This is a genomic window from Rhodococcus sp. MEB032 (assembly GCF_030208925.1).
GTDB lineage: Bacteria > Actinomycetota > Actinomycetes > Mycobacteriales > Mycobacteriaceae > Rhodococcus_F > Rhodococcus_F qingshengii.
The window spans coordinates 54722-112392 of sequence record NZ_JARVSY010000001.1; the positions used below are offsets into that span (position 1 = coordinate 54722).

At 63.0% G+C, this 57671-nt stretch carries 48 protein-coding genes and 1 pseudogene (2 of these 49 running past the window's edge); 27 read left to right on the top strand and 22 right to left on the bottom strand.

Going from position 1 to position 57671, the window contains the following annotated elements; all coding sequences use genetic code 11:
- From QRN54_RS00300 to QRN54_RS00310, 3 genes are all read right to left on the bottom strand, one after another.
- On the bottom strand, window positions 1-107 hold the 5' portion of the coding sequence (locus tag QRN54_RS00300) for an Rv1352/Rv1906c domain-containing protein (protein ID WP_029537646.1). 262 nt of this gene lie to the left of the window's left edge; 107 of the gene's 369 nt are visible here — the first part of the coding sequence; it begins with the start codon at window positions 105-107; the stop codon falls past the left edge of the window.
- 288 nt (window positions 108-395) lie between these two features.
- Window positions 396-1514, bottom strand: coding sequence for an Ig-like domain-containing protein (locus QRN54_RS00305; protein WP_058039130.1), 1119 nt, complete (start codon window positions 1512-1514; stop codon window positions 396-398).
- Between the two features lie 55 nt (window positions 1515-1569).
- Entirely contained in the window at window positions 1570-2784 is a 1215-nt protein-coding gene (locus QRN54_RS00310; RefSeq protein WP_058039295.1) for an Ig-like domain-containing protein, read from the bottom strand.
- A 297-nt stretch (window positions 2785-3081) separates the two neighbouring features.
- Here QRN54_RS00310 and QRN54_RS00315 point away from each other — a divergent pair, with 297 nt between their 5' ends.
- Genes QRN54_RS00315 through QRN54_RS00325 form a run of 3 tightly spaced genes read left to right on the top strand, consistent with a single transcriptional unit; the run spans window position 3082 to window position 5689 of the window.
- Window positions 3082-4581, top strand: coding sequence for a SulP family inorganic anion transporter (locus tag QRN54_RS00315; RefSeq protein WP_172827104.1), 1500 nt, complete (start codon window positions 3082-3084; stop codon window positions 4579-4581).
- A gap of 35 nt (window positions 4582-4616) precedes the next feature.
- Window positions 4617-5042 carry a MerR family transcriptional regulator gene (locus QRN54_RS00320; RefSeq protein ID WP_047269546.1) on the top strand — a complete coding sequence of 142 codons (426 nt, stop codon included), beginning with the start codon at window positions 4617-4619 and terminating at the stop codon, window positions 5040-5042.
- Between the two features lie 26 nt (window positions 5043-5068).
- A complete protein-coding gene (locus tag QRN54_RS00325) occupies window positions 5069-5689 on the top strand; it encodes an L-threonylcarbamoyladenylate synthase (protein ID WP_003945756.1) in 621 nt (206 codons plus the stop codon).
- Between the two features lie 34 nt (window positions 5690-5723).
- Here the strand turns inward: QRN54_RS00325 and QRN54_RS00330 are convergent, their stop codons facing one another.
- From QRN54_RS00330 to QRN54_RS00340, 3 genes are all read right to left on the bottom strand, one after another.
- Window positions 5724-7637, bottom strand: coding sequence for an alkyl/aryl-sulfatase (locus QRN54_RS00330; RefSeq protein WP_285181416.1), 1914 nt, complete (start codon window positions 7635-7637; stop codon window positions 5724-5726).
- Window positions 7638-7736: 99 nt separating this feature from the next.
- Entirely contained in the window at window positions 7737-8300 is a 564-nt protein-coding gene (locus tag QRN54_RS00335; protein ID WP_285181417.1) for a TetR/AcrR family transcriptional regulator, read from the bottom strand.
- Complete coding sequence (locus QRN54_RS00340) at window positions 8297-9532, bottom strand: cytochrome P450 (RefSeq protein WP_042920218.1); 1236 nt, start codon at window positions 9530-9532, stop codon at window positions 8297-8299. Before QRN54_RS00340 ends, QRN54_RS00335 begins: the two co-directional genes overlap by 4 nt.
- Before the next feature lie 108 nt (window positions 9533-9640).
- Between QRN54_RS00340 and QRN54_RS00345 the strand changes: the two genes are divergently transcribed.
- Complete coding sequence (locus QRN54_RS00345) at window positions 9641-10486, top strand: glycosyltransferase family protein (RefSeq protein WP_285181418.1); 846 nt, start codon at window positions 9641-9643, stop codon at window positions 10484-10486.
- A 113-nt stretch (window positions 10487-10599) separates the two neighbouring features.
- Here the strand turns inward: QRN54_RS00345 and QRN54_RS00350 are convergent, their stop codons facing one another.
- Window positions 10600-10758 carry a hypothetical protein gene (locus tag QRN54_RS00350; RefSeq protein ID WP_156423205.1) on the bottom strand — a complete coding sequence of 53 codons (159 nt, stop codon included), beginning with the start codon at window positions 10756-10758 and terminating at the stop codon, window positions 10600-10602.
- A gap of 205 nt (window positions 10759-10963) precedes the next feature.
- Between QRN54_RS00350 and QRN54_RS00355 the strand changes: the two genes are divergently transcribed.
- Complete coding sequence (locus QRN54_RS00355) at window positions 10964-11725, top strand: SDR family NAD(P)-dependent oxidoreductase (protein WP_042452547.1); 762 nt, start codon at window positions 10964-10966, stop codon at window positions 11723-11725.
- Here QRN54_RS00355 and QRN54_RS00360 read toward each other — a convergent pair.
- Entirely contained in the window at window positions 11707-11844 is a 138-nt protein-coding gene (locus tag QRN54_RS00360) for a hypothetical protein (protein WP_285181419.1), read from the bottom strand. The two genes, QRN54_RS00355 and QRN54_RS00360, sit on opposite strands and share 19 nt — an antisense overlap.
- Before the next feature lie 219 nt (window positions 11845-12063).
- On the opposite strand from QRN54_RS00360, the gene QRN54_RS00365 reads away from it, so the two are divergent.
- The 3 genes from QRN54_RS00365 (at window position 12064) to QRN54_RS00375 (ending at window position 15334) form a co-directional block, all read left to right on the top strand.
- Window positions 12064-13008, top strand: coding sequence for an alpha/beta fold hydrolase (locus QRN54_RS00365; protein WP_047269548.1), 945 nt, complete (start codon window positions 12064-12066; stop codon window positions 13006-13008).
- Between the two features lie 262 nt (window positions 13009-13270).
- Window positions 13271-14044 carry a VOC family protein gene (locus QRN54_RS00370; protein WP_042452552.1) on the top strand — a complete coding sequence of 258 codons (774 nt, stop codon included), beginning with the start codon at window positions 13271-13273 and terminating at the stop codon, window positions 14042-14044.
- Between the two features lie 135 nt (window positions 14045-14179).
- Window positions 14180-15334, top strand: coding sequence for an alkaline phosphatase family protein (locus tag QRN54_RS00375; protein WP_007734589.1), 1155 nt, complete (start codon window positions 14180-14182; stop codon window positions 15332-15334).
- Here the strand turns inward: QRN54_RS00375 and murJ are convergent.
- The 4 genes from murJ to QRN54_RS00395 form a co-directional block, all read right to left on the bottom strand.
- Window positions 15320-16948: a murein biosynthesis integral membrane protein MurJ gene (gene murJ, locus QRN54_RS00380; protein WP_285181420.1), complete on the bottom strand. Its 1629-nt coding sequence runs from the start codon at window positions 16946-16948 to the stop codon at window positions 15320-15322. The genes QRN54_RS00375 and murJ overlap by 15 nt on opposite strands.
- 97 nt (window positions 16949-17045) lie before the next feature.
- On the bottom strand, window positions 17046-18074 hold the full coding sequence (locus QRN54_RS00385; protein WP_003945837.1) for a beta-ketoacyl-ACP synthase III: 1029 nt from the start codon (window positions 18072-18074) through the stop codon (window positions 17046-17048).
- A 161-nt stretch (window positions 18075-18235) separates the two neighbouring features.
- Window positions 18236-18877, bottom strand: a complete 642-nt coding sequence (locus QRN54_RS00390) for a response regulator transcription factor (RefSeq protein ID WP_003945784.1) — start codon at window positions 18875-18877, stop codon at window positions 18236-18238.
- Window positions 18865-20103 (bottom strand): sensor histidine kinase, encoded by a 1239-nt coding sequence (locus QRN54_RS00395; protein WP_179090776.1) that lies wholly within the window; start codon window positions 20101-20103, stop codon window positions 18865-18867. Before QRN54_RS00395 ends, QRN54_RS00390 begins: the two co-directional genes overlap by 13 nt.
- 109 nt (window positions 20104-20212) lie before the next feature.
- Between QRN54_RS00395 and QRN54_RS00400 the strand changes: the two genes are divergently transcribed.
- From QRN54_RS00400 to QRN54_RS00415, 4 genes are all read left to right on the top strand, one after another.
- Entirely contained in the window at window positions 20213-20995 is a 783-nt protein-coding gene (locus QRN54_RS00400) for an ABC transporter ATP-binding protein (RefSeq protein ID WP_042452563.1), read from the top strand.
- Window positions 20995-23478, top strand: a complete 2484-nt coding sequence (locus QRN54_RS00405; protein ID WP_285181421.1) for an FtsX-like permease family protein — start codon at window positions 20995-20997, stop codon at window positions 23476-23478. The genes QRN54_RS00400 and QRN54_RS00405 overlap by 1 nt, the downstream gene beginning before the upstream one ends.
- 21 nt (window positions 23479-23499) lie before the next feature.
- Complete coding sequence (locus QRN54_RS00410) at window positions 23500-24132, top strand: class I SAM-dependent methyltransferase (protein ID WP_063314945.1); 633 nt, start codon at window positions 23500-23502, stop codon at window positions 24130-24132.
- An 89-nt stretch (window positions 24133-24221) separates the two neighbouring features.
- Window positions 24222-26057, top strand: coding sequence for an acyl-CoA dehydrogenase (locus tag QRN54_RS00415; RefSeq protein ID WP_007734578.1), 1836 nt, complete (start codon window positions 24222-24224; stop codon window positions 26055-26057).
- A gap of 85 nt (window positions 26058-26142) precedes the next feature.
- On the opposite strand, the gene QRN54_RS00420 is transcribed toward QRN54_RS00415, so the two are convergent.
- Window positions 26143-26772, bottom strand: a complete 630-nt coding sequence (locus tag QRN54_RS00420; protein WP_285181422.1) for a hypothetical protein — start codon at window positions 26770-26772, stop codon at window positions 26143-26145.
- Between the two features lie 179 nt (window positions 26773-26951).
- Here QRN54_RS00420 and QRN54_RS00425 point away from each other — a divergent pair, with 179 nt between their 5' ends.
- Window positions 26952-27674 (top strand): ATP-binding cassette domain-containing protein, encoded by a 723-nt coding sequence (locus QRN54_RS00425; protein ID WP_007734574.1) that lies wholly within the window; start codon window positions 26952-26954, stop codon window positions 27672-27674.
- Between the two features lie 5 nt (window positions 27675-27679).
- Window positions 27680-29692: a YhgE/Pip domain-containing protein gene (locus QRN54_RS00430; protein WP_285181423.1), complete on the top strand. Its 2013-nt coding sequence runs from the start codon at window positions 27680-27682 to the stop codon at window positions 29690-29692.
- A 1434-nt stretch (window positions 29693-31126) separates the two neighbouring features.
- Here the strand turns inward: QRN54_RS00430 and QRN54_RS00435 are convergent.
- Window positions 31127-31663 carry a hypothetical protein gene (locus QRN54_RS00435; protein WP_054781872.1) on the bottom strand — a complete coding sequence of 179 codons (537 nt, stop codon included), beginning with the start codon at window positions 31661-31663 and terminating at the stop codon, window positions 31127-31129.
- 877 nt (window positions 31664-32540) lie between these two features.
- A complete protein-coding gene (locus tag QRN54_RS00440; protein WP_063314946.1) occupies window positions 32541-33119 on the bottom strand; it encodes a nucleotidyltransferase family protein in 579 nt (192 codons plus the stop codon).
- A 65-nt stretch (window positions 33120-33184) separates the two neighbouring features.
- Here QRN54_RS00440 and QRN54_RS00445 point away from each other — a divergent pair, with 65 nt between their 5' ends.
- The 3 genes from QRN54_RS00445 (at window position 33185) to QRN54_RS00455 (ending at window position 34984) form a co-directional block, all read left to right on the top strand.
- Window positions 33185-33430, top strand: a complete 246-nt coding sequence (locus tag QRN54_RS00445) for a helix-turn-helix transcriptional regulator (RefSeq protein WP_007734566.1) — start codon at window positions 33185-33187, stop codon at window positions 33428-33430.
- On the top strand, window positions 33427-33915 hold the full coding sequence (locus tag QRN54_RS00450) for a hypothetical protein (protein WP_050655513.1): 489 nt from the start codon (window positions 33427-33429) through the stop codon (window positions 33913-33915). Before QRN54_RS00445 ends, QRN54_RS00450 begins: the two co-directional genes overlap by 4 nt.
- An 85-nt stretch (window positions 33916-34000) precedes the next feature.
- Complete coding sequence (locus tag QRN54_RS00455) at window positions 34001-34984, top strand: LLM class F420-dependent oxidoreductase (RefSeq protein WP_172403486.1); 984 nt, start codon at window positions 34001-34003, stop codon at window positions 34982-34984.
- Between the two features lie 4 nt (window positions 34985-34988).
- Here the strand turns inward: QRN54_RS00455 and QRN54_RS00460 are convergent, their stop codons facing one another.
- Window positions 34989-37211 carry a VanW family protein gene (locus QRN54_RS00460; protein ID WP_285181424.1) on the bottom strand — a complete coding sequence of 741 codons (2223 nt, stop codon included), beginning with the start codon at window positions 37209-37211 and terminating at the stop codon, window positions 34989-34991.
- A 294-nt stretch (window positions 37212-37505) separates the two neighbouring features.
- Entirely contained in the window at window positions 37506-38861 is a 1356-nt protein-coding gene (locus QRN54_RS00465; RefSeq protein WP_003945465.1) for an acetyl-CoA C-acetyltransferase, read from the bottom strand.
- Window positions 38862-38991: 130 nt separating this feature from the next.
- On the opposite strand from QRN54_RS00465, the gene QRN54_RS00470 reads away from it, so the two are divergent.
- Together QRN54_RS00470 and QRN54_RS00475 are read left to right on the top strand one after the other, a co-directional pair.
- Window positions 38992-40338 (top strand): 3-oxoacyl-ACP reductase, encoded by a 1347-nt coding sequence (locus QRN54_RS00470; protein WP_003945596.1) that lies wholly within the window; start codon window positions 38992-38994, stop codon window positions 40336-40338.
- The gene (locus tag QRN54_RS00475; RefSeq protein ID WP_007734551.1) at window positions 40338-41201 is read left to right on the top strand and encodes a MaoC/PaaZ C-terminal domain-containing protein; all 864 of its coding nucleotides are present in this window, start codon (window positions 40338-40340) and stop codon (window positions 41199-41201) included. The genes QRN54_RS00470 and QRN54_RS00475 overlap by 1 nt, the downstream gene beginning before the upstream one ends.
- Window positions 41202-41317: 116 nt before the next feature.
- Here the strand turns inward: QRN54_RS00475 and QRN54_RS00480 are convergent, their stop codons facing one another.
- Both QRN54_RS00480 and QRN54_RS00485 read right to left on the bottom strand, forming a co-directional pair.
- Entirely contained in the window at window positions 41318-41917 is a 600-nt protein-coding gene (locus QRN54_RS00480) for a TetR/AcrR family transcriptional regulator (RefSeq protein ID WP_003945885.1), read from the bottom strand.
- A 72-nt stretch (window positions 41918-41989) separates the two neighbouring features.
- Window positions 41990-43168, bottom strand: coding sequence for a glycoside hydrolase family 3 N-terminal domain-containing protein (locus QRN54_RS00485; RefSeq protein ID WP_058039141.1), 1179 nt, complete (start codon window positions 43166-43168; stop codon window positions 41990-41992).
- A 101-nt stretch (window positions 43169-43269) separates the two neighbouring features.
- Here QRN54_RS00485 and QRN54_RS00490 point away from each other — a divergent pair, with 101 nt between their 5' ends.
- From QRN54_RS00490 to QRN54_RS33565, 4 genes are all read left to right on the top strand, one after another.
- Window positions 43270-43737 (top strand): universal stress protein, encoded by a 468-nt coding sequence (locus tag QRN54_RS00490; RefSeq protein ID WP_003945900.1) that lies wholly within the window; start codon window positions 43270-43272, stop codon window positions 43735-43737.
- 45 nt (window positions 43738-43782) lie between these two features.
- The gene (locus tag QRN54_RS00495) at window positions 43783-44871 is read left to right on the top strand and encodes an isochorismate synthase (RefSeq protein WP_075832351.1); all 1089 of its coding nucleotides are present in this window, start codon (window positions 43783-43785) and stop codon (window positions 44869-44871) included.
- 129 nt (window positions 44872-45000) lie between these two features.
- Complete coding sequence (locus QRN54_RS00500; protein ID WP_003945488.1) at window positions 45001-45174, top strand: DUF2613 domain-containing protein; 174 nt, start codon at window positions 45001-45003, stop codon at window positions 45172-45174.
- A 43-nt stretch (window positions 45175-45217) separates the two neighbouring features.
- A complete protein-coding gene (locus QRN54_RS33565; RefSeq protein ID WP_350318865.1) occupies window positions 45218-49552 on the top strand; it encodes an alpha-(1->3)-arabinofuranosyltransferase in 4335 nt (1444 codons plus the stop codon).
- Between the two features lie 23 nt (window positions 49553-49575).
- Here QRN54_RS33565 and QRN54_RS00510 read toward each other — a convergent pair.
- Window positions 49576-50625 (bottom strand): annotated as a pseudogene (locus tag QRN54_RS00510) (acyltransferase family protein); the annotation flags it as partial.
- 216 nt (window positions 50626-50841) lie between these two features.
- On the opposite strand from QRN54_RS00510, the gene pgfA reads away from it, so the two are divergent.
- Together pgfA and QRN54_RS00520 are read left to right on the top strand one after the other, a co-directional pair.
- A complete protein-coding gene (gene pgfA, locus QRN54_RS00515) occupies window positions 50842-51975 on the top strand; it encodes a cell envelope lipid trafficking protein PgfA (RefSeq protein WP_007734539.1) in 1134 nt (377 codons plus the stop codon).
- 169 nt (window positions 51976-52144) lie between these two features.
- Entirely contained in the window at window positions 52145-53101 is a 957-nt protein-coding gene (locus tag QRN54_RS00520) for an ABC transporter substrate-binding protein (protein ID WP_285181426.1), read from the top strand.
- Here QRN54_RS00520 and QRN54_RS00525 read toward each other — a convergent pair.
- A complete protein-coding gene (locus tag QRN54_RS00525) occupies window positions 53082-54308 on the bottom strand; it encodes a lipopolysaccharide biosynthesis protein (protein ID WP_116057169.1) in 1227 nt (408 codons plus the stop codon). The genes QRN54_RS00520 and QRN54_RS00525 overlap by 20 nt on opposite strands.
- 33 nt (window positions 54309-54341) lie before the next feature.
- Here QRN54_RS00525 and QRN54_RS00530 point away from each other — a divergent pair, with 33 nt between their 5' ends.
- Window positions 54342-56081, top strand: a complete 1740-nt coding sequence (locus QRN54_RS00530; RefSeq protein ID WP_285181427.1) for an MmpA family trehalose lipid delivery protein — start codon at window positions 54342-54344, stop codon at window positions 56079-56081.
- Here the strand turns inward: QRN54_RS00530 and QRN54_RS00535 are convergent.
- Window positions 56028-57242: a glycosyltransferase family 4 protein gene (locus QRN54_RS00535; protein ID WP_058039147.1), complete on the bottom strand. Its 1215-nt coding sequence runs from the start codon at window positions 57240-57242 to the stop codon at window positions 56028-56030. The genes QRN54_RS00530 and QRN54_RS00535 overlap by 54 nt on opposite strands.
- A gap of 173 nt (window positions 57243-57415) precedes the next feature.
- Here QRN54_RS00535 and QRN54_RS00540 point away from each other — a divergent pair, with 173 nt between their 5' ends.
- Window positions 57416-57671, top strand: partial view of a class I SAM-dependent methyltransferase gene (locus QRN54_RS00540; protein ID WP_003945692.1) — the start only. 515 nt of this gene lie beyond the right edge of the window; the window shows 256 of its 771 coding nt (coding positions 1-256); it begins with the start codon at window positions 57416-57418; the stop codon falls past the right edge of the window.

Sequence of the window (57671 nt, forward strand, 5' to 3'; positions counted from 1 at the left end):
CCGTGACCAGGAATCGTTCCCGGCGCTGCTGAGGCCGCAGACGTCCCGATCATTGCCACACCGACAGCTACTGCTGCAGCGGACGCGAGCAAACTAACCTTGCGCATTTTCCCTACCTTGTTCATACCTGAACCGCAGCGGCGAGTTCGAAGGCTTGTTGATGTAAGAACCCGCGGTTCGCGCAGTTCTTCAACTAACGGTAGTAAAAGGGCACCAGTTTTGGTGAGCTACCTTTTGTGGTTCTGGCCCGATTTACGTGACAGAGACTCCCATTGAGAAAAACTGGGAACGCCGGCGTTGCGGCTCTCGGCATGATTCGAACCTGTCATTCCAGTATTCGATCACACACCCGTCTTCGAGCCGAAACGTCGACGCTCCCCTGCCGTTTGGGTGACTCAGCCTCCGAGTGAGCCCGTCGGCAGCTTCGAGAAGATGTCCCCGAGGCTTCCGGTTCCACCAGGAGTTTCCGGTTCCGTCGGATCCACCGGCTCGACGACGATGACACCAGGCACGGTGACGGTCACGGTCTTGTCCGCAGATTCCGAAGAACTGAACTTCTTGGTACCCAAGAACTTTGCGGTGATGCGATGCTCGCCCTGGTCGCGGAACGGCCAGACCAGTTCTGCATGGCCATTGGAATCGACTGTGGCGCTGCCGATCTTCGTATCGCCGTCGAAGAACTCGACCGTTCCCTCACCCGGGTTCGGGTCGATACTCGCCGCAATCTTGACGTCTTCGCCCGTCAGTGCCTCCAGTGCGACAGCGACCATCGTCTCGGTCTGGTTGGTCGTGAAGACCTCGGTAGTCGAGAGGGCGCTGCGTCCCTCGCCCGCAGCAACACAATACCCAGCGGCATTGACCCACCGGGACTCACCGAAACTCATGCTCGTGTCTTTGATCTTGATACTCGGGCTCGTCGCCCCGGCGCGCAGGTGCGTCGTCGCGTTTCCCTCGTCGGACCGAGCTTCGAGTTTCAATTCGACTGCCGGCAAACGAAAGTCCGTGTTGGCCTTGACTTGCAGCCCTTCCTTGGGCTTGTTGTCGTTCGCACTCGGACCGTCGTTGACTGTCTTGTTGCCGGCACCGGTAATTCGCAGGTACTCACCCGCCGGGTTTGCGTTTCCGTCTGCGCCCACCCGGAGCAGCACCGCAGTCTCGCCGGTCAAGTTGGACGACGAATCACCGACGAGGGAGTACGAAACCAGGGTTGCCCCTTGCGGTAATGCGATGTCGTACTTGATACGACCGGTATCCGAATCCGAACTACGCATGGTGCCTGGATGCAATTTCACTGTGAACTGTTCGCCGGGACGCACGGACGTGGGTGCCGTTACCTCCATGTTGTCGGAGAACGACGAATCCCAATCGGTGGCGCCGTCGACCCGGCACTTGTGTTCGAAGGAAACTGTCCGCGTCACGGTATCGGAAGCCGCTGCCACCGGCGCGGACACAGCGAGGAGTCCGGCCGCGAGTGCTGGTACGACAGCGCAAACTGCCAGAGTGCGGGGGTTCATGTGTTGCCTTTCAGAAGAACTCGGCCATTGAAAGTTCAGTGAGGTAGGACCGTGATCACTTGCCACCGAGCGAACCCGTCGGCAGCTGCGGCAGAACGGACTCGAGGCTGCCGAGACCGCCCGGAGTGCCCGGATCGGTCGGGTCGGGATCGACCGGACCTGTGGTGTCACCGGTCACCGTGAGTACGTGTGCCGCCGACATGTACTTCGCCTCGTCTCCGGTAGCGGTGAATACTGCAGTCACGGACTTGGTACCCGCCTTACCGAAGGTGAGATCCAGGCGCGCAATACCGCGAACCACCGGCCGCGGGTCACCGACGGGTTTGCCGTCGACCATGAACTGTACTGTTCCCGTTGCGTTTTCCGGATCGACGTGAGAAGCAAAAGACACCTTGGTACCGGTCGCGGCGGTAGCCGGTCCTTCGAGCTTAGTCACGATGTCCGCGCCTGGCTCAGGATCAACGGGCCCCAGGTCCCCGTCGATCTTCGTGGATGCCAGGGCGCCGGCACCGGCATTGAGGGGGCCGGTCTCAGCGTCGCGCGGCGAGCAGGATGTGGGCGCCCAGATGGTTCCCGCGAGCCAGTGACCGACCTGAGGGAGGAAGGTCAAAAATGACTCCGGCCCACCGAAAGTACCTGCAGCACCGGAAGTCCGGACATTGGTTTCGACTGCGCCGGAAGGCCCGGCTTTCACGGTGATTCTGATCTTCGGAAAGACGATGTTCGTCTCGGCACCGGACTGAGCATTGATCGCCAGCCCACCGTGCGCACCCGACGACGATGACGGGCTGTTGCCGATCGCTTCGTTTGCGCCGGACAACCGGAGTATCGGACCGTCCGCTGCGGGAGCACCGTCTTCGTTGACACGAATCACCGAAGCAGGTTTCCCGGCAATAACATTGCCCGGATCGGTGACCGTCGCCGAAACGAACTCCGCGTTGGTCGGAATCGGCAGATCGATCTTCAGACGCGAGATCTTCTTGACGCTTGCGCCGCTCACATCGTTCGGGATCTGGACGCTACCCGGATCCACGTCGATGTCGAAGACCTGACCTGGCGCGACTACCGTCGGAGCCGAAACCCGCACCGTGGCAGGCTTTCCGTCTGACGAAGGACCGGAGAACGCACTCGGAACTGCGCGGCACGTGACCTGAAACGTTGTCGACGTGGTTTCTGCAACGGGCGCCGCGGTCGCCGGAATCACGGCCACAGCGGTTCCACCGGCAAGGAGGCCGGTAAGGAGCGCAGCATTCAGTAGGCGTTTTGACATGATGTCCTCTCGGAACAACCTGATTGACGTTTGCCGCCGAACTGTAACGAAGTCAGCGCCCGAGTTGATCCTTTTTCAATAAACAAAAACCACACAGTAGGTAAATGCTTGGTAAGGGTTACTGGTCGTCACATCTGACCTCCACCGCGAGCGTTGCCCCTCTCGATCAATCTCGCGATTCGAAATTCACTGCGGGGAAACACAATTCGACAGAAATCCGCGCCATAGTGAGAACTCCGTTCATACTCTACCTTTACAGGAGGGTAGAGTATGAGAACCTCGTCAGGACGGAATCTCATGGCAGTAACCATCGCTTCATCCACCAACGACAATTCGGTTCGGGCCGCGCTCCGGTCACCTCACCGTCTCAAAACGGAGGTTTTGGCCGGACTGGTCGTGGCGTTGGCACTGATTCCCGAGGCGATCTCGTTCTCGATCATCGCCGGCGTCGATCCGCGGGTAGGACTGTTCGCGTCGTTCACGATGGCAGTGACCATCGCCGTCGTCGGCGGACGACCCGCAATGATCTCCGCAGCTACCGGCGCCGTCGCACTGGTCGTCGCTCCACTGACGCGCGAGTACGGAATCGACTACCTGATTGCGACAGTCCTTCTGGCCGGCCTTCTCCAGATCGTGTTGAGCCTCCTGGGCGTCGCAAGGTTGATGCGCTTCATTCCGCGCAGCGTCATGGTGGGATTCGTCAACGCACTCGCCATCTTGATCTTCATCGCCCAACTCCCCCACCTGATCGATGTTCCGTGGCTCGTCTACCCACTCCTTGCAGTCGCACTTCTGATACTCGTATTCCTGCCGAAACTGACGAACTCCGTCCCGGCTCCACTGGTGGCAATCGTGCTACTGACAACCGCCACAGTCGTTTTCGCGTTCAATGTCCCCAACGTCGGCGACGAGGGCGAGCTTCCGTCGAGCCTACCGACGCTACTGTTCCCCGACGTCCCCCTGGACATGCACACACTGTCGATCATTGCGCCGTACGCATTGGCCATGGCGCTCGTCGGACTCCTCGAATCGTTGATGACGGCCAAGCTCGTCGACGACGTCACGGATACTCACTCGAACAAGACCCGAGAAGGGTGGGGCCAAGGCGTCGCGAACATCGTCACCGGCTTCTTCGGGGGCATGGGAGGGTGCGCGATGATCGGCCAGACCATGATCAACGTCAAGGTCTCCGGCGCTCGCACTCGAATCTCGACTTTCCTGGCGGGCGTGTTCTTGCTGATACTCGTCGTCGGCCTCGGCGATGTGGTGGCATTGATTCCCATGGCCGCATTGGTGGCCGTCATGATCATGGTCTCGGTCGGCACTTTCGATTGGCACAGCATCAATCCGAGGACCCTGCGCCGCATGCCGATCGGCGAGACAGTGGTCATGTTGGTCACCGTGGCAGTCACCGTCGCGACCCACAATCTTGCCTACGGCGTGATCGTCGGAGTGATCACCGCGATGGTCATCTTCGCTCGCCGCGTCGCGCATCTCACCGAAGTGATCGACGTCGCGCATCCGGACGAGGACACCCGTGTCTATGCGGTTCGAGGCGAACTGTTCTTCGCATCCAGCAACGATCTGATCTACCAATTCGACTACGCCGGCGACCCGAAGAACATTGTCATCGATCTGTCCGAGTCTCATGTCTGGGACGCGTCGACCGTCGCGACACTGGACGCCATCACCACCAAGTACGCGGCCAGAGGCAAGAATGTCGAGATCGTGGGGCTCGACGACGCATCGGCCGAGCGCCACCTGCGCCTGTCCGGTCGCCTGGGTGACGGTCACTGAGAGTATGGAAGCCCAGCGCGAGGAAAGTGGGAGTGATGTCTGAGCCGGAACATGCGGGCCAAGGGCCGAACATGCAGATCGGACAGGTTGCCGAACGCACCGAACTGTCGATCAAGACGATTCGTCATTACGACGAGGTCGGTCTGGTTACTCCGTCCGAGCGGAGCGCCGGAGGATTCCGCCTCTATACCGAGGCCGATGTCCAACGGCTACTGGTAATCCGACGAATGAAGCCGCTCGGATTCAGTCTCGAAGAAATGAAACAACTTCTCGATTCTCTGGCAGTGCTCGGCGACGAAGCTTCGGACGCGCCAACGCGCACCGCTGCAACCGAATTCGTCACCGACTGCCACACCCGGGCGGAAGAAAGCTGCACACACTTACGTAAGCAACTCGCCTACGCCGAAGAGCTGACGGGTTTGCTCGCCGACCACAGTCTCAACGGTGAACGGCATTCGTGATCTGCAAGCTGAACTAAGCTGAGTTGATGGCCCGATACTTCGACGTTCACCCGGAAAACCCGCAGCCGCGCGCGATCAGCCAGATCGTCGAAATGCTGCGCAACGACGCGGTCATCGCCTACCCCACCGACTCCTGCTACGCCCTGGGCGCCCGAATGGACAATCACTCGGGCACCGATCGGATCCGCGAGATCCGTCATCTGCGTTCGGACCATCACTTCACGCTGGTCTGTGCCGATTTCGCGCAGCTCGGGCACTTCGTCCACGTCACCAACTCGGCGTTCCGCGCGGTGAAAGCGGCTACGCCTGGGCAGTACACGTTCATCCTTCCCGCCACGAAGGAAGTTCCGCGTCGGCTGGCACACGCCAAGAAGAAGACCGTCGGAGTGCGTATCCCCAGCCACCCGGTAGTGCGGGCACTCTTGCAAGAGTTGGGTGAACCCATCCTCTCCAGCACCCTTCTCCTGCCCGGCGCCGAGGAACCGATGACGGACGGCTGGCAGATCAAGGAAGAACTCGACCACCAACTCGACGCCGTCATCGACTCGGGTGACTGCGGAACCGAACCCACCACAGTCGTCGACTATTCGTCCGGTGTTCCCGAAATCGTGCGCGTCGGCGCGGGAGATCCTTCTCGTTTCGAATGATCCCCCGCCCGGGCCACATCATGGAGTCGACCAGTCACGGCGTGACGATATCGAACCACAGATCGAAGTCCTCCAGCAGCGAGATGAACGTCTCCAGTTCGGACTGATCTCCCACAGCTTTTGCCGTTCCGGCCTTGATGGATTCGGTGAGCGAGGTCGTTCCCAGATACACCTCGTTGAACACGGCACGGGTCAAGGTCAGAGTCAGGGCGGCCGAAGCATCTGCCTTGTCCATGCCGTAGTTCAGCACGCCGTTGCGCACTGTGACCAGGACGTTGTCCGCGGTGTCGGACAATACGAATCGCAACGACAGGTCGACGTCGGCGGCCTTCGGGCCATCGAGGCGAACTGCCCAGAAATCCAGCATCTGTTCGAGCGGCATCACTGCGACCACGGCCGGGCCAGTGGGGTTGTTGGACGGCATCGGCGCCAGCGGATGCCGCAATTCCATCGCTCCGACCAGGTAGAAGTTGCGCCACGTACCGTTCTCGGCTTGGTAGCCGAGTTGTTCGTACGTGTCCGCCAACAACTCTCGCGCTTTCTGATTACTCGGATCGGCGAACACCAGATGGTTCACCAACTCCGCGGCCCAGCGGTAGTCTCCGTCGTCGAACGCCTGCTTGCCCTTGGTCAGAAGTGCGTCCGGCCCGCCGACGGCTTCGACGTAGCGCTTGCCGTTCTCCACCGGCGGATGGGGATTGAGATGAGCGGGAACGCCGTCGAACCAACCGAGATAGAAGGTGTAGATCGCTTTGACGTTGTGACTGAGCGAACCGTAGTACCCACGGTTGTACCACTGCTTTCCGATGGCGTCGGGTACCTCGATCTGGTCGGCAATCTCTACCGGTGTCAGTCCCTTGTTGGCAAGGCGCAACGTCTGATCGTGCAGATACTTGTACAGATCTGCCTGATCCGACATCAGCTTCAAGATCTTGTCGTTGCCCCACGTGGGCCAATGATGCTGCGCAAAGATGATTTCGACGTCGGGGAACAGTTCCATTGCCAGACGCACGTAGTGCGACCACGCTTTGGCGTCGCGAGTCTTGGCGCCGCGCAACGTGTATAGATTGTGCATCGTGTGCGTGACGTCCTCAGCTGACCCGAGCGCCTTGAAATCTGGTAAATAGAAGAGCATTTCGGATGGCGCTTCGGTTCCCGGCGCGAGCATGAACGTCACGCGCACACCGTCGATGACCTCTTCGTGCACCGGTTCGGTGATGACGTCGGTAGGCACGGCGAACGTCGAAGTGCCGTGCGAAGTGGACAGGCCGAGACCACCGGATACCTGCCCTTGTGGCCCCGGACGCAGGAACGATCCGTACATGTACATTCCGCGACGTGTCATCGCCGTGCCGGCAAGTACGTTCTCGGAAATCGCTTCCTCCGTGAAACTGTCTGGTGCGTAGACCTTTACGGCACCGGACTCGATCTCTTCGTCGGTGACAAATCCTTTGACACCGCCGAAGTGATCGCCGTGGGAGTGCGTGAAGATGATTGCCTTGACCGGAACCTTCGGGCGGTGCTGGTAGTACAACTCCAGCGCGAGAGCGGCTGTTTCCGCGGACATCAGAGTGTCACCGATGATCAACCCGGTGTCGCCCTCGATGATCGTCGTGTTCGACAAGTCCTGGCCGATCACCTGGTACAGACGATCAGCCAGCTTGAACAGTCCACCGCCCTTTCCCATCAAAGTGGCTTGGCGCCACAGACTCGGGTTGACGGTATCCGGTGCATCGCCGTCGGCGAACCCGTAGGCGTCGTACGAGAAGATGAACTGCCCTTTGTCACCTTTGACCAGTCCGCCATCGATGAGCGGTGCCACGAGACCTCGAGAAATCAGTTCGAAGTCGAAGGTGTCGTCGAAAGGAAGGTCACGGAGAACCTGGGCATTTGCCAGGCGAGTCGCTTCGGTGGCGGGCTTGGGGTCGAGTTCGGACGGTGTAGTCATCTTCTCTTACGCTCCTCGGGAACTCGCGGTGACCTGTGTCGGGATATCGGTTCATCCTCGATCCCCACGCAGCCCTCGCACATCACCCGGAAGGGATGATCAGGTGGCCCGTCCAGCAATCAACAGCGCAACGACGAACTCACGCACCAACGTCCGCTCGTCGTTCTCGTCCGCCCCCGGCACCATGAGCATCGAGAGAATCACTCGCACGATCCAGCGCGCCCGCGACGATGTGCCTGCTCCGAGTTCACCGAGCATCGCGACACCAAGTCCGTTGATGACGTCGGATGAATTGGCAAGTTCACCGGCAAGACTCGCATCACCCGGGGTGAACCATGCAGCCAACGTCGGAGTGCTGCGCACCGCGGACACTGCAGTGAGTATGGCCGTCTCCAGACGCTCACTCGGATCGTCGATGGTCGCTACCGATTCCGCGATCGCAGTTCCCAGCCTGCGAGCTTCGCGGTGAACGAACGCAACGTGAAGAGCCTGCCGATTCTCGAAGTACCGATACAAGGTGGCCCGGGAACATCCTGCAACAGAGGCTATCTCCGCCATACCGACCGCGTTGACGCCTTTCTCGACGAACAATTGTGCCGCACTGTCGAGGATCTTCTCGGCTGCCGCCAAGGCGCGCCCCTCGCCGAGCCAGTCGTTGCTCATGGCCGAGTCACCGACATCGGAGCCGAGAGCGGACGGCGCACGTAGTTGCCCGGCGCGTATTGCATCGCGTCGATGTCGACATGGAAGTCGGGAATCCGGGAAAGCAACTCTTCCAAAGCAACTCGCGCCTGCATTCGAGCTGCCGATGCGCCCAGACAATGGTGGGCGCCATGGCTGAAGGTGAGGATCTTCTGCGGTCGACGCAAGACGTCCAACTCCGCCGCGTCGGGTCCGTACTTCTCGGGATCACGATTGGCCGCACCGTACATCAGCAGAACCTTACGTCCTGCCGGAATCACTTTGCCACCCAAGGCCACATCTCGCGTCGTGGTGCGTGCCAGTCCTTGGACCGGTGAGGTGAGTCGAAGCAACTCGTCGACCGCGTCGGTGATCAATGCGGGATCGTCCAGCAGGATCTGACGCTGGTCGAGGCGTTCGGTCAGCATCGCCACCGAACCACCCAGCATTCCTGTTGTGGTGTCGTTTCCACCGGCCACCATGGTGAAGGCGAAGCCCAGAATCGACAGCAGGCCGGACATGTCGCCGTCTTCACCGAGTCCAGCGGCGAGTAGGTGCGAAATCGTGTCGTCACCCGGTTCGACCTTGCGGCGTTCGATCAGCGAAGCGAAGTACATCATCAGCTCACCGGTGGCGGCCTGCGCCGTCGTCGCTGCCGCGGCCACACCACCTGCCGAATTGGCAGCGACAATGGCTTCGGTCCAGCCGTCGAACTGGTCACGGTCCGATTCCGGCACACCCAGATAGTGTGCGACAACCATGGACGGCAACGGTTTGAAGAGCTCGACGACGATATCGCCGCTGCCACGCGCTTTCAGCGCCTCGATACGTTCGACGACAAATTCGCGAACCATCGGCTCGACCGCCGATACCTGACGCGGAGTGAAACCCTTCGACACCATGCGCCGGAACTCCGACTGCACTGGCGGATCCTGCATCACGAACGGCGGATTGTCCTGCATCCCGATCTGTTCGAGTTCACCGTAGACAGTGGTCAATCCCTTTGCCGACGAATACGTCTCGTAGTCGCGAGCGGCGTTGTAGACGTCTTCGTGACGGGTAAGCACCCAGTAGTCGTCCTGCGGCGCAGCTTCCGGCACAACGTTGTGCACCGGGTCGTTCTCGCGCAATGCGTCGTACATGGCCCAGGGCGAACGCCAGGACTCCCCGGTGGAAGGTACAAACCGTGGCGAATGTGACACAGAAGTTGTCATGACTCGACTATGAGACAAATAGCCGAATGTGTCAACGTTCTACGATCAACCGTTCCCACGAGCAGCATTGAGTAACTCGCATCCACGCAGAGCACTATCGTGTGTCGGGTGATCACGGATCCGAAGAATCATCCGAACAGCGCTGACGCCGGGCGCCGCGCCGTGGTTGCGGTCCTGCTCCCCCGCGAACATCTCCCCTTCATCAGAGACTGGTGCCTGCACCACATCGAGCAAGGCTGGGAGGTTGTTCTCTACGACAACACCGGTTCCGTCGGGTCCACCCGCAAGACAAGCGCATTCAGTCTCAACCGTTGGCACGGCCGCAGCGAGGACAAGAGAGGCAACTCTTACGGCGCCTTCACCCGATCGATGTCGGACAGTGAAGTTCAGGTCGCATTCCGCAAAGAACTGCACGACCTTCCGGTGACGATCGTCGACTGGCAACCGCGCGACGCGGACGGTCGGATCGTGCACGGACAGGTAGAGGCGTACGTCGATTACGTGAGCCGGTACCGCGACACCGTCGCATGGGCAGCATTCATCGACGCCGACGAATACCTCCAACACGCACCAGGATTGGACTGGGAGGTTCTACTTGCCGGCGTTACTCAAGCGGGTTCGCACCGCGTCGTTCTCGATGCTCTGGTCTACGAATCCAGGTGGACGCGCGACGGGCAATTGCGAGACGTCGAGGAATTGAAATGCCTTGGGCTACAGAGCCATGGTTGCAAGAACATACTGAGGCTGTCGGAGATTTTGCGAGCAGACGTCCACTGGGGATGGAAGACAAGCGAACCGGACAGCCTGGTGCGGCCCGACCGATCCCTCTTCTACTTCCGCCATTACCGCGGTTCGGAGGCGGCACTCGACTTCACTCCGCTGCCGAACTTCGGGCCCCAGGTCCACGAAGAAGGTGTGGATGTGCCGGCAAAGATCGACGTATCACAAAAATGAATGTGCCTGCAAGGCACAGGTATTCATCTGCAGGCAAACCTCCGGCCCGCATCCACGAAGGCAATACCTTCAGAATGCGGGCCGGGGGCCGTAAATCCGGTTCAGCGAAGCAATCAAGCCTTCGGCTGCGAGCTTCCTGCGCCACCAATTGCGCCGAGAAGACCTGCAACTGCGCCGATGCCGACGAGAACGCCGCCCAGGCCTGCAATGATCTTCTGGAAGTCGCCGAGAGTTGCGAGGTCCGTCTTGCTGCTGCCAGTGGTGAATGCCATGTCTAGCTCCTCATCATGGAATGTGTACGCGGTCCGCGCGCCCGGTATGTAACGGCGCTCACAATATACGTAAGACGACCGAAATTTGAAGCGGTGCCGCTGAGTGGGACGTAACTCACATCTCATCCAGCGGGAACCCACGAGTAACAATGCGCGATTCGGACAACGCTTCGGGAACCGTTGAATGACGAGCAGGAGAACAGCAGTGGGCAAGTTGGATGGAAAAGTGGCCCTGATCACTGGCGCAGGGCAAGGCGTCGGCCAGGGAGTTGCGTTTGCGCTCGCCAAGGAGGGCGCTTCCGTCGCGGTCGCGGGCCGCACTGAGTCGAAACTCGTCGTCACATGTAACGAGATCGCCGAACGCGGAGGCCGTGCCGAACCGGTGCTCATGGATATCGCCGACGCGGATTCCATCACCGGAGCCGTGGCGCGAACGGTGGAACTGTTCGGCGGCGTCGACATTCTGATCAACAACGCCAGCCTCAACCCGCTCGGCAACGTCCTCGACCTCACTCCGGAGCGCCTTGCCGACGGATTGACGTCCGGCCCCGTCGCGACTCTGCGAACCATGCAAGCCTGTTACCCGTTCATGAAGGAGCGCGGCGGCGGGGCAATCATCAACATGGTCAGCTCCGTGGCCGTCCGCTGGGACGCTGCCGGCTACGGCGGCTACGCGGCCGTGAAGGAATCCGTCCGAGCCCTCAGTCGCGCGGCAGCATGCGAATGGGGCGTCGACGGGATCCGGGTCAACGCGGTTGCTCCCCACGCGTCGTCGCCGGGGCTGCAGCGGTGGGCAGATGCACGCCCGGAGGAGGCTGCCGCCTTTGTTGCCGGGATTCCGCTACGGAGGATCGGCGACTGCGAAACGGACATCGGAACCGCGGTGGCTTTCCTGGTCGGCCCGGATGCCGCGTATCTGACTGGAGCAACAATTCCGCTCGACGGTGGTCAGTCGCGCTGGGGCTGAGAGCTGGCGTCGTCGAAGGCAAGCACCGCCGACTTGGCGTCGGCGATCGGGCGGCGGAAAACGAAACCGACCAGAACGGATGCCAAAACCAAGGCGGCCAGAACAATGAGCCCGACCATCCACCACATGGTTTTCAGTATGCCCGAACCGACCTCCGCCGGACGCGCGCCACGGCCGTCGGAAAGCGGCGACAGCCTCGAAAAGTGCTGAACACCAGTCAAATTCCGTTTTGCCTGTTTCCTGAGCTTCTTGAGAAGCCGTGATCGATGACACATATTCGGATCCCGAACCGGAACGAGTGCGTGACTACGACGACACCTCGGTGCATCCTGGCAGGTATGGAATCCGCTGTTTCGGCCCAACTCGTCGACGGAAGCACCCTCACACACCCGTGGGGCGGGACAAGCAACATCACCGATCTCGGCGGTGACGTTCACTGGATCGACTTCGGCGGTCCCAGCGGAGCGCCGCCCATCGTGCTCGTTCACGGTCTGGGCGGCTCGCACCTGAACTGGGTGCGGGTCGCACCGGCGCTGGCGGCGCGCACGCGCGTGTACGCACTTGACCTCGCCGGATTCGGACTCACCTCTGCCCGTGGGCGACACACCGGCGTCGACGCCAACGCAGTACTTCTGAATCGCTTTCTCGACACAGTGGTGGGTGAGCCCGCCGTCCTGTTCGGCAATTCCATGGGCGGAATGGTCTCGGCAATGTCGACCCATGCCAGTCCCGAATCAGTCGCCGGCCTGGTCCTGGTGGATCCGGCGCTCCCCCTGCCCGTCCAACTTCCCGATCTGACCGTCGCCGCCCAATTCGCGCTCTACTCGATGCCGTACGTCGGTGAGCAGGTTCTCGGCTTCGGACGCCGAAAGATGTCAGACCGGCAGTTGGCCGCTCAGATGACCAGATTGTGTTTTGCCGATCCGACGCGAGCCGACCCCGCGGTCCTCGACGCGGGCGCTGCCTTGACGGCGATTCGCCGCAACGAACCTACCCAGGATGCCGAATTCCTTCAGGCAGCACGGTCACTGCTGATGACCCTCGCCCGTCCTGCCTCCTATCGAAAGACATTGCGAGAGATCACGACTCCGACGCTCCTGATGCACGGCGATCGCGATCGGCTTGTCCCGGTCGAGGCCGCACGGGCAGCCGCTGCTGCACATCCACACTGGACCACCATCATTCTCGGCGACACCGGCCACACCCCACAATTGGAGATTCCGGACGAGTTCACCCGTCATGCGCTCGCGTGGCTCGATCGCACGGGGCTGATCAGGAGCTGACACGTACCAACACTCCCCGGTGGAACGCCCTTGCCGATCGAGCAAGTGCCCCATCAACTTCGGAGTATCAAGAACGATTCGGCGGTCGTCTACGTTGGCAGGTCCGGCCCACCGGGGAACGCGAAACGGACACATACCCCAAAGCTCTCGAACCCTGGGAATGTGTCGGGGTACGCGCGTAGCGTGAGATTCAGGCCTTCCTCGGCCAAGCATTTCCGCGTCCCCTGCTTGTGAATCCGTTTCGGTTAAGGAGAGTTTTCAGATGCCCGCACGCACAGCGCTCGACGGAACACCCTGTTGGATCGACCTCACCAGCTCCGACACCGAGGTTGCCAAATCCTTCTACACCAACGTGTTCGGCTGGCAGGCTGACACAAACGACGACCCGCAGTACGGCGGCTACGCGATCTTCAGCAAAGACGGGCAGCCCATCGCCGGGCTCGGACCCCAGCAGGAGGGAAACCCCTACGGCAACGTGTGGACCACCTACATCTCCTCGACTGATGCGGCAGCGTCGGCGTCCAAGGCCCAAGCCGCGGGCGGAACGATCATGATGCCGTCGATGCAGGTCGGTCCTCAGGGCAGCATGGCGATCGTGGGCGATCCGGCCGGTGCCGTCGTCGGCATCTGGCAGGCAGATCAGCATCACGGCTTCGGTTTGGTCGGCGAGGCCGGAGCGCCGGTCTGGCACGAGACCTTGTCCAAGAACTACGCCGCGGTCCTGCCGTTCTACACCGACGTGTTCGGCTGGACTTACGAGTCGATCGGTGACAGCGACGAGTTCCGGTACTCACAGGCCAAGCAGGGTGACACCGTCGTCGCCGGTTTGATGGATGCCAGCTCGTTCCTCCCGGCAGAGGCGCCGTCGTTCTGGCAGGTGTACTTCGGGGCGGACGACACCGATGCGGCCGTCGCCAAGGTCGTCGAATTCGGCGGCAGCGTCTTGCGCGATCCCGAGGACACGCCCTTCGGTCGTCTCGCGTCGGTGGCCGATCCACTAGGTGCCAAGTTCCAGATCTCCACGATCATGGAATGAATCTCCGCGCGGAGGCCGCACCGGTCCGCGGTCTCTGCGCGCTGATCATCTGGAAAGTCCGGATTTGACCGCACAGATTTGAACACTCGCCCAGAAGGTATGCAGTTTTCTGCGTCCAACGCCTAATCTCATGGGATGCCCGCCCCCGCCCCTCTCCTCGATGTGTACTCGCAGCCGACTCTGTCGACGCTTGCGCCGTCGGTACTCGCTTCTCTCGGAGTGAGCGGCGAAGCGAACCGTCTCGATCTACAGCCCAGCAAGAAGACCGTAATTCTGCTGGTAGACGGGATGGGCGCGAACTTGCTCGCCCGCAACGCCGAACACGCACCATTCCTGAATTCACTCGTCGGAACGCCCATCCGGGCAGGCTTCCCCACGACGACGGCCACCAGCATCGTCTCACTGGGGACCGGTCTGCCTTCGGGAGCGCACGGCATCACCGGCTACCAGTCCTACGTCGAAGAAGCCGATTCGGTGTTCAACTGGCTGGGTTGGCACAGCGCGGGCAAGAAGGAATCTCAGACCGACTCCATCGTCCCGGAAACCCTGCAGCCGCAGGCCACGACGTTCGATCGCGCCGCAGCAGCCGGCATCACCGTTACAACCGTCGTACCGTCGAAGTTCGACGGCAGCGGCCTCACCCGTGCCGGGATGCGCGGTGCCCAGTTCGCCGGAATCCAGGCATACGGAGACCTCCTCGCTCGCACCGTGGCGGCGTCGAAATCTGCCGACCGCACGTTCACGTACTGCTACATCAGCGAGATCGATGCACTCGGCCACGTCTACGGACCCGAGTCCGAGCCGTGGATTTTCCAACTGATGCTGGTCGATCGACTGGTCGAGCAACTCGCCGCGGCTCTCGGTCCGGACGTGAGATTGCTGGTGACGGCAGACCACGGAATGGTCGACGTGTCGGACGAGAACAAGATCGACTTCGACAACACTCCGATTCTGTCCAAAGATGTACTCGCTCTTGCCGGTGAACCTAGATGTCGTCACATCCACACCCGAGAAGGCGCTGCACAAGATGTTGCGGACCGCTGGCGCGCCGAACTGGGTGACCGCATGTGGATCGGGACGAGGTCCGAGGGCATAGTCGCAGGATTGTTCGGGCCTGCAGTGCATTCCGAGTATCACGGCCGGATCGGTGACGTCATCGCCATTGCGTCCGGGGACGTGGCCGTCGTGCGTCGATCTGTCGAATCGGGACTGTCCGGACTCCGTGGACAGCACGGCGCCCTCACTCCGGACGAACTGCTGGTACCGCTCTTGTCCTCAGGACAGCAGTAGGGTTCGCGCCCGGCGAATCTCGGGAACACCGACGACCTTGCATGCACCCAACAGGACGACGGCACCGACGGCCGCACCCGCCGACAATGAAATAACAGCAGCAAGCCTGGGCTCGGGAACTCGGTTCTGAACCGCCACCACCAAAGCGAACGCACAACCACCTGCCAGAATTGCCGCCGCCGAAATCCTTCCGACGGTGGCCTGCACGCGACGGAATCCCAACAGCCCGTATCGCTTTCGAAGAAGGATGTGGCCGAGTACCGCTCCACACACGTAGGAGAACGAGCCGGCAGCACAGACGGCCAGGACCAGCCTTTCGTCACTAGCCGACAGTGACGCAAGAAGGACGAGCACAGTCTTGGCGACCACCATCACCAGGGCGATCACCGCGGGAGTTCGGGTGTTGTTGTCGGCGTAGAACACTCGCAGCTGAAGCATGACCATCGCAAAGGGCACCAGCCCGAATGCACTGACCGCAACGGCCGTCCCGATCAACCGGGCACTGCTGCCGTCGACCCGGCCGAAGAAGATCAAGGTGGTCAACGAGGGGCCGAACACCATGAGCGCCACAGTGACCGGAATCAGCGCCACCACCGAATACCGGGCTCCCCGGCCGAGATCGGATACGACGCCGACGTCGTCACCCGCAGCAACCGACCTGGCGATCCGCGGCATCAGCACCGTCAACAACGACACACCGAGAATGCCGTACGCCACTTGAAACAGCAGATCCGCGTGCGTGTACATCGAGTAGACGTGACGGGAGAGAGTGACCTTCATCGTCACCCACACACCGATCTGGCCGGCAACGACGTACACAAGTACCCAGCCGAGCAACGGCGCCCCGACGCGCACCGGGCGCCAGGTGTGCGGTACGACCCGCACGCGAAGGCGCCACCGAAACCCGTTGCGGTGCAGCGCTCGAGCAACGACGGCGGTTTGCGCCACGATCCCGAGCAGAGTGCCGACACCGATCACCAGAACCTGCGCGGTGGTCATCGACTCGGGAGTCAGAGCCACCGACCCCGGGATACACAGGAAGACCGCGACCGTCACCAGAAGGACGACGTTGTTGATCACCGGTGCCCAGGCCGGCGCGCCGAATACCGATCGAACGCTGAGCACAGCCGTCATCATCGCCGTGACGCCGTAGAAGAAGATCTCCGGAAGAAGCAAGTACGCGAAGAGCGTCGTGAGCTCTCGTTGAGCCGGATCATCGATCACGGCCGAGACCAGAGGCGGCGCGCACACCACGGCCACTACCGCCACGAGCGCAAGAGCCAGCGCTCCGACGGTGAGAACGCGCTGCGTCTGCTCTCGTTCGAGCGTCCGCCCACGGCTCCGTTGCCGCGTCAGATACGGAAGCAGGACGCTGGCGAGAATCCCGCCGAGGAGGAGCTGATAGACCATGTTCGGGAAGCTGTTGGCCGCGTTGTACGCATCACTGACCAGGGCGATGCCCAGGACCGCGGCAAGGGCAAGGGTGCGGACGAAGCCGGTGATCCGACTGACCGTGCTGGCGAGAGCCACTTGCCCGCCCATCTTCGCCAAGCTGCCGCCCGTCACACCATTACGTTCGGACTCCCGTTCGGACTCCCCCACGTTCTCGACCATCTCGCCAGAGTGCCACATCGCAGACGTTCGACGATCCGGACGGAAACGGAAGGGCGCCCCGAACCGTGGGTTCGAGGCGCCCTTCCGTAAGGAAAAATCAGGCGGATTCTGCTCCAGCCAACGGCGGCATGACGACAACCTGACCGGCGAAGGACAGACCCGCACCGAAGGCGAGAAGCAATGCCTTGTCGCCCGGCTTGCACTGGCCGTCGCGCAGCATCTGCTCCATGGCGAGCGGGATCGAGGCCGCGGACGTGTTGCCCGTCTCGGCGATGTCGTTGGAGACGGGGAAGCCCTCGGGCAGCTTCATGCTGCGAGCGATGACCTCGTTGATGCGCTGGTTTGCCTGGTGCGGCACAAAAGCGTCGATGTCCTCGATACCCAGCCCCGACTTCTCCAGGGTGCGAGTGGCGACCTTGCCCATCTCGAAGGCAGCCCAGCGGAACACCGCGGTGCCGGCCATCTTGATCCACGGCCGAGGTCCGGTCGGGTTCTTGGTGTAGTCGAGCCAGCTGGGCTCCTGAACGATGGCGTCGGACTGGCTGCCGTCCGAACCCCACTCGACCGGGCCGATTCCGACGGTGTCGCTCGGGCCGACGACAACTGCGCCTGCGCCGTCACCGAAGATGAAGCGAACGCTGCGATCGGTGGGCTCGGTGGCCTCGCTCATCAACTCGACGCCGACGACGAGTACGTGATCAACCGTGCCACCGCGAACGAGATCGCTGGCCACTGCAAGAGCGGTACAGAAACCGGCGCAGCCTGCCGCGACGTCGAATGCAGCCGGACCCTTGATGCCGAGCTCGTGGGCGACGATGGACGCAGCCTGGGGAGTCTGCAGGTCCCACGTCGACGTCGCGATGATCACGGCGCCGATCTGCTCGGGTGCAATGCCGCTGACGTCCAGTGCTTTACGGGCAGCGCTGATCGACATCGCGAGGATGCCTTCACCTTCGCCGGAGAACCGGCGCGACTTGATACCCGATCGCGTCTGGATCCACTCGTCGGTGGAATCGATCAGCTCGCAGATCTCGTCGTTGGTCACGACTCGCTCCGGGCGGTGAACGCCGAGCCCGAGAAGGACGGACTGCCGACCTCCGGCCACACTGGCAATCGGCTTACCCATTGATCGATCTCCTCGTTGGTTTCTGGTGATGACGCGCATTCGACATCACACGTTACGTACAGGACATAAGCCCCTGCCTCTCAGGTCACCGTTCGATCACGGCAACAACATGAGGCTGGCTCACATTACGCTTCGGTCAGGTATGTAGTCCAGATCCACGATCAGGCGCGCAAATGAGCTAGAACTGCCAAAACACGACGATGCCCGCTTTCGGAAGCCGACAGGCCGAGTTTTGCGAAGATATTTCCTATGTGCTTGCTCACAGCGGTGTCGCTGACGACCAGTTTCCTGGCGATTTCCTGATTTCCCAACCCCTCCGCCATCAGTCCGAGAACCTCGGACTCGCGTGGCGTCAGCGATCTGATCGGATCGTCGGCGCGTCGACGGCTCATCAGTTGGGATACGACCTCGGGATCCATCACGGTTCCACCGTCGACGACCCGGTTCAATGCGTCGACGAACTCGGCTACCTTCCCGACTCGTTCCTTGAGCAGGTACCCGACCCCGCCGGCGCCTCCTGCCAACAATTCACCGGCGTAGCGATCCTCGACGTACGCGGAAAGGACCAGGACGGGAAAGCCCGGGCGAAGCTTGCGCACCTCGATCGCCGCTCGAAGTCCCTCGTTGGTGAAAGTAGGAGGCATCCGGACGTCGAGCACCGCGGCATCGGGGGCGGTCTCCTCGAACACCGTGAGGAACTGCGCGGCGTCGGAGACAGCAGACACCTCGAAGCCCTCTCCGCGGAGCAGCAGTGCCAGCCCCTCTCGCAGGAGAGCGTCGTCCTCGGCAATCAGAATCCGCACGGTAGTTCCACCCTCATCGTTGTCGGTCCACCCTCCGGGCTCTCCAATACTGCGGTTCCTTCGAAAGCCTCGACCCGGCGTCGAATACCCGCCACGCCGCCGCCCGGGCGTTCGTTCGCGCCGCCGTGACCGTCGTCGATCACGTCGATGAGCATCGTCTCACCCGACGAGTCGTCCGACGTCTCCGTCCGTGCCGTGACGGTGACCCTGCGGGCTCCGCTGTGTTTTGCGACGTTGGTCAAGGCCTCGGCGACGACGAAGTACGCAGCAGCCTCGACGGCAGCCGGGGCACGGCGGAGCTCGTCGATCTCGAGTACGCAGGGCACGGCGGAGCGCCCGGCGAGCGCCGAGATCGCGCCCTCCAGACCCAACTCGTCGAGGATCGGCGGGTAGATGTCGTGCACCAACGTCCGGAGTTCGCTCAACGCCTCGGTGGCCGCATCTTGGGCCCGATGCAGTTGTGGCAGAGCCTGGTCCGGATTGTTCTGCAACGACCGCTCGGCCATCCCCAACATCATCACCACCGCGACCAGACGGTTCTGCGCTCCGTCGTGCAGATCCCGCTCGATGCGCTTGAGTTCGGCCGAATGCGCGTCGAGCGCCGCAGCGCGGCTGGCCGTCAGGGCGGTGACGCGCTTCGAGAGGTCCGAACGCGTATCCGGCGCAAGCAAAGTCGTGGTCGACCAGCTGATCCATTTCGCCATCGCGGGGATCAACCACCACGCGATCAGGAAGTACAGGATGCCGATCAACGGCATTCCGGCAGCGCCCAGCCACGACGTCACGGGGTACGGGTTGTTGACGGGTTCGCCCGCGGGCATCTGCTGCCAGTACAGCGGGACGGCAATCGCATTGAGCGCACCGAGTGGCAGAGCAATGGTCAGCATCGCCGCGACGAAAGCACCCAGACCATGAATCGACAACCAGGCCGCGTCGCGCCTCGTCGACTGATCGGTGAGGAACCGGCTCCAGTCCCCGAATGTCGGATTGCTGGGCATCGGTGGGTATCGCTGCAGAACAGGGCGTCCGGTGTACGCAGCGGTGCGTTTGCGAGCCAGGCCGGCCCACCACCGGAGCACTCGCACGTACGACGGCAACAGCAACCAGCCGACGATCAGAATCGAGAGCGACAACAGAATGAGACCGACCATCAGCAAGAACAGGGAAACAACAGCTGCCGCACCCTCGACGAGCACGTACACCGCAGCCCTGGTTCTCTTCTTCACTGCCCCAGCATGCCGCACCACACCGCACGATCCACTACAGCTGGCTACACCATTGATTCGGGACTCTGCTGGATGTCGACGAATGCCGAATCTCCATAGCGTTCTTCCCATGAAGAATCGACACTCGGTCCTCGCCTCGCCGGCCCCTGGTGCCACGGGAGCTCGAACATCTGCCGTGCGACTAGAAGGGGTCAGCAAGGTCTACGGCAACGGCCGCGGCGCCGTGACCGCCCTCGACAACGTCAGCCTCACTCTGCCGCGCAGCACCTTCACCGCAGTGATGGGCCCATCCGGCTCGGGCAAGAGCACTTTCCTGCACTGCGCCGCCGGGCTCGACCGACCGAGCAGCGGATCGGTGTGGCTGGGCGACACCGAAATTTCACAACTGAAGCCGAAGGCCCGCAGCATCTTCCGTCGCGATCACATCGGTTTCGTCTTCCAGGCCTACAACCTGCTCGGCGCTCTCGACGTCGAGCAGAACGTCACGCTCCCCCTACTCCTCGCCGGGCGACGGGCCGACAAGCAGTACCTGACCTTCGTCCTCGAATCCGTCGGACTCGGATCACACCGAAAGCGCAAACCCTCCGAGTTGTCCGGCGGTCAGCAGCAACGCGTCGCCATCGCGCGCGCCCTCGTCACTCACCCCGACGCACTCTTTGCCGACGAACCGACCGGCGCCCTCGACTCCCGCAGCGCCAAGCAGGTTCTGGAGTTGTTGCGCCGGACGGCTGCCGAGTTCGATCAGACCATCGTCATGGTCACGCACGACCCGGTGGCCGCGTCGTACGCCGATCGTGTGCTGTTCCTCGCCGACGGGAAACTTGTCGGGCACATCGACCGCCCGACCCCGCAGCAGATCGCCGAGCGCATGACACACCTCGGGGACTGGTGATGATGAAAGCGCACACCTTTGCGCACCTGAAAGCGCATCGCTCCGGTTTCGTCGCCGTGTTCGTCTCCGTATTCTGCGCAGCGCTCCTCACCTGCGGTCTGGGTGTGCTGCTGGAATCGGGAGTGCGAGGCGGTGTCTCACCACATCTCTACGCCGGTGCCGACGCCATCGTGAGTGCACCACAGGCGCTCGAGGTCAAGGAAGACGCCGATCAGCCCTTTGCCGAGCGAGTTCTCCTCGCCGGCGATACGGTCCGCAAGCTCGACGCACTCGATGTCACCGTGGTTCCCGACATCTCCGTCCCCGTCAGCACGGCCGAGGGCGTCGTACTCGATGCACATCCTTGGAACACAGCACAATTGGCGCCGTACTCGCTCACCGAGGGGCGCGCTCCGCAGAGCCGCGACGAGGTGGTCTCGACCACGGGCGCCGCGCTCGGCGAGCGAATCACGCTGGCTCACGGCGCGATAGCCGACGAGTACACCGTCGTCGGCACAGCTGATTCGGCTTCGGCGCCGTCACCCGACCGTCCGGCACTCGTCTTCCTCGACGACGGAGAGGCCGAACGGTTGTGGCCGCACCAGAACGCTGTCACCGCAGTCGGATTGATCGCTCCCGAAGGCGTCAACGCCGCCGCTCTCGCTCGCGACGCACTCGCCGGATCCGGTGCGGAGGTCTCGACCGGCACCGCACGCGGAGGCATCGAATTCCTCGACGCCGGTGCTGCGCGGACGCAGTTGATCGTGCTCTGCGCGTCGTTTGCCGGTCTCGCGTTGATGGTCAGTATGTTCGTCGTTTCCAGCACGCTGTCGCTCTCGATCAACGCCAGACGCCGAGAGTTCGCTCTGCTGCGGGCAATCGGAGCCACCACGCGACAAGTGCACGTCATGATCGGACGTGAAGTGCTGCTCGTTGCTGCTGCGGCGGCAGCTCTCGGCGCGGTGCCCGGATACCTGCTCGCCCGAGTGCTGGGCGCACAGTTCGCCGACGCCGGGGTCATGCCCACCGATTTCGCGCTGGCCTACAGCCCGCTTCCGGCGATCGCAGCTTTCCTGATCTGCGTACTCACTGCCCGCGCGGCAGCGGCGATCGCGGCACGACGACCGGCGAAGCTCGACCCCGTCGAAGCGCTTCGCGAATCCGAAAGCGGCCCGGCGAAACTGAGCCGCGGACGTATCGTCACCGGGCTGATCTTCGGCGCCGCCGGCCTCAGCGCCTGCGTCCTCCCTGCTTTCCTGCCCGGCAGCGTGGCGGCCGCTGGCGCCGGTTCGAGCGCACTGTTGTTGATCTTCTCGGTCGCGCTGCTCGGCCCCTTGTTGGTGCGCGGCATCATCAAGGTGATCGGCGGTCCGCTGCGCCGCAGTGGGTCGGCGTCCAAAGTTCTCGCTGCCGCCAACGCCGAATCCAATTCGAGACGGCTCTCGTCGGCGGTTGTTCCGTTGGCTCTCGCAATCGCACTGGGCTCGGTGCAGTTCTTCAGCCAGAGCACCGTCGCCGCCGAGGCGACCAACCAGTCGATCAAGGGCGTCACCGCCGACCTGATCGTCGGCGCACCAGCCGGTATCGCTCCCTCGCTCCTCGAGTCGATCGCATCGGTGCCCGGAGTGAGTGCGGCAAACCCGGTGGTCCGCAGTCAAGTCCTCCCGGTACCCAGCGGAGAGGAAGGCGGCTCAGCCGACAGCGCGATCGCGGCCCAGGGCATCGACGCCGCCAGCGCCGACGCGACCCTCGATCTCGCGGTGACCGAGGGCGACCTCAGCGCTCTGACCGGCGATACCGTTGCCGTGAGCGAAGACGGCGCCTTCACCCTCGGAGCCAAGGTAGGCCAGCGCGTCGACCTCTATCTGGGTGACGGAACACTGGTACATCCCATGGTCGTCGCAAAATATGGTCGCGGCCTCGGATTCGGGGACGTGACCATGCCGATCGAGACTTTGCGTCAGCACTCCACCGACGCTCTGATCGACACCGTTCTGGTTGCTGCCGAACCCGGACGGTCGGCCGAAGTCCAGCAGTCGTTGCGCTCGTTCCCCTCGATCGCCGCGATGAACCAGGACCAGTTCGGGGCCGCGGGCGAAGATCAGCGTCGTATGCAGTCGTGGGTCAGCATCCTCGCCGTCCTCGTCCTGCTCGGCTATCTCGCAGTCGCAGTCGTGAACACCCTGGTCGCCGCCACTGCCGAGCGTTCCCGCGAGTTCGCGCTCCTTCAACTGGTGGGCTCGCGGACGAGGCAGGTCCGAGCAATGATGCGCATCGAGTCGTTGATGGTGGTGGGAATCGCCGTCGTGGTCGGATCACTGATCGCCCTGCCGCCTCTGATGGGCATTGCCGTAGCGGTGTCCGGGCAGCCGATCCCGGCGATTTCACCGGCGATTTACGGTTCCATCGTCGCGGTGACCGCTGTTCTGGGATTTGTCTCCATCGCGCTCCCGACGCGCGCCGCTCTACGCAAGAACCCGATGGACGGAGTGCGTAACCACTGAGTGGCACTACCGTCGTCATCTATGGATGCGGCGGCCTGGGACAAGAAGTACGAAGAAACCGAGCTCGTCTGGGGCGCTCCTCCCAACGAATTGCTGGTGGAATACGCGACGGCCCTCCCCCACGGCCAGGCACTGGACCTGGCGTGCGGCGAGGGTCGTAACGCGTTGTGGCTCGCGACTCGCGGTTGGGAGGTCACCGGCATCGACTACTCGGCCGTCGCGATCGAGAAAGCCCGCACGATCGCGGCCCGCTCACCCCGATCGGTTCTCGACCGGCTCGACTACCGATACGGCGACGTCACCGTCGCGGATTACGCCTCGAGGAACGAGCAGGGATACGACTTGGCCCTGCTTCTTTACCTTCATCTGCCCGCACCACAACGCACCCTGGTTGTGAACCGTGCCATAAATTCTCTGAAACCTGACGGAATCCTCATGATTTTGGGTCACGACCGAAGCAACATCGACTACGGCGTCGGCGGGCCACAAGATCCCGAAATCCTTTACACACCAGAAGAATTGATGCAGGAGTTCCGCGGAAAGCTCGAGTTCGAGATCGCCGGAAATCCCCACAGGCACACCGAAACGGGAATCGCGGTCGACGCGCTTGTCATCGGACGCAAATCCGGTGTTGGCAATGCAAAGAACGGCTAGTAACATGTATTAAGTTACCGACGAGTAATAAACTTCGGGCGGTACTAGGAGTGCTGGACCGCACCACCTCACTGGGAGAAGCAGAAGACATGGGCCATTACAAGAGCAACGTTCGGGACCTGGAGTTCAACCTCTTCGAGGTTCTCGGACTGGAGAAGCCACTGAGCGAAGGCGCTTGGGGCGACCTGGATGCCGACACTGTCCGCAACATGCTGGCAGAGGTCGCACGCCTGGCCGAGGGACCGCTTGGCGAATCTTTCGCCGATGCGGACCGCAACCCCCCTGTCTTCGATCCCGAGACGCACACCGTTGCACTTCCGGAATCCTTCAAGAAGTCGTTCAAGGCTCTGTGGGATGCCGAGTGGTACCGCATGGGATTGAGCGAGGAGGTCGGCGGCGTGCCGGTTCCCCGCTCCGTCGTGTGGGCCATCGGTGAGCTGATCCTGGGCGCACAGCCTGCAGCGCACATGTACCAGGCCGGACCCGCCTTCGCGGACGTGCTGTTCAACAACGGCACCGAAGAGCAGAAGAAGTGGGCAGCCACCATCGTCGAACGCGGATGGGGCGCCACGATGGTCCTCACCGAGCCCGACGCCGGCTCCGACGTCGGTGCCGGACGCACCAAGGCGATCAAGCAGGACGACGGCTCCTGGCACATCGAGGGCGTCAAGCGCTTCATCACCTCGGCCGACTCGGACGACCTGTTCGAGAACATCTTCCACCTCGTTCTCGCTCGCCCCGAAGGCGCCGGACCGGGCACCAAGGGCCTGAGCCTGTTCTTCGTCCCGAAGACGCACTTCAACTTCGAGACCGAAGAGTTCGGCGAGCGTAACGGTGTCTTCGTCACCAACGTCGAGCACAAGATGGGCCTGAAGGTCTCCGCCACGTGTGAGGTCACCTTCGGCGGACACGGCATCCCCGCACAGGGCTGGCTGGTCGGCGAGGTCCACAACGGCATCGCCCAGATGTTCGACGTCATCGAGCACGCTCGAATGATGGTCGGCACCAAGGCAATCGCCACCCTCTCCACCGGTTACCTCAACGCTCTCGATTACGCCAAGCAGCGCGTGCAGGGCGCAGACCTGACCCAGATGACCAACAAGGCAGCACCGCGCGTGACCATCACGCACCACCCCGACGTGCGTCGTAGCCTGGCAATGCAGAAGGCATACGCCGAAGGCCTGCGCGCGGTGTACCTCTACACCGCAGCTCACCAGGACGAGGTTGTCGCACAGCTCGTCTCGGGCGCAGACAAGGACACCGCGTTCCGCGTCAACGACCTGCTGCTCCCGATCGTCAAGGGCGTCGGCTCCGAGCGTGCGTACCAGTACCTGACGGACAGCCTGCAGACCCTCGGTGGCTCCGGCTTCCTGCAGGACTACCCGATCGAGCAGTACATCCGCGACTCCAAGATCGACTCGCTGTACGAAGGCACGACGGCCATCCAGGCTCAGGACTTCTTCTTCCGCAAGATCGCTCGTGACCGCGGCGTCGCGCTCGCTCACGTTGCCGGACAGATCAAGACCTTCATCGACAGCGAAGCCGGCAACGGTCGTCTGAAGGCGGAGCGCGCACTGCTCGCCACCGCACTCGAAGACGTCCAGGCCATGGCCGCCACGCTCACCGGCTTCCTCATGGGAGCTCAGGAGCAGCCCACCGAGCTGTACAAGGTCGGCCTCGGCTCCGTCCGCTTCCTGATGTCCGTCGGCGACCTGCTCATCGGCTGGCAGCTGCTCCGCCAGTCCGAGATCGCTCTGGCAGCACTCGACAACGGCGCTTCCGACAAGGACAAGGGCTTCTACGAGGGCAAGGTCGCCATCGCTTCCTTCTTCGCCAAGAACGTCCTGCCCGAGCTCACCGCTTCACGCGAGATCATCGCGAACACCGAGAACGACATCATGGAGATCGACGAAGCAGCATTCTGATTCGTTCCTGATTCATGAAAAGTGCCGGTCCCGAGAATGTTTCGGGGCCGGCATTTTCATGCTCAGCAGTCCATGGAATCCGAGGTCATCTGCGCTCGACGGTCGGGCAACTGATCTGTGCGGACAGTACGGACGTCGTCGGTTGTTCGCCGGGCCGTGCCGCCGTTCCCACCAGGGAAAGCGCCACGCGCCTGCGGTCCGGAGAACTGACGATTTCGATGGAATTGTCGACGCCGCCACCGAAGGACACGAACTGTCCGCTCTGATCCGAGAACATCATCGTCGCCCCGGACTGACCTGGTTCCGGTTTTTCGTTCACGTAGACCTGCAACTGGAAATCACGCCCCGGATATTCGCCGCCGCCGTCGTACTCGTAAAAGGAACTGGTGTGCACCTCGTAGGCCCACTGGCGGTGACCGGCGGGCAGCGAATCCGCCCAGTTGTGCTCGAAACACGTGACGGATCCGGGCAGCGAGACATTGGCTGCGCCGCTCCACCCACCGGACAGGGTGATGGCTCCGTACGGCGCTGCTTCGGACTCGTGCTGATCGGAAGGCAAGGGCGGAACGGTCACGGGTCCGACATTGCGACCGGTGAACTCGAAAAGCCTCTCGCTCGACACGAACGGGGGCGACTCGCGCTCACCGGCACAGGAGACAACCGACAGGGTGGCCATGACCAGCACCGCGCACATACCGCGCCTACGAACCGGCACCTCGACTCCCCCGTTCCGTTTCCAACAGAATACATACCGTTCGGTCTTCAAGTTGTCGAACGTGTCCGACACATCCCATTCATGGGACCGCTCGCCCGCTACCGATGTGATTGGGTGAGCACGAACGTCCGCTGAACCAGCACTCGGTTCTTTCGCAGGCCGAGTAGATCAACAGACAGGTGATCATCGTGGTCGCACCAGAGCACGCACAACCCGATTACGCCCCTGACCTGGCATTGACCGCCACGGACTTGGCGCTCGACGGCCCATGGGGGCCGGTGTTCGGACCCGTCAATCTCGAGATTCGTGCGGGCGGTGTGACCATCCTCGAAGGCTCGGCCGGTTCAGGACGTACGTCCTTACTTCTGACACTCAGCGGACGAATGAAAGCCAGTTCCGGCTCACTGTCCGTCTTCGGTCGAACGCGTCCCCGCGAGATCTTCGAGATCGCCGGGGTCGCCGGGTTCGAGGACATCGACGAGCTTGCCGAATCCGTCACCGTCCGCGATCTGATCACCGAACAAATTCGCTGGGATGCGCCCTGGTACAAGCTCATCGGACGCGCCGGAGACCGCGAACTCGAAGCGGTGTGCGCTCCCGTCTTCGGCGATCATCCGTTACCTGCGCTCGGCCGGTACGTCAGCGATCTCGGGGAACTCGAGGCGATCCTGCTGCGTATCGCCGTCGCGAACACGAAAAAGCCGGCCCTGCTTGTCGTCGACGATCTCGAACAGGTGCGGCGCGACTCCGAACGCGCATACCTCGTCGAGCGACTCGTCGAGATGGGGAGCTACCAGACCATCATCGCGTCGACCGTCAACCCGCTGCCAGACGGATCACCCATCGATGCCGTCACCCTGCTCCAAGAAGTCACCAATCCCGACCAAGAAGGGGCGAGGTAACCGCGATGCTCGCTGGAATGTCTCTCGGAACCGAACTCAAGCGGTTCTCCCGCGGCGCGATGCCCAGGATCGCACTCGTCACCATCATCTTGATGCCACTGCTGTACGGCGCGATGTACCTGTGGGCATTCTGGAATCCGTTCGGTGAGGTCAACAAGGTCCCCGTCGCGCTGGTCAACACCGACCGCGGCGCGATGGTGCAGGGTCAGGAGCTCAACGCGGGCGACGAGGTAAGCCAAGCGCTGCTCGATTCCGGTGAGCTCGATCTCCACCTGGTCTCGCAGCAGGAAGCCGCTCAGGGAGTCTCGGACGGCACGTACTACTTCTCTCTCACATTGCCTGAGAATTTCAGCGAGGCCGTCGCCTCCCCGACGACCAAGGACCCCCACAAAGCTCAGTTGCAGTTCACCTTCAACGACGTCAACAACTACCTCGGCACCATCATCGGCCAAAACGCCGCCCAGCAGGTCCTCAGTCAGGTCAGCGACAAGATCGGCGCGCAGTCCGTCGAAACAGTTCTGGTCGGATTGACCGATGCGGGTGCTGGTTTGAAGCAGGCCGCCGACGGAGCGCTCCAGCTCTCGGCCGGAGTGAACACTGCCAACGCCGGAGCCGGCGAATTGGCGTCGGGCTCGAAAACTCTGGCCGACAACATGGTTACCGCACGTGACGGTGCAGCCACTCTTGCCGGCGGTACAGCGCAACTCTCGACCGGTATCAACACCGCCACGGACGGCGTCCTCGCACTGACCGACGGTCTGGGGCAGCTCGATCTCGGAGCCGTCCAACTTGGCGACGGCGCAAGCCAACTCAGTGGTGGCGTCACCCAGGTCGTCGACCAGCTGAGCGTACTCGGGAACACACAAGCAGACGTCGCACAGCTGGTCGGTCAGGCAGTGGCCAGCCTTCGACTGAACCCGGATCCCGTCAGCCAACAGATCGCCAACGCCCTCGCGCCTGCCCAGGACATGCTGCGCACTCAGGGCTTCGGCGAAGCGACCATGGGTCAACTGGGCGAACTCAAGAGCGGCGCACAACAACTCGCTTACCAACTCGACGATCCCTCGAGCACCTTCCGCGCCGGGCTCAGCGCCGCGGCCAACGGCGGCGGTGAACTCCGCAGCGGCCTGGTACAGCTGCGTGACGGCGGTCAGCAAGTCAACGACGGCGCTCAAACCCTCAGCAGTGGACTGGTTCAACTCACCGACGGCAGCGTCCAACTCTCCGATGGTGCAGCCAAACTCGCCGACGGAACCGAGCAACTCCGTGCCGGGTCTGCCGAACTCGCAACCAAACTCACCGAGGGCGCCGGCCAGGTTCCCAGTTGGACCGATCAGCAGCGAACAGCAACCGCTCAAACCCTCTCCAGTCCGGTCGAGCTGCAGGAGACCTACGAGAACCGGGCAAGCACCTTCGGTACCGGTTTTGCTCCGTTCTTCCTGCCCCTCGCACTGTTCGTGGGCGGCATCATCACCTGGATGCTGCTCAAGCCGCTCCAGAACCGGCCTATCGCAAACGGACTCGGCGCGCTGCGAGTGGTCCTCGCCTCGTACTGGCCGGCCTTGCTCATCGGCATCTGCCAGGTGATCGTGATGTACCTGGTCGTGCACTTCGCCGTTGGCCTGCACCCCACGCACGCCCTCGGCACCGTCGGATTCCTGATGCTCATCACTGCCACGTATATGGCGTTGATCCAGGCGTTCAACGCCATCTTCGGAGTCTCCGTCGGACGCGTGATCACCCTGGCGTTCCTGATGCTGCAACTGGTTTCGGCCGGCGGCATCTATCCCGTGGAAACCACCGCGAAACCGTTCCAGATCATCCACCCGTTCGACCCCATGACCTACGCGGTGAACGGGCTTCGACAACTCACCGTCGGCGGCATCGACTCGAGGCTGTGGGTCTCGATCGCCGTCCTCGGCGGCCTTCTCGTCGCCTCACTCGGGGCCAGTTCACTTGCTGCACGCCGAAATCGGCAATGGACCATGGACAGGCTGCATCCGCCGATCGAAGTCTAGGTCAGGGTCTCCGGCCAAGGCTCCACGGTCAGCGCAGGCCATTCCCTGCGCCACCGTGCTGCCTTGGCCTCGTAAACCTCTCGCGGCGCCAGCACCGGGAGGGGCGGACGATCATGTTTTGAAGCTGCCTCGCACGTGATGCAGACCCTGCCAGGAACCTTTACGACAGGGTCTGCATTCGGCTATCTCAGATATCGTCGGAGCTGCCGATCAGCTCACGTCGAATATTCTATTTCGCGCTCATCGATCGAGGCTTGCCCACCCGCCGCCTTCCATTGATGCGGTCCACAACCCGACCAACGTCAGCCCGTAAAACGCTAGCGTGTTCTTGACACTTCCGGTCCAGAAATCAGACGACATGAGTTCACCCTTCTTTACGAGAGTCCGACAAGGAATTGTTGAAGCGGAAACCTAAGGGCGTAGAACGTCATGGTTGCAAGTTCAGCCAGGTCCGTGCTCATTGCGTTGAGCGACATCTAGTTTCTCCTCAGATTGAACAGGGTCACCGGGGGTAACCGAATGACAGTTGGAGCGGGATATCCATCAGATATGTAAATAACATCGGAAGCATCTGTTCTACGGTCTGCCCCAGCGACGCGGTACCTTGCTGCACGGATCCCATCAGCCCTCTCCTCCACTCGCGGACATGTCGAGCGAGATGGCGTTCAATCCATCAAGCCCGTCGCCTAACGATGTTGCAAAGGACGGGATAAATGCCCGCAGGAGGGCCATGAACTGACCTAACATTTGTTACTCCGTTTCCAGTAGGTAATTGCTCTGACTGTGGCGCGGGGCCAGGTCGGTTTATCCGGCACAACAGTGGTTGCCAAGCGAGGTTTTGGGGAAGCCCGCAACTCCTCGTGGTGCCGACAACTGTACCCAAAATTTGCAAATTAGGAACTCGTTCTAGGAATTTTTCTTGCCATAGATGGAATTCATTTAGTTAGCACTAAAGTCCTAGTACTATAGTTCGGTTCATTAAATCTTTAGGACTAGAAATTTTGCACCGAAAGCGAGATGGAACCGCTTGCAGGATCAGAAAGCCACCCGAATCACGGATTCAGGTCGCGCAGCCAACTTCCCGATCACGGCTTCACGAACACTATTCAGTGGCACAAGAATTGATTGCGAGCCAACCTTACGGCGATTGCCCATAAGCCATGACTTCGAGACGATACCGATGCCGTCCAATCCGTGCCGGACGACCGAATTACATCGAGCAGGCTGCGAGACAAAGCCGCAGAGACAGGCCTGCATTCGTCACAGCCGAAGCAGCATTCGCCATCTCCCTGGCGACACCCGCGCCCATTGTCACAATTGCCGAAACACACACCCGAACTCGCAACACGGCGTCATACGGCGAACGGGTTGGAGCACGGAGACCCGCACTCCAACCCGTCCAGGTTCTTACGATCAACCTTGCAGCCGATCGACTTACTGGTAGTAGAAGTTCACCTTCGAGGCCCTATCCGAAAAGATGAACGCATTGCCATGGAGGAGGAACTCCCCTGCATCGATGACGGCGTCCGCCCCGCCGCCCGACCACTGCCCTGTGCGAGTTGTTGTGCCGTCCAACACGGTCGGAGTGTCGGTGGACATCCTGACCTCACCACCGCTCGTCACGGTGCTAGCCATCGCCGAGTCACCCTGCATGCACCATCCACCCGCGGCATTCGTTGTGGCGGTGAAGGTCGTGATCGGAGTCGTGCTGGAGGATGAGCTGTATAGCTTGCCAGTGACCTGGGCGCCCACTACCGCTTTGGCACCAGAAGGCACGCCCGCCACGTGGGCGTCCGGGCCGACGTAGAAATTGCCACATACCTGATACGCAGAGGATGCGGAAAGAGTTACGGCGGAGCCAGCAGCGCCGACGGTGGCAGCGGATGCAATACCGGTTCCGGCGAGCACCATCGCACCGGCTGCGGTACCGAGCAGGACACCTCTGACGGAATTCTTGGCAGTCAACTTCACGAGTTCTTCCTTCGGTTGAATTGATAGACCCCAGGCGTTCAATTCATAGGCGAGAGCGCGGAGTCCTTAACGCTCCAACCCGATCTGTTCTGACCATCTCTTATCACCAACCGACCTGCTATCTTCGGGGCTATCGCCAACTTCGCATTTATGGCCCTGCTCGCAGGGCTACAGCTTTCCCTAAAAGGGAATGCCCTGGTGAGAGCTCGCATTGAACAGGACCCGAAGCTCTGGTGACGTGAGTCACTGTACTCACATTTCGTCCATCCGGGAACAGGTTCTAGAAATTTTTCGTCCAACCTCGATATTTTTCTCAATGAAATTTCGAGCATCGAATGCAAAGCGTTTAAACCGACAATCCAAATAGTCGAGAAGTTTGAAAAGCCACGACAGTCGTCGAGCAGAAAATATTCCGATATATCGCACGTTGCACGAAAAGTCACATAGACAAACCACACTTTCACCGTAGAATGTTCATTTGTTAGTGATGATTGCTATTCACATTGGAGAAACCTTATTAGCACTAAAGAATTAGACGTAAAGTATTAGAAACAATCCACCAAATATCGGAAGAGATTTTCACCATGAGGGGACCCAGACAATCATGGATGAACGTCGCAGCACACTGAAAGTTCGTGAAATTAGCGCAGACGATTCCGAAAGGCGCAAGGTCTTGCGGGGGTTCAACTACCAGAACTACAGCTGGATGCGTTGAATCCGGCCGGTTGTCTCCATGCACGGACGGACGAGACAGCAGGGTCGACACGGATCGGCCACAGTTCGTGGCCGTGGCGGACGCACTGCGACCAGGGAAGACACGCCTCTCACGCCGAAATCGGCAATGGACCATGGACAGGCTGCATCCGCCGATCGAAGTCTAGGTCAGGTTCTCCGGCCAAGGCTCCACGGTCAGCGCGGGCCATTCCCTGCGCCACCGTGCCGCCTTGGCCTCGTACACCTCTCTCGGCGCCAGTACCGGGTTGGGGCGGACGATCATGTCGAAAAGGTCGTCGTAGCCATGCGGGGCATACACGTCGACGGTGCCGTCTGATCCCTTGGTGATCCCGAAACAGCAAGTTGTGGAAGCGAAGTGGTCGATAGCGTCGCGGCAACTGGTGAACGGAACGCCGGGAATCCCGAAATGTTGCTCGTACCACAGGTGCACGCGGGCTTCGTTGCGTACTTCGACATCGGCATCGACATCGGCGAACAGTTCTGCCGCCGAACGAATCACACGGTCCTCCGCGTCGTAGCTCAGATCGCCGGCGTCGAAGTAGAAGAGGTCGTAGTCCTTGATTCCGGCGCCGAGGTCACGGCCGTCGATGTGATTCCAGACGGTTTGGAAGAGCCCACCCGCCGTCAGGTACCACTCCGGCAATCCCAGCTTCGGTGCCCGATCCACGATCGTTGCGACCACCGGATTGGCCAGGGCGATCTCGAGAAATCGTTCACGCATGCTCTTCAGCCTCTCATATGACAAGCAAACTTGACATCTAGTGACAAGTATTCTTTACTTTTTGCATGACTGGAAAGGCCGGCGACAACAACGTGCGGGAGCACCGACGCCTCGCCGGCCTCACCCAGGCGCAACTGGCCACGGCAGGTCAGGTGAGCAGACAGAGCATCGTCTCCGTCGAACGCGGCGACTATGCACCGAGTGTCTACCTGGCACTACGCCTGGCACTGGCACTGGGGACCACCGTCGAAGCGCTCTTTCCCCTACCCGAATCGGAACTCACCACAGAAATTCCAGAGGAGACGGCATGAGCACCATGATGAAGGCAATGCGGTTCGTCGGCGATCTGGACGACGACTTCTACAAGGACGAGCGTCAGCGCGACGTCTGGAACGAAGCCTCGGCGGTGGGACTCCAGAGTGTCTTCTGGGCAATATTCGTCAGCTCGGCGATTCTGCCCTGGGTCGCCGGCCGAACAGGGGCGTGGATCTCGCTCGCGCTGCTGATCGTTGCGTTGTTCGGCTCGTTGATCACGATCATCTATGCGAAGCGTCGCGACGTCGATGTGTACGTGTTGTCCACCTACGGCCGTCCTCGCGTGGTGATCAGCATCGCGCTCTACCTCGTGGCCGCTGTCGGAATCATGGCCCGTCTCGAATTCGATTCGTACGAAGAATCGTCAACCTGGGTCGGCGCGCTGGTAGGCGCCATCATCGGCGGTGGCGTCGCAATCGCAATCGTCAAACTTCACCAGCAGCGCGCCAAGCGACGCGAAGCGGCCGAAGAACTTCTCTGAATTCCGGAAGTCTGCCCAGCACAACGGAATCCATAGAGTTGGTAAAATCGTGCCAGGTCAACCGATCGCGAGTAACGTCGAAACGGTGAGCACTCGCCTCGGATACCAGATGCCCAACTTCAGCTACGGCGGTCCGGTCAAGGACCTCTTCCCCACCGTCATAGCGCAGGCCCGCGAAGCCGAAGCCGCAGGCTTCGACACTGCATTCGTGATGGATCACTTCTACCAACTCCCCGGAATCGGAGCGCCGGACGCCCCGATGCTCGAGGCCTACTCCGCGCTCTCCGCGCTGGCGACGGCCACCGAGACCATCCAGTTGTCTGCACTGGTCACGGGAAACACCTACCGCAATCCGCCCATGCTCGCCAAGACCGTCACCACCCTCGACGTGGTGAGCGGCGGTCGGGCCATCCTGGGCATCGGCGCCGGCTGGTTCGAACTCGAACACAATTCGTTCGGATACGAGTTCGGCACTTTCACCGAGCGCTTCCAGAAACTCGACGAAGCCCTGCAGATCATCGCGCCGATGCTCCGCGGTGATCGCCCCACCTTCGACGGCAAGTGGTACCACGTCGAGGACGCCATCAACGAGCCTCGCGTCCGCGACGACCTACCGATCCTGCTCGGCGGTGGCGGTGAGAAGAAAACGTTCGGCCTCGCCGCTCGCTTCGCGGATCACCTCAACATCATCTGCGACCCGTCGGAACTGCCGCGCAAGATGGAAGCACTTGCGGCACGCTGCGACGAAGCCGGTCGCGATCCCGCAACCCTCGAAACCAGCTTCCTCACGTTCATGATGATCGACGAGGACGGCGACAAGGCTCGCGCCCATCAGCGAACGTTTCTCGCGGAGCGTGGCCTCGACATCACCACGGCGCCGGAAGACGTGGTCGCCAAGGCCACCGAACGCCATTTCGTCGGCAGCCCGGACGACGTCGCCGAGCAGGTTCAGACGCGCATCCTCGACCACGGCATCGACGGCGTCGTGATCAACCTGATCACGAACGGCGAAGAGCCAGGCATCGTCGACCTCGCGGGCCGCACCCTCGCCCCACTCGTCGGCAAGTAGTTCCCTACTCGCACTTCACGATCGGCACCGGGTCGTACTTGACGGTCCGGGTGTTCGAGGAAATCTCGGCGCCACTCGCGTGGTCGGTGATCACGCGAGTGTCGCTGACCGTGAACCCGGGCGCACCGCTCGAAGCCACACAGCCAGGCCCCTCCGGCAAGGTCACGGTGTTCGGCGACGTCGGCGACGTCCGCGGGCCGGTCGTCGACGTGACATCGACAGTTTTGGTTCCCCAGATCCGAACGGTGATGTTCGACGACGTCGCAATCGTCTCGATCATCACGCCGGTCTTCGCCGGATTACGGAACTGCAGGTCGATCGCACCATCGAAGATGGTCGCCTCACGAGCCTCGGGGTACCGCGAGATGTAGTAACTGTGCTCGGTGTGCGCGACGTCCTCCATACCTGCGAAATACGTCGCGTTGTAGAGCGTCGTCGCGAGCTGGCTGATACCGCCGCCGACAGCCTTGTCCGGGCGACCGTTGTTGATGATCCCCGACTCGATGTATCCCTGCGCCGCACCGCGCGGGCCCGTGTACTCGTTGAGCGAGAACGTGTCACCGGGCTTGATCACGGCCCCGTCGATCTCCGACGCGGCCAGGCCGATGTTCACACCAGACGCGTATTCGAAACCACCGGTAGTGAATTCGCCGATCACCTCATTGATGCCGAGGGCCTCCGCGGCTTCGGTGGTCAACGCCGGCGGGACCGGTCCGTAAACGGCGGGCGTTGCCCGAGAAGCCGTGCTGCCCAACAGAACCGGAAGTTCCTTGACCGTGTCCGGCCAGTTGATCAGATCACCGACGACACCGGGCACAACCGACGGTTTGCCACCGGCGAAGGTGAACGACGCGTCCTTGGGTTGTACTTCCGTCGACGCCAACTGCGGAGTCAGAATCTTGATCGCAGCATCCGTGTTGTACTGCGGAGTCAGCCCACCCGAGCCGTCGGGTGTGAAGGTCAGAAACTCGCCGATCTGATCGACGCCGAGTGTCGCGACCTTGCCGTCACGGCCGTTGACCACGACGTCACCCGAGACAGCTGGAATAGCGATCTCCTGCAGCGCACGATCGACACCGGCCTGAGTGACCGTCACCGGAACCTCGTCGACCGGAAGATCGACGACGCCACCATCGGACCATTCAGCGGCGAAGGTCGAACCCGCCTGCTGCGTTTCGAGCGCCTGACCGGCAGCGGGCGAAACACCAGTCGCCTTCCCGTTCTCGAACACGACTGCACCTTCGACGGGCGCACGATCGCTGTTCGCCGCGAGCTGCGCCATCGACGCATCCAACGCACCCTGGTCGATTGCCGACACCACGGGCACCTCGCGGGAGCCGAAGAACGACGTGATGCGGGTGATCGGGTTGATGGGCTGAGCGTTCACGCCCGACAGCGTCGCCGACCAGTCGACGTCCACACCCGCAGACGCGGGAACGATCTCGGAGTCGACGCCGCCTGCATGTACCGCTACCGGTTCGACGAGCCTCGGGCCGAGTTGGGCGCGCAGCGTGGCTTCCGCGTCGGCGGGCGTGAGATCACCGATGTCCACCCCGGCGACCTGAGTGCCGCGTGGTGTCTTCCCGGACGAGGTGAAGATGTCCACTCCGTAGGCAATCGCTGCGACGGCAAAGATGGCGCCGACTGCTATCGCCGGTTTGACCCACTTGCGGGAAGACTGCGAAGCGGGCGCCACCGGTTGTTGCGGCGCCGGGGGTGCAACTACCTCTGGTTCTCGGACAACAGGCTCGTACTGCTGCTGGATGGGTTCGAGTTGCTGGGTGTCGTACTGCTGCACGAACTCGGGACGCGGCGGCTTCGGGGGAACCACCACTGCCGGGGGCTCGAACTGCTCTGTCTGCTCGTCGATGGCTTCTGTCGCCGGAGCCGAGTTGACTACTTCCGTCGGCGGTGCGTCCTCCGCTGGGACGACAGGGATGACGGTGGTGACCTCGTTTGCCGATTCGTCGACTGTCGCTTCCGTGGAATCGCTTGCTTCTTCGTCGACAGGCCTTGGTGCTTCGGCTGGTTCAGGTTCTGCTGATTCAGCCTCGACAACGGCCTCAGTGTCCTCAGGGGCCTCGGGTTCCTCGACCGACTGGGGTTCCTCGACCGACTCGGTCTCTTCGACCGCCTGAGGTTCCTCGACCGACTCGAGTTCCTGTTCCGGGAGGGACGAGTCCTCGCTGTTCGTCTTCTCGACGGACGGACCCTCTTCGTCACTCACCTGTTGGCTCCTCGCTGCATCAACCGTCGCTGCGGCGCTCACCGACAACTCAATACAGGATATCCGGACATACGAGAGCCCCGCGCTGCTGCCAGGTCGGGGGTCAGGCAGCAACACGGGGCTGTCATGAATATCGGTAGCTATTCTGCAGCGTTACACGCCTGCGCGAAAAAGTTTGCAAAGAGTTCGGGGATCCGGCCACCCCTCGTGGCCGGATCCCCGATTACGCATCCCCTCGCGACGATCACTGCAGGTGAGCGCAGTTTTCAGTCGCATGGGGAGATTGTGGAGCGGTTACCGCTCGATGATCGCCGTGACACCCTGGCCACCGGCCGCACAGATCGAGATCAGGCCGCGGCCCGAACCCTTCTCCGCGAGCATCTTTGCGAGGGAAGCCACAATACGTCCGCCGGTTGCCGCGAACGGGTGACCTGCAGCCAAGGACGATCCGTTGACATTGAGCTTGCTTCGGTCGATCGATCCCAATGCGCCGTCGAGGCCGAGGCGTTCCTTGCAGTACTCGTCCGACTCGAAGGCCTGCAGGGTTGCCAGAACCACCGAAGCGAAGGCTTCGTGGATCTCGTAGTAATCGAAGTCCTGCAAGGTCAGACCGTTGCGGGCCAGCAAACGCGGGATCGCGTACGTAGGAGCCATGAGCAACCCGTCTTTGCCGTGGACGTAGTCGACGGCAGCGGTTTCGGAATCGACGAGGTGCGCCAGAACCGGAAGATTGCGTTCGGCTGCCCACTCGTCGGTGGAGAGGAGCACTGCAGAAGCGCCGTCGGTGAGCGGCGTCGAGTTGCCTGCCGTCATCGTCGCGTCGCCGAGCTTGGTACCGAAGACGGGCTTGAGCGTCGACAGCTTCTCGACGGTCGAACCGGGACGGAGGTTGTCGTCGCGGGTCAGGCCGAGGAACGGGGTGACGAGGTCGTCGAAGAAACCGCGGTCGTAGGCAGCTGCCATGTTCTTGTGGCTGGCAGCGGCAAGTTCGTCCTGGTCCTCGCGCTTGATGCCGAATTCCTTGGCGGTGATCGCAGCGTGGTCACCCATCGACTTGCCGGTGCGAGGCTCGCCGTTGCGCGGAATTTCCAGGCCGAGCATGCCCGCACGGACGTTGCCGAGCAGCTTGATGCGGTCGCCCGTGGACTTCGCGCGATTGAGGGAGAGCAGGAACTCCCGCGCCTGATCGTTGACGCCGATCGGGGCGTCGGACGTGGTGTCCGTGCCGCCGCCGATGCCCGAATCGATGCGGCCGGCCGAAATGGCGTCGCCGACGGCGATGATCGACTGCAGTCCCGTGCCACACGCCTGCTGAAGGTCGTACGCCGACGTGTACGGGCTCAGCGCGCTGCCGAGAACGGACTCGCGAATGAGATTGAAATCACGGCTGTGCTTGAGCACCGCACCGCCGACGACCATGCCGAGCTTCTCGCCCTGCAGATTGAATCGGCTCACCAGACCGTCGAGCGTCGCAGTGAACATGTCCTGGTTGGACGCCTGTGCGTACGCCTTGTCCGAGCGTGCGAACGGAATGCGATTTCCGCCGACGATCGCAACCGGACGGCGCTGACCTGCAGAATTTGCAGCGGCTGCGGCCGGTGCAGTGCGCGGTGCGGCGGGCTTTGCATTTGAACGGGCTTTGCTTGTCACTTGCGTCTCCAAGGATGGTGCGATTACCTGTTGAAGACTATTCTTACTCAGTAGTAAGTTACTTGTCTATCGCCGCATTCTTTCGATTGCCCGGTGAGAGACAACCCGAAACACAACAGAAGGTAGGACCGTGGCAGCCAGCAAGGGAGCTCCCGACCTCTATTCACAGTTCCTCTCGTCCGCCCCCGGCGCATTCATCGCGTCGAAGGCCGGCCTGCCCAGGCCCGAGAACCTGCGTCGCTACAAAGCAGGGGAACCCGCACTCGCCGGACCTGTCCTCATCGGCGGCAAGGGTCGGCTCGCAGAACCACTTCGCGTACTGCTCTCCGACTACCCGGCGGCTCAGGCACACGACAGCAGCTTCGGTGGACTCGTGTTCGACGCCACCGGAATCACTCAGGTCAGCGAGCTCGAGCAGCTGTTCGAGTTCTTCCAGCCCGTGATCCGCAACCTCGCACCGTCGGCTCGCGTCGTCGTTCTCGGCACGACGCCGGAAGAAACGTCGAGCGTCGACGAGCATGTCGCGCAGCGCGCTCTGGAAGGCTTCACCCGCAGCGTCGGCAAGGAGATCAAGCGCGGCTCCACCGCTCAGCTGGTCTACGTCTCCCCCAAGGCATCCACCGGACTCTCCGGCGTGGAATCGACTCTGCGCTTTCTCCTTTCGGCAAAGTCCGCCTTCGTCGACGGCCAGGTCATCGTCGTCGGCGCTGAAGATTCCGTCGCGCCCGCAAGCTGGGACAAGCCGCTCGAAGGCAAGGTTGCCGTCGTCACCGGCGCAGCCCGCGGTATCGGCGCCACCATCGCCGAGGTCCTGGCCCGCGACGGCGCGCACGTCGTCTGCGCTGACATCCCGGCCGCCGGCGAAGCGCTGTCCGAGACCGCGAACAAGGTCGGCGGCACGTCCCTGGCCCTCGACGTCACGGCAGCCGACGCAGCCGAGGTCCTCGCAGCTCACCTCCTCGAGCGTCACGGTGGAGCGGACATCATCGTCCACAACGCCGGCATCACCCGCGACAAGACCCTCGCCAACATGGACGAGGGCCGCTGGAACATGGTCATGAACGTCAATCTTCTTGCACCGCAGAAGATCACCGAGCACCTCGTCGAGAAGGGCGCCCTCAAGGAAGGCGGCCGCGTCGTCGACGTCTCCTCCATCGCCGGCATCGCGGGCAACCGCGGCCAGACCAACTACGGCACCTCCAAGGCCGGCGTCATCGGCCTCGTACACGCCGAAGCTCCCGTCCTGGCGAAGAAGAACATCACCATCAACGCCGTCGCACCGGGCTTCATCGAGACCGCCATGACCGCAGCCATCCCCTTCGCCACCCGCGAAGCCGGCCGCCGCATGAGCTCGCTCCTGCAGGGCGGCGAGACCGTCGACGTCGCCGAGACCGTCGCATACTTCGCCAGCCCGGCCTCCAATGCCGTTACGGGACAGGTCGTTCGCGTCTGCGGCCAGAGCCTCCTGGGCGCATGATGGCAACAAAGACCGTCGCGCTCACCGAGCAGCCGAAGACCCTCGACATCTACTCCCGCGCGGTACTGGGATTGTTGCCGTGGAACAAGTCCAACTCGCGCTCGGTGCCACAGCAGACCTTCACCCTCACCGGATTGAAGGTCGACACCGACAATCTGGCGGCGTACTGCCGCGTGACCGGACTGCGGTTCGGCGACACTCTGCCGATCACGTACCCCTTCACCTTGGCCTTCCCTACCGTGATGAAGCTGATGGTGTCGAAGGACTTCCCCTTCGCCGCCGTCGGCTCCGTTCACGCCGAGAACGTCATCGAATCACTGCGGCCCATCTCCGTCAGCGAACCGCTTGACCTCTCGGTGCATGCCGAGAACCTGCGTGAGCACCGCAAGGGCCTGCTGATCGACGTGATCACCGAAATTCGGGTGGGACGGGAACTGGTCTGGCGACAGACCTCGAGCTTCCTGAACCAGCAGAAGACCTCCCTGTCCGGCCAGCCCGGTCCGGAGCCCAAGGCCGACGAGGTCCCCCCGATGCCGATGAGCACCATCCGCGTCGACCAGACCACGATCAGCAAGTACGCCGCTGTCTCCGGCGACCGTAATCCGATTCACGTCTCGTCTCTGGGCGCGAAGGCTTTCGGTTTCCCGAAGACCATTGCTCACGGAATGTGGAGTGCCGCGGCAGTTCTGCGGACCGTCGAGGGGTCCGTCGCGGACAAGGTCACCTACAGCGTGCGTTTCGGCAAGCCGATTCTGCTACCGGCGACGCTGAATGCCTACGCTGATCGCACCGACGACGGCTGGGATCTGTCGCTGCGCCACCCGAAGAAGGGTTACCCGCACGTCACTGCGACGCTGCGCTGACCTAGGACTGAACTGGGTTGGGCTGGTGCGTTTCCGACCCCGCCCCGACAGTGTGAACGTATCGCTCCCCCTGTTCAACAAGGGGAGCGATACGTTCACGCGATGTGACTGGGGGGCTATTCGGACTTCTTCTTGCCCGACAGACCGCGCCACGCGAGGGATTCGAGTAGATCCGCTGCGGCATCCACTTCGATTTCCCCACCCGCAACCCGGTCCGCTACCGCCTCACCGGCGCCGACGAGCGCGATGGCGATGATCCCGTAATCGTGCGCGGCATCAGGATCCTTGGTGCTGGACTCGAGCAGATGCGCGGTCAACTCGATCAACCGATCGCGACTGGACTGCACGGTGCCCGCAAAAGCCTGCTGCCCGACGGCCTGACGGTAGAGCACCATCCACGACTTGCGGTTTGCGCCCACGAACCCGAGGAAACCCTCGAGAGCGGCGCGCAATTGTTCACGCGGAGTCAGGTTCGGCGCGCCGGCCGGGGCGAGTGCTTCGAGGAAGCGGAGCCCTTCGCGATGGATGCACGCGGCAAACAACTCTTCCTTCGAGCCGTAGTACAGATACAGCATCGGCTTCGAGATCTCGGCCTTGGCCGCGATGGTGTCCATCGAAGTTTCGTGAAATCCCCTGTCGGAGAACACGTCCACAGCCGCGTCGAGCATCTGCTGCTCACGCACTGCGCGTGGCAGTCGCTTGGTACCGCCGGCCATGCTTCCTCCAACCACAGGGTAAATGTCGATCTTACTCTACGGTAAGATTGTGCGTCGAATCCTGACTTCGACTCAGCAGGTCACGGCACCTTTGGCAGCGGCAACTGTGACCACAGCCTGATCGACCCGCGTCTGCGGAAGCTCACCGGACGCGACGGCCTGCTCGAGATGATCGAGAACCCGCGGAACGTCGTCGGTGGTCAGCCACAATGCCTGATCGACTCCAGCCACCAGCGCAGCCTGAACCGCATCGGCAATATCGTATCGGTCGGTGATCGCCTGCATGCCGCTGAGGTCGTCGGTGAACACCGGACCAGTGAACGGCGCTGCGCCGTAACCCACTCCGTCGCGAAGCAACGCAACGGCTGCGGGGCTGATGCTGGCAGGGGTACCGGGCTCGGTCAGACCGGGAACCTCGAGGTGACCCATCATGACGCCGACTCCGGTTCCCGACAGCTCACGGAAGGGAATCAGGTCCGACGCGATCAGATCCTGTAGCGGCGGCGTTGTCACCTCACCCCGGTGCGAGTCACCCGACGCGCTGCCATGCCCGGGAAAGTGCTTGATCACCGGGAAGATTCCGGCGTCGCGCATCCCCTGCGCGTACGCACCGGCGTAGGCAACGACGGTCTGGGGGTCGTCGGAGTACGAGCGGTCCCCGATCACGGAGTCGTCGGGTTGGCTGCTGACGTCGACGTCGGGGGCGTAGTTGACGGTGATCCCGAGATCCTTCAAACCGCGTCCACGCTCGAGTGCCATCTGGTACGTCTGTTCCACTGTCATGGTCTGCGCCGTTTCCCTGGCCGACGGATCGGGCCCGAGGATGTCCGCGACGCGGGAAACTCGTCCACCTTCTTCGTCGATCGTCACCATCAACGGCAACTTCGACGCCGAAGCAACCTGCGGCACTTCGCGATTGGTGAGCATCGACTGATCGGTCCAACTTCCGACGAAGATGCCGCCGATCTCCTCGTTCTGCACTATCGACAACGCGTCGTCGGTCCCGGTAACGCCGACGTTGAGCAGCTGGGCAAGTTTCTGACGCAAGGACAGCGAGGCTAGAAGGTCACTACCGCACGACGCGGCGACGGGTGCGGAGCTCGATGCCGCAGGCGTCGACGTGATCTCGGTGCTGGTGCTGGTCGGGGCGCTCGAAACCGGATCGGCGGTCCCGTTTTCGCCCGAGCATCCCGCAACCAACCCTCCGCACAATGCAATGGTCGTTGCAGCCTTCAGAAACTTGATCCGCATACCTCGACCGTAACGGACCCGGTACCCATACACTCCCTCACTGGCACATCGGGACGGTAGCCTGGAAGAGAACCGATTCCCCCGCTGACGAGGAGGTCGTGATGCCACAAGGTCTGATGCTCATCGCGTACGACGGTTCCGACAACGCCAAGCGTGCAGTCGACTATGCGGGGCGTTTCCTCTCCGCCAATCGTGCTGTTCTCGTCACTGCCTGGGAGCCCATGGTTCGCCAGGCCGCTCGCATGTCCGGCCTGTCCGGGGTGATGCAACCGGAGTGGGTTCCCGACGACGACGTCGAGGACATCGCCTACACCGACGCCAAAGTCACCCTCGCCGAGGGCGTCGCACTGGCCGAGGCCGCAGGCCTGACCGTCGAAGGCAGAAGCGCCGAGTGCCGATCCGCGATCTGGTCTGCAATCTGCGAAACCGCAGACGAATTGGACGTCGACATCATCGTGACCGGCACCCGTGGCACCACGGGTTTGCGGTCGCTACTGCAGAGCAGCGTCGCGGATCATGTTCTGCGTCACAGTCATCGGCCGGTGTTGATCGTCCCTCCGGGGAAGTGACCTTCGCGCATTCCTGATCCGTGGCCGACTAGTGTCGAAAGCACCATGGACGGTTTTGTTCTCTCGCGCCCCGATCACAGCGTGGTCACCCGCGGCGTACGACGCAGCTTCGACAGCTCCGACGCGGCCACCCACGCTCTGTCGGCAGGTACGACAAAGCTGATCGTCGGAGCGCTCCCCTTCGACCCGGCTGCCGCAACGGCGTTGTACGAACCCGCCGAGGCGACGATCGCGTCGCGGCCGTGGCAACCGCGCGATCCCCAGGCCCTGCCCACGACCCGGGTTGACCGGGAGATCCCGTCGTCGTCGGAGCATCTTCGTCGAGTGGAAAAGTTGATCGGACGCCTCCGCAGTGGAGAGATCGACAAGGTTGTCGCGGCTCGCACTGTGGAACTTCGCACGCAGACCCCGATCTCCCCAACCGCGCTCGCCGCACGCATGGCGGCGCTCAATCCCGTCGCCAACACCTTTGCCGTCGACCTCTCTGCTGCGGGAGCCGAATTCGCGGGCCACAGCCTGGTCGGCGCGACGCCCGAAGTATTGGTCAGTCGACGCGGGCGCGTCGTGACGTGTCGCCCGTTGGCCGGGACCACCAAGCGATCCGCCGACGCCGATCAAGACCGCGAGGCAGGCGAAAGCCTTCTGCATTCGACGAAGAATCTGGCCGAGCACGCCTTCGTGACGTCGTGGATCCGCGAGGTCCTGCAACCGATGTGCAGTGATCTGTCGGTGCCGGCAACTCCCGAACTGACCAATACTCACGAGGTCTGGCACTTGGCCAGCCCGATCCGCGGCACGCTGCGAAACGACACTACTGCGCTCGACCTCGCCATCGCGCTGCATCCGACGCCCGCGCTGTGCGGAACACCCACTGACGCGGCACTGAAGGTCATCCGCGAGACCGAGGAACCTCGGCGTTTCTACGGCGGCGCCGTGGGATGGTGCGACGAGGCCGGTGACGGCGATTGGGTGGTTGCCATCCGCTGCGCCGAGATCGGTGCAGACGGCTTCACTGCCTGGGCCAGCGCGGGTGGCGGAATCGTCGCCGAATCGGATCCGCAGGACGAACTCGACGAGACGTCCACGAAACTGCGCACTCTGTTGACCGCGCTTGGTGCCGAAACCCTCGACTGACCAGCACGTCACGAGGGTAATCGTCCGGATTCTCGAGTGCGGGTGATACCTTGACCCGAGCAGTTCGTACGGGCCGGTAAGTCCGTCCGACCGCGAACGACCGACTAACGACCAATTGGGAGATCCGCGATGACGAAGTTCCTTGTCCCCGGTGTGGCCAGCGCTGTCATCGGTGCCGTTCTGGGTGCCGGCGTCATCTTCGGTGTCACGGCCGCCGCGTCGGACAACACTCGTCCCGAGATCGACCGCAGCGGAAACGCAGATTCTTCCGTGCTGAACCAGGTTGAGTACGGCAGCCGCTGAGAGCGCAGGCCTCGCGAGTTCCCGTTCTTCCGCCGACGCAGCGGTGTCTTCGGTAGACACCGCCCCGTCGGCAGAGCCCCTGTCGAAGCGGTGGCTGTTCGGCGCCTCCGTCGTAGCGTTTCTTCTCACTTTTCTGCAATCGCCGGGTCTGATCACCGCTGACACCAAGTACGACCTGACGCAGAATCCGTTCGGTTTTCTCGAACGCGCCTCGCATCAGTGGAGTAGTCAGGCCCCGCTCGGCCAGGTTCAAAACCAGGCCTACGGATATTTCTTTCCGCACGGGCCGTTCTTCGCGCTCGGCGAGTTGGCGAACGTTCCGCCGTGGGTCACCCAGCGCATCTGGTGGGCGCTGCTTCTGATCGCAGGTTTCTGGGGCATCATCCGAGTTGCCGAGGCTCTCGGCATCGGCAGCCGTAGTTCGCGCGTGATTGCAGCGGTTGCCTTTGTTCTTTCTCCCCGCGTGCTGACCACGCTCGGTTCGATTTCCTCGGAAACCCTTCCGATGATGTTGGCGCCGTGGGTGTTGTTGCCGGTGGTTTTGGCCTTCGGCCCTGTGCGTGGAAAAGGAGTCCCTGGACTCCCTGACCACTCACGGGGGTTGAGGCGGTTGGCCGCACAATCCGCACTTGCCGTCGCACTCATGGGTTCGATCAACGCCGTCGCCACCGCCGCGGCCTGCCTGGTCGCGATCATCTGGTGGCTCTCGCACAAACCCAACCGAACATGGCTGACGTTCACCGCGTGGTGGGCGCTGTTCGTCGCTCTCGGCACCCTCTGGTGGATCGTGCCGCTACTTCTGCTCGGCAAGATCAGCCCACCGTTTCTCGACTACATCGAGTCCGCCGGTGTCACCACTCAGTGGGCATCGCTCGCCGAGATACTTCGCGGCACGGACAGTTGGACCCCGTTCGTCTCCCCCGAACGCATTGCCGGCGCCGTCCTGGTCACCCAACCCGCAGCAGTCGTCGCCACCGGCCTGGTTGCCGCCGCCGGCCTCGCCGGGCTCTGCATGCGGTCCATGCCTGCTCGCGGCCGGCTGACGCTCATCCTGTTCGTCGGTATCACCGGCCTGGCCGCGGGTTACTTGGGTGAACTCAGCTCGCCGGTGTCGGAGTCGGTGCGCCTGTTCCTCGACTCGGCAGGCGCGCCGCTGCGCAACGTCCACAAGCTCGAGCCGTTGGTCCGTCTGCCGCTGGTGCTCGGACTCGCACACCTGCTGGCCAAAGTGCCACTGCCGGGATCGGTTCCACTCGCCCGATGGCGCCGCGCGTTCGCCCATCCCGAGCGCGAACCGATGGTCGCACTGACCAGCCTGATCCTCGTTGCCCTCACCCTCTCGACCGCCTTGGCCTGGACGGGAAAGCTCGCTCCCCGCGGTGCGTATCCGGACGTCCCCTCGTACTGGAACGAGGCGGCGCAGTGGCTCGAGGACAACACCTCCCCCGGATCGGAAGCCGAACGTGCCCTGGTCGTCCCGGGAGCGCCCTTCGGCAGCCAGGTGTGGGGTCTGACGCGTGACGAACCGCTTCAGGCGTTGGCGAGTACGCCGTGGGCAGTACGTGACTCGGTCCCGCTGACCCCTCCCGGCGCCATCCGAGCGCTCGATTCGGTGCAACGTCTCATCGCCGACGGACGTCCGTCGGACGGCCTCGCACAGACCTTGCTGGGGCAGGGCATCCACTACCTGGTGATGCGCAACGACCTCGACGGCGAAACGTCGCGCTCGGCCAGACCGATACTCGTGCACCAGGCGGTCGAAGGCTCGCCGGGGATCAAGCGAGTCGCCCACTTCGGTGAAGACGACAGCCCCGAACCGATCGAAGGGCTGGTCGCGGACAGCGATCTGCGGCCCGGTTACCCAGCCATCGAGATCTTCGAGGTCACCCCGCCCGACGGCACCCCGGCGGTCAGCGGCCCGTACTCCGTCGACCTGAACCAGGTTCCGCGTGTACAAGGTGGGCCGGAATCGTCTGTGCGACTTCACGAAAGCGGGCTGGTTCCGGGGACCGGGCCGATGATTCTTGCCGCCGACGCCGAAGCTGCGGGACTGCCCGTCGATTCTGTCACCGTCACCGACACACCGCGCGATCGGGAAACCGATTTCGGTCAGGTCGACAACCACAGTTCCGCCCTGCGCACCCCCGACGACGCTCGTCGTACCTACAATCTGGTGCCCGACTACCCGGTTGCGAACACGCCTCTCGTGGAAGGCCGTTGGAGCGGAGCTTCGATCACCGTCTCCAGCGCCGCCTCGGATGCCACCCAGCTGGGCGGCACTTCACCGTCGAGCAGTCCCGCGTCGACGGTCGACGGCGATCCCGCCACCGGCTGGTTCAGCAACGGCATCGAGCGAGCCCTGGGCCAGTGGTTGCAGATCGACTTCGACACACCGATTTCCAGTGGGTTGCTTCATCTGACCACCAGTGCCGCGGCAATCGGAGCTCCCGTCAAATGGCTCGAGGTCTCGACACCGAACGGCAGCACAGCGGTGAAGGTGGAGCGTCCCGGTGAGCCCATCACCGTCTCGATCCCGGGCGGCACCACTCCGTGGGTACGCATCACAGCGACTCACACCGAAAACGGATCGCCTGGAACACAGTTCGGCATCAGCGAACTCTCCGTCGAAGACTTCTCCGATCGCAGCGCACCGAAGACCGTACCGATCCGTTTCGACACGGTCCTGCCGAATACGCCGACGGGCGCATCCGTGAACGCCTGGAATCTGAGCCAGGAGTTCCCCGGTCGCAACGCGTGCGCGGACTCGACCGACCGCGTGCGGTGCAGCAATGCATTCATGGCGATACCGGAAGAGCCGAGCCGCTTCCAGCGCACGCTCACGGTGCCCGAAAACACAGTCGTTACACCGACACTGACCGTCCGGGCGCGTCAGGGCAACGCCCTCGAAGATCTGCTTTCCGTCCCCGGCCGAATCACGGCTTCGGGTTCGAGCGACATCGGCGACACACGCGGATCTGCCTTCGCTGCCACCGACGGCGACGCACGCACCACGTGGTCGGCGCCGCAGAGCACCACCGAACCGGGCGGCCCGAAACCGACGCTGACTCTCAATCTTCCCGAGCCGACCCTGGTCACCGGCCTGGACATCACGCGGGGACTCGGCACCCTGCCGTCGCTGCCGACCAGCGTCGCGGTGAATCTCGGCAACGGGCCGCAAGTGCGAGAGCTGCCCGAACCCTCGGACGACACGCCTCGAACCATTCGAATTACCCTCTCCCCCTTCGTCACCGACAAGATCGTCCTGAGCATCACCGATTGGGAACCGGTCCTCGATCAGACGGCGCTCGGCTTCGCCCAGGCGCAGCCCACCGGCCTCGCCGAGGTCGGCGTCATCGGTGCCGACGGAACCCCGATCGCCGGTTCGGGAGTGCAGGGCTCGGACTCATTCGACAACCGCACCGTCACCGTCACCTGTGGCGATGGCCCGACCATTTCGGTTGCCGGACAGCAATTCCCCACCTCGATCACGGCGACGGCGACGCAACTTCGGACCGGCGCACCCGTCGAGGCACGTGTGTGCGGTCTGGACGCTTCGGCGACTTTGCCGGCGGGACAGCCTGAAGTGGTCGTCGAACCAGGCCCCGCATTCTCGGTCGACAATCTCGACCTGACGGCGGTCGGTCCTTCAGCCGCGCAGCGGAATACACCGCTCGAATCGACCGCGTGGACGGCGAATCACCGCGAACTCACCGTCACGAACTCGTCCATCGATCAGCTGATCGTCAATCCCGAGAGCACCAGCATCGGTTGGATCGCCACCGCGCCGGACGGTTCCGAGCTGACGCCGGTGGTCGTGAACGGTTGGCAGCAGGGCTGGATCGTGCCGGCAGGCACCGCGGGAACCGTCACCATCGACTTCCCCAGCGACCGTTGGTACCGCCTCGGCATATTCGGCGGGCTCGTGTTGCTGATCCCGCTGCTGTTCGCGGCACTTGTCCCTACGCGCCGAGAGCCCAAGTCCCTCACACCACCCCGTCCGTGGCGCAGCGTCGCGGCCGGATGGGTGGGCGTGCTCGCGGCGGCCACCGTCATCGGCGGCGGAGTGGGAGCGGCGATCGCAGTTGTGTGCTCGATCCTCGGACTTGCCGCGCTGCGAATCTTCGGCCCGGCTCGGACCGCACGCATTCTCGTCGGCACCGCCGGCGTGGCCGCGATGATCGGCATCACGCTGCTCTCGACCGGACCGTGGCGAGCACCGGGCGGCTATGTGGGCGACTCGTTCGCGATTCAGTTCTCGATGTTGGTGGCCTTGGTCGTGACCGGGTTGGCCGCGTTGCCCTTTGCCGGTTCACCGATATGGCGGCGCTTCTCCCAGCGCGTCACCGCGACGCGCGCCGGTTCCTCCACCAAGGCGTAACTGGCCGAGGCCACAGCGACGCTCAGGACGACCGTCAGCGCCAGGACGTAGAAGAAGCTGCCCGAGAACGGAACTATGCCGAACACGGGGAACACAGCGTTCAGTACGGCCAGGTGCCAGATGAACAGGCCGTAGGACCAGCGTCCGATTGCCAGCGCCAGCGGGCTCGCCAGGAATCGATGCTGCGATTGATCGCGCAGAACCAGTGGAGCGATCAACGAGAAGCTGATGATCGCACCGAGTGCAATCTTGATCGCGTACTGCCACGGCTCAGGCCGCACCAGACCTTCGGGCCCGGCCAGATCGGTGCACGAGAGAACGAAGGCCACAAACGCAACAAAAGTCAGGAGCACCCGCCGGTGCGCGAGGCGATGCATCCACGTCGACGGGCCCACGGCCAACTCGGCCAGCACCATGCCTGCGCCGAACCACGGCAGGTAGCCCGGCAGCCAGTTGTCGTGGTGAATGGCGTCCGGAGTCGGGATCGGAATGAAAGCCCACGTCAGCGCCAACACCGACACCCCGAGCAGAAGCGGTAGCCGGAACCGAGCTGAGTTTCCGCGTAGTCGCACCATCAGATACGCGAACAGCGGCAGTAGTACATAGAACGCAACCTCGACCGACAGGCTCCACATCTGCGTGAGGCCCTCGGTGAGTGTCAACGGCACGAACACCTGCGCCAACCCGAGATTCGCCAGCCATACCTGGTAGCCCCCGCCGGCTCCGGGCAGGAACAGCAGGATCAGCACCACCGCCACCCAGTACGCCGGCAGAATGCGCGTCGCGCGGGAGATCCAGTACCGGACGGTCGACTGCGGCTTCCCGATTCCGCGGGCCTTTGCCGCGTGGGGGCGCCACAGGAGAAATCCGGACAAGGCAAAGAACACCGCTACGGCGAGATCGAGTCGACCGAACGCGCGCCCGATCGCGCCGGACTGCGCTTCACCGGTTTGGAACGCGACATGGGTGACGAGGACACCGAGCGCCGCCAATCCACGCATACCGTCCAAAGCCGGAACGAAGCCCCGAGCCTGTGGCGGGACCGTCTGAGGGGAATTCGTGGAACTGATCATCACGGATAAGTGTGCACCCCAGGCCGATTGAGGGAAACCACCAGGGACTCACAACAAAATGCCTGGCCAATTCATGCCCTCATGCGACAAACCGGGCCGGTGGACTGTTAGTGTTCTGCCACACATGGTGTCCATCGGGGGCCCCATGCGATCTGCGCAGCTCATATTGTGCCGGTTGGGGAACCTCGAAAGACTTAACGGGTTAGGAGTCACAGCATGGCGGAACGCTCAGGGCCGAGCCGGATACTTCCTTGCATTCTGGTGGGCCTCGGTGCCTTCCTTTTGGCCATCGCCATCCTCATTCCTACCTACACGGTAGGCAAGCTGGAGAAGACGCCACTCGACCTCGAGGTGACCACTGTCGCCACAGGCACCGGTAGCGTCCTCAACTCGGCGGCCCTCCTCGGCGGAAAGGCACAGGTCGACACCAACGTGCCGATCGTCGCTCAGCGCTACGTCACCACGCAGGACCCGTCCGACGCCGACATCATCACCGTCGAAGCCGGCCAGACCGTCCGTCGTACCGACAAGCAGGGTGACACCGGACTGCTGACCGCAACCCTGGACCGCGTCACGCTCGATCGCGTCAGCTCGATGCCGACCAACGATCCGGTCGGAACCGTCCAGACGTCCAGCGACCAGCCCGCCGAAGAAGTTTCCCGCGACGGTCTGCAGTACAAGTTCCCGTTCAACACGGAACAGAAGAGCTACCCCTACTTCGACCTGAACGCTCGCGCCACGAAGGACATCGACTTCGTCGAAGAGACCGAGATCAACGGTCTGAAGGTGTACCACTTCCAGCAGACGATCGATCCCGTCGACCTGTCGAAGGTCGTCAACTCCCCCACCAACAAGCTGAGCCTGCCCGCCGACACCTGGGGCGTTCCCGGTGGCGCTACTCCGATCACGATGACGCGTTGGTACACCAACGTCCGTGACCTGTGGGTCGAGCCCAAGACCGGCGTCGTCGTCAAGGGCCAGGAGCAGTTGCACCAGTACTACGGACGCAACAAGGACTCGGTCGACGTCGAGGTTCTCAAGGTCACGCTGCCCTTCGACGAAGCAACCATCGAGTACCAGGTCCAGCAGGCACGTGACGGCATGGACAAGCTCTCGCTGTTCGGCCGCACAGTCCCGATCGTGGCAGGTGTGCTCGGCGTCATCGCGCTGATCGCCGGTATCTTCCTCGGCATTCGCGGCGGCAAGGGCGGAACTCCGGCCCGCGCTGCACACGGCGGAACGAACCAGAATCCCAGCGGCCAGGGCTCGCCCGAGCCGGCTCCGGGTGAGCACGACTGGACCTCGGACGACACTCAGGTGATTCCGCGTCCGGATCTGCGCAAGGACTGATTCAGACAGTAAGCAGAGCGCCCCTTCCACACGGAAGGGGCGCTCTGCTGCGTTTCGGGGCTTTGTTGCCGGATCGGCGTACGGATTGGCGCAACGCGTCGTTCTCTCCGCGTGGTTGCGGGCTTAGCGTTTTCTGGAAGTCCAGACCACCCCGAACACGAGGAGCCACATGCCCGCATCAACAGTTCTGGGTTCGCACATCTGTGTCAGCGATCTGACGCGACGGAGATTTGTTGTCGGCACGGCTGCATTCTCCGGGCTGTTCGCCGCCGGTTGCGCGAGGTCCGCCGGTACCGAGGGCGATTCGGCCGGGATGCGCACGGTCACGACCTCGCTCGGAACCTACGACATTCCGGTGACACCGAAGCGCGTCGTCGCCATCGACTCCAGACTCGACCTCGAACCAGCCGTTGCGATGGGCCTGCCGGTCATCGCGTACAGCTTCGACGCCGCCGAGCCGTGGGTTCCGGCCGATCCCACGGCACAGGTGTTCGAGGCACCGGTCAACGTCGAGGCAATTCTCGCGCTGGAACCGGACCTGATCATCTGCACCGACATCGGTGAGGCCTCCGACATGTGGCCGCTACAGCAGTTGAGCCAGACAGCGCCTGTGCTTCCGATGGACTTCACGCGCCCGTGGCGCGAGAACATCGATCAGCTGGCGAGTTGGCTGAATCGCACCGAGAACCCCGACGTCCGTCAGGTCATCGGAGCGTACGAGGACAAGTCAGCCGGATTGAAGGAACGCCACGCCCCGAGCTTGGCGAGCAAGCAGATCGTGCTGCTGAACTACGTGAATCAGAAGGTCAACGGCGTCAACCGCAAGGGCATCTCCACACAGGTGGCCGAAGACCTCGGCGTCCAGCTCCAGTGGCCGGTCGAGGGACAGAAGGAGATCTCTACCGAAAACCTCGTGACTGCCCTCGACTCGGCCGACGGAATGATCGTCACCACCGCGCCCGGCGTGGATCCCGTCAGCGACGACCGCGCGATGTGGAACCGTATCCGCGCAGTACAAGGCGACAACGTCGTCTACACGGGTGGGAACATCAACTACGGATCCGTCTACACCGCGATGCGTACGCTCGACTACTTCGACGATTTGTTCACGCGTCTGGAGAACTGACGCCGGTGTGAGGTGCCGGCCGGGCGCGGTCGGCACTTCGCACTGCGGCGACGGACACCGCCAACGCCGTCGTCGACGCAACCACCACGGCGACGCCGATCAACTCTCCCGGCGTCTTCGCCCACACCAGCATCACCGTCGCCTCCACGGCCAGTCCTGCCCACGCCAGAACGGCCACTCGTGTGCGTTCTGACGCGATTGCGGACAGCAAAGCACCCTGGAGTACCGCCAGCGCTGCACCGTGCAGGGCGAAGGCCCACAGCATCGGAGCCACGGCGGCGTACGCGTCGCCCACGAGCATCGGCACCAGCGGGCCGGCAACCGCGGCCCCCAGAACCAGGACGGCGCCGATACCGACGAGCACCGCCAACGCCGAGCGAACCGCCTGCGCCGAGTGCGCCGGGTTCGCCATCTTCGGGTACAGCACGACGCCCACTGCCTGTGGCAGCCAGAACGCCACCTTCGTCGCGACGGCGCCGAGTGCGTAGACACCGGCGTCGTATTCGCTGAGAACGACACGGACGATCAGCAGGTCCAGCGAAGACAACGCGATCAGCGCGAGCTGAACCTGAGACGCCGCGAGCACGGAGACGACGCCGATACGCACCGGACGGTCCTCGCTCACCGAGACGGTTCGGTCGACCACTCGAACTATCGCCACCAGCAACGCAGTTCCGGCCGCGCCCGCGACCAATGCCGCGCCTGCTCCGCCGCCGAAAGCCAGAACGATCACTGCCGGAAGGACTTTCATCACCCCGGCCCCTGCCAGTACGGCGCTGAGAGTGCCGAATCGACCGTGTCCTTGCAACAACCCCTGCTCCGTGGCCAGCAGAACCAACATGGGCGCAGTCACCAATGCCGAGAACGACGCCACGATTCCGGTGTCGAGCAGCCACGCCATCGCCGGAGTGAGCGCCACCGCGAGGACGGCGACGATCGCGGTGCATCGATACCCCAACGACCGCAACGCATCTGTGCTCTTGCCACGCACCGCCTCGCGGGCGACCACCGTCTGCAACGCCAAAGCCGGAACCGCAAGTACCAACTGGGCGGCAAGCAGACTCGCGAACTCGCCGTAGCCGACCGGACCCAACCATCGGCTGGCCAACCATGCCAACAGGTACGACGCGACATTGGCCGTCATCGATCCCACCAAAACCATGCCGACCCCGGCCGCGGCGGCGCGATCGAGTGGTTGGCGAGGCATGGCAGTAATGATGCACCACGTATCGTGCGCGTCATGACAGTGCAAGCCGGATACCGCCGTTACCTGCCTGCGGCGTACAGCCTGGCGCTGGCACTGTTGATCCTCGGACCGCTGCTCGGCCCCGGCTACCTCCTGCTGCGCGACGCCGTCAGCACGCCGCGCTCGTACCTGACCGACTCCGCCCTCGGACTCACCGACGCCGCGGCCCGCGCCGTTCCCCAGGACGCACTGATCGCAGCGTTGAGCACCGTGATCGACGGCGGACTGGTGGTCAAGTTCATCCTGCTCGTGGCGCTCTGGCTCGCCGGTTGGGGTGCGGCGCGCATGGTCGCCGTCCTGCTGCCGACGGCCGGTGTCGGTCCACAACTGGTCGCGTCGACGGTGATGCTCTGGAACCCCTACGTGGCCGAGCGCCTGTTACAAGGACATTGGAGCCTGCTGACCGGTTATGCCGCACTGCCGTGGATCGTGTGTGCCGGAATCGGAGTTCGCCGAGCCACGCCCGGGTCCTGGTGGGCGTTGGCCGCGTCACTGGCATACGCGGGTCTGACACCTACCGGCGCTCTGCTCGCTCTGACAGCCGCGCTGGTGGTGGTAGCCACCCCCGGAGGCCGAACCTCGGCCATGCGGCGTGTCTGCGGCGCTATCGGGCTGTTCCTCGTCGCCGCCTCGCCGTGGTTGGTCGCCACCTTCGTATCCGGAGCAGCAGGCGACGGTTCCGATCCAGCGGGAGTCGCCGCCTTTGCCGCCCGAGCAGAACCGGGACTCGCGACGCTCGGCAGCCTCGCCGGGCTCGGCGGTATCTGGAACTCGGCAGCGGTACCGTCCACGCGCACAACACTCTTCGCGTTGGTCGGAACAGTTCTTCTGCTTGTCGTGGTGTTTGCCGGTGTGCCCGCTCTGTGGCGCCGACGCCGGAATCCTGTTGTCGGTGGACTCGGACTACTGGCCCTGTTCGCGGTGCTGGCTCCGACCATGGGCGCTACCCCGTGGGGTCTCGACGCCGGCCGATGGTCGGTCGAGGTGTTCACCGGCGCCGGTCTACTGCGTGACGCGCAGAAGTGGGTCGCGCTGGCCGTCCCGTTCTACGCACTTGCTGCGGCCGCCGCGGTGATGTGGGCAGGCAATCGGTTCTCCCTCCCCCGCCCGGCATTCTCGGTTGCCGCCGTCGTGGTGACGATCGTGGCACTGCCGGATCTGGTGTGGGGTGTCGGCGGCGCGTTGAAGCCCGTGCACTACCCCGGTTCCTGGACCGTGGTGACCGAGCAACTGCGAGACGAAACCGGTGACGTTGCAGTGCTTCCCGCCGGAATGTTCCGCGCGTTCCCCTACAGCGGTGATGCGCCGGTACTCGACCCCGCACCACGCTTCCTGCCCCTCGACGTGCTGCAGACCGGCCAACTGGTGGTTGCCGGTGGTGCTGTCGGCGGCGAGGGGACTCGGGCAACTCGGGTCGAGGACCTACTGCTGGCCGGCGGAAGTCCTACGCAGTTGGCCGATCTCGGAGTCGGATGGGTACTGATCGAGCGCGGGACACCAGGTCAACTCGGCAACTCGGCAACCACGCTCGACGGCTTGGAACAGGTCTTCGCCGACGACGATCTCGCGCTATTCCGAGTACCGGGAGATGTTGCCGCGCAGGAAGCCTCGACCGGTGCCCGAACTGCCGTCCTAGTTGCGCATCTCGCGTGGGTCCTGATGGGCGTGATCGCGCTGATCTCAGTCGGACTGAACCAGAACCGAATTCGACTCGCGCGGCGCGGCCAGTCCTGAGACCCACCGACCGTCCTTGTGCGCGGTCAGCACCTCGAGCACTCCGGTGCCGGTCTGTTCCCAGGAGAACTCACCGGACCACACGCGAGCTTTCTCACCGAGCACCATGCGAAGTTCGTGGTCGCGGAGCAGAGTGCCGGCAGCCTGCGTCAGATCGGCGATGTCGCCCTCGCCGGCGTTCTCGCCCCCGACCAGAAGGCCCGTCACTCCGTCGACGATCGAGTCGGTCAGACCCTTCGAACTGCGGTAACCGATCGTCGGAACACCGTGCTGCGCAGCCTCGATGACCGCCAGGCCCCACCCTTCCTTCCGCGAAGGCATGAGGTGGATCCACGATTGCGCCAGCAGTTCATGTTTGCGAGCCTCGTCGACGTGGCCGTAGAACGAGACGGCGTCACCGATCCCCAACTCGGCGGCACGATCGCGCAGGTTCTGCTCCCACCAACCACCACCGATGACGTCGAGATGGATGTCCGGAAGCGTCGGCCGCAGGGCTGCGACCGCTTCGAGTGCGTCCTCGATCTGCTTGTGCGGCACCAGCCGTGAGAGAACCGAGATGGTGGGACGCTCGGCCCTGGTGATCGATCCGCCCGCGTCGACGCCGACGGGGAGCCGATCGGCACCGTTACGCACCACGGCAATTCGTTCGCGCTCGACACCGAGGTCCACCAATTCTTCCGCTGAGGGAAGCGACACCGTCAGATACTGACTACGTCGATGGGTGCGCGGTGACAATCGCGATTCGACCCACCAGCCGATCCGGCCGACGAGCTTGCCTGCCACCGGCCACTGTTCGCGATGGCAGTGATGGACCAGAAGCGTGACCGGTGCACCCGCCACGGTCTTCGAGAAGAAGGGGATGCCGTTCTGGGTGTCGATCACCGCGTCGGGGCGGATGCCCTTGAGCGATCCGAAACCCAGACGTCCGGCGGCAATGGCGGCCAGAGCGCGGGGGTACACGCTGAAACGTCCACCGGCCCGGCTGATCGTGATGCCGTCTCGAACCTCCGACGCGGGCGCCCCGGGATACGACGCCGTCCGCAGCGTCACCTTGATACCGCGCTCGGCCAACTGGGATCCGACCTGCTCGAGGTAACGCTCGCTTCCACCGCCCTGGGGATGCCCGGTATCGCGCCAGCAGAGCAACAGAACCTCGCGCACGTGCGTTACTCCCTGAGTTGGTCGGTGGCCACCCCGGTTCGGGCGATCCTGCGGGATGCCCCGCCTGACCGGCCGGTAACCCTGCCGAACACCCTAACTGTTCGAGCGTCCGTATTGCCGCGCTCCTGACGGTGTTCGTGGACCGGGCGACCCAGTGGCTAAAGTTGCTACCCGTGACCAAGCCCGCAGTGACCCGCATTTTCGGCCGACGGGCAACCCTGAAACGCTCGTTCGGCCTGCTCAGCGACTTCCGCCACGAGCAGTCCGCGCCCGACATCTTCTACGGCGCGCTCGCGCGCGACTCCGTCGAATTGATCTCGGACCTGCACGAAGGTCACACCGGACGATCCCTCGACGGTCTCACTGTCCTCGACGTCGGCGGCGGTCCGGGCTATTTCGCGGAGGTCTTCCAGGCCGCAGGTGCCCGCT

Bases quoted from the DNA above. Each gene is read 5' to 3' on its own strand.
- QRN54_RS00525 (WP_116057169.1), bottom strand. From the start codon at position 54,308: ATGCCTCGCCAACCACTCGATCGCGCCGCCGCGGCCGGGGTCGGCATG.
- QRN54_RS00315 (WP_172827104.1), top strand. From the start codon at position 3,082: ATGGCAGTAACCATCGCTTCATCCACCAACGACAATTCGGTTCGGGCC.
- QRN54_RS00370 (WP_042452552.1), top strand. From the start codon at position 13,271: ATGCCCGCACGCACAGCGCTCGACGGAACACCCTGTTGGATCGACCTC.
- QRN54_RS00445 (WP_007734566.1), top strand. From the start codon at position 33,185: ATGACTGGAAAGGCCGGCGACAACAACGTGCGGGAGCACCGACGCCTC.
- murJ (WP_285181420.1), bottom strand. From the start codon at position 16,948: ATGGTCGAGAACGTGGGGGAGTCCGAACGGGAGTCCGAACGTAATGGT.
- QRN54_RS00325 (WP_003945756.1), top strand. From the start codon at position 5,069: ATGGCCCGATACTTCGACGTTCACCCGGAAAACCCGCAGCCGCGCGCG.
- QRN54_RS00360 (WP_285181419.1), bottom strand. From the start codon at position 11,844: ATGGTCGGGCTCATTGTTCTGGCCGCCTTGGTTTTGGCATCCGTTCTG.
- QRN54_RS00350 (WP_156423205.1), bottom strand. From the start codon at position 10,758: ATGGCATTCACCACTGGCAGCAGCAAGACGGACCTCGCAACTCTCGGC.
- QRN54_RS00415 (WP_007734578.1), top strand. From the start codon at position 24,222: ATGGGCCATTACAAGAGCAACGTTCGGGACCTGGAGTTCAACCTCTTC.
- QRN54_RS00495 (WP_075832351.1), top strand. From the start codon at position 43,783: ATGGACGGTTTTGTTCTCTCGCGCCCCGATCACAGCGTGGTCACCCGC.
- pgfA (WP_007734539.1), top strand. From the start codon at position 50,842: ATGGCGGAACGCTCAGGGCCGAGCCGGATACTTCCTTGCATTCTGGTG.
- QRN54_RS00520 (WP_285181426.1), top strand. From the start codon at position 52,145: ATGCCCGCATCAACAGTTCTGGGTTCGCACATCTGTGTCAGCGATCTG.
- QRN54_RS00335 (WP_285181417.1), bottom strand. From the start codon at position 8,300: ATGAGCAACGACTGGCTCGGCGAGGGGCGCGCCTTGGCGGCAGCCGAG.
- QRN54_RS00365 (WP_047269548.1), top strand. From the start codon at position 12,064: ATGGAATCCGCTGTTTCGGCCCAACTCGTCGACGGAAGCACCCTCACA.
- QRN54_RS00305 (WP_058039130.1), bottom strand. From the start codon at position 1,514: ATGAACCCCCGCACTCTGGCAGTTTGCGCTGTCGTACCAGCACTCGCG.
- QRN54_RS00475 (WP_007734551.1), top strand. From the start codon at position 40,338: ATGGCAACAAAGACCGTCGCGCTCACCGAGCAGCCGAAGACCCTCGAC.
- QRN54_RS00405 (WP_285181421.1), top strand. From the start codon at position 20,995: ATGATGAAAGCGCACACCTTTGCGCACCTGAAAGCGCATCGCTCCGGT.
- QRN54_RS00485 (WP_058039141.1), bottom strand. From the start codon at position 43,168: ATGCGGATCAAGTTTCTGAAGGCTGCAACGACCATTGCATTGTGCGGA.
- QRN54_RS00340 (WP_042920218.1), bottom strand. From the start codon at position 9,532: ATGACAACTTCTGTGTCACATTCGCCACGGTTTGTACCTTCCACCGGG.
- QRN54_RS00490 (WP_003945900.1), top strand. From the start codon at position 43,270: ATGCCACAAGGTCTGATGCTCATCGCGTACGACGGTTCCGACAACGCC.
- QRN54_RS00310 (WP_058039295.1), bottom strand. From the start codon at position 2,784: ATGTCAAAACGCCTACTGAATGCTGCGCTCCTTACCGGCCTCCTTGCC.
- QRN54_RS00440 (WP_063314946.1), bottom strand. From the start codon at position 33,119: ATGCGTGAACGATTTCTCGAGATCGCCCTGGCCAATCCGGTGGTCGCA.
- QRN54_RS00330 (WP_285181416.1), bottom strand. From the start codon at position 7,637: ATGACTACACCGTCCGAACTCGACCCCAAGCCCGCCACCGAAGCGACT.
- QRN54_RS00500 (WP_003945488.1), top strand. From the start codon at position 45,001: ATGACGAAGTTCCTTGTCCCCGGTGTGGCCAGCGCTGTCATCGGTGCC.
- QRN54_RS00410 (WP_063314945.1), top strand. From the start codon at position 23,500: ATGGATGCGGCGGCCTGGGACAAGAAGTACGAAGAAACCGAGCTCGTC.
- QRN54_RS00450 (WP_050655513.1), top strand. From the start codon at position 33,427: ATGAGCACCATGATGAAGGCAATGCGGTTCGTCGGCGATCTGGACGAC.
- QRN54_RS00430 (WP_285181423.1), top strand. From the start codon at position 27,680: ATGCTCGCTGGAATGTCTCTCGGAACCGAACTCAAGCGGTTCTCCCGC.
- QRN54_RS00375 (WP_007734589.1), top strand. From the start codon at position 14,180: ATGCCCGCCCCCGCCCCTCTCCTCGATGTGTACTCGCAGCCGACTCTG.
- QRN54_RS00385 (WP_003945837.1), bottom strand. From the start codon at position 18,074: ATGGGTAAGCCGATTGCCAGTGTGGCCGGAGGTCGGCAGTCCGTCCTT.
- QRN54_RS00400 (WP_042452563.1), top strand. From the start codon at position 20,213: ATGAAGAATCGACACTCGGTCCTCGCCTCGCCGGCCCCTGGTGCCACG.
- QRN54_RS00530 (WP_285181427.1), top strand. From the start codon at position 54,342: ATGACAGTGCAAGCCGGATACCGCCGTTACCTGCCTGCGGCGTACAGC.
- QRN54_RS00320 (WP_047269546.1), top strand. From the start codon at position 4,617: ATGTCTGAGCCGGAACATGCGGGCCAAGGGCCGAACATGCAGATCGGA.
- QRN54_RS00480 (WP_003945885.1), bottom strand. From the start codon at position 41,917: ATGGCCGGCGGTACCAAGCGACTGCCACGCGCAGTGCGTGAGCAGCAG.